41 protein-coding genes (1 of these 41 only partly in view) are annotated in these 41,945 nt (G+C 46.4%); 19 read left to right on the forward strand and 22 right to left on the reverse strand.

The annotated features are described in order from the left end of the window. Positions 1–923: the 3' portion of a Si-specific NAD(P)(+) transhydrogenase gene (sthA, locus tag ACK8OT_RS12375; protein WP_410196827.1), read on the forward strand. It extends 508 nt beyond the left edge of the window; only the last 923 of its 1,431 coding nucleotides appear in the window; its start codon lies beyond the left edge, outside the window; its stop codon occupies positions 921–923. Between the two features lie 5 nt (positions 924–928). On the opposite strand, the gene ACK8OT_RS12380 is transcribed toward sthA, so the two are convergent. Further along, a complete protein-coding gene (locus ACK8OT_RS12380) occupies positions 929–1,540 on the reverse strand; it encodes a TetR/AcrR family transcriptional regulator (protein ID WP_410196828.1) in 612 nt (203 codons plus the stop codon). A gap of 113 nt (positions 1,541–1,653) precedes the next feature. On the opposite strand from ACK8OT_RS12380, the gene ACK8OT_RS12385 reads away from it, so the two are divergent. The 4 genes from ACK8OT_RS12385 to ACK8OT_RS12400 all read left to right on the forward strand — a co-directional run bounded on the left by ACK8OT_RS12385 (position 1,654) and on the right by ACK8OT_RS12400 (position 8,261). Next, positions 1,654–2,760: an efflux RND transporter periplasmic adaptor subunit gene (locus ACK8OT_RS12385; RefSeq protein ID WP_410196829.1), complete on the forward strand. Its 1,107-nt coding sequence runs from the start codon at positions 1,654–1,656 to the stop codon at positions 2,758–2,760. Beyond that, a complete protein-coding gene (locus ACK8OT_RS12390) occupies positions 2,753–5,824 on the forward strand; it encodes an efflux RND transporter permease subunit (RefSeq protein WP_410196830.1) in 3,072 nt (1,023 codons plus the stop codon). The genes ACK8OT_RS12385 and ACK8OT_RS12390 overlap by 8 nt, the downstream gene beginning before the upstream one ends. A 322-nt stretch (positions 5,825–6,146) precedes the next feature. After that, a complete protein-coding gene (locus ACK8OT_RS12395; protein WP_410196831.1) occupies positions 6,147–7,499 on the forward strand; it encodes a sodium-dependent transporter in 1,353 nt (450 codons plus the stop codon). A 216-nt stretch (positions 7,500–7,715) separates the two neighbouring features. Beyond that, on the forward strand, positions 7,716–8,261 hold the full coding sequence (locus ACK8OT_RS12400; protein ID WP_410196832.1) for a zf-TFIIB domain-containing protein: 546 nt from the start codon (positions 7,716–7,718) through the stop codon (positions 8,259–8,261). A 51-nt stretch (positions 8,262–8,312) separates the two neighbouring features. On the opposite strand, the gene cysQ is transcribed toward ACK8OT_RS12400, so the two are convergent. Beyond that, positions 8,313–9,119 carry a 3'(2'),5'-bisphosphate nucleotidase CysQ gene (gene cysQ, locus ACK8OT_RS12405; protein WP_410196833.1) on the reverse strand — a complete coding sequence of 269 codons (807 nt, stop codon included), beginning with the start codon at positions 9,117–9,119 and terminating at the stop codon, positions 8,313–8,315. A gap of 2 nt (positions 9,120–9,121) precedes the next feature. Then, positions 9,122–9,682: an ADP compounds hydrolase NudE gene (nudE, locus tag ACK8OT_RS12410; RefSeq protein ID WP_410196834.1), complete on the reverse strand. Its 561-nt coding sequence runs from the start codon at positions 9,680–9,682 to the stop codon at positions 9,122–9,124. A 66-nt stretch (positions 9,683–9,748) separates the two neighbouring features. Here nudE and yrfG point away from each other — a divergent pair, with 66 nt between their 5' ends. From yrfG to ACK8OT_RS12425, 3 genes are all read left to right on the forward strand, one after another. Then, on the forward strand, positions 9,749–10,402 hold the full coding sequence (gene yrfG, locus ACK8OT_RS12415; protein WP_410196835.1) for a GMP/IMP nucleotidase: 654 nt from the start codon (positions 9,749–9,751) through the stop codon (positions 10,400–10,402). Between the two features lie 82 nt (positions 10,403–10,484). Continuing rightward, on the forward strand, positions 10,485–11,552 hold the full coding sequence (locus tag ACK8OT_RS12420) for a DKNYY domain-containing protein (protein ID WP_410196836.1): 1,068 nt from the start codon (positions 10,485–10,487) through the stop codon (positions 11,550–11,552). Between the two features lie 2 nt (positions 11,553–11,554). Then, the gene (locus tag ACK8OT_RS12425; RefSeq protein WP_410196837.1) at positions 11,555–12,514 is read left to right on the forward strand and encodes an MBL fold metallo-hydrolase; all 960 of its coding nucleotides are present in this window, start codon (positions 11,555–11,557) and stop codon (positions 12,512–12,514) included. A gap of 347 nt (positions 12,515–12,861) precedes the next feature. On the opposite strand, the gene ACK8OT_RS12430 is transcribed toward ACK8OT_RS12425, so the two are convergent. The 12 genes from ACK8OT_RS12430 to gspC form a co-directional block, all read right to left on the reverse strand. Next, the gene (locus ACK8OT_RS12430) at positions 12,862–13,617 is read right to left on the reverse strand and encodes a type II secretion system protein N (RefSeq protein WP_410196838.1); all 756 of its coding nucleotides are present in this window, start codon (positions 13,615–13,617) and stop codon (positions 12,862–12,864) included. Next, positions 13,614–14,087, reverse strand: coding sequence for a type II secretion system protein GspM (gspM, locus tag ACK8OT_RS12435; protein WP_410196839.1), 474 nt, complete (start codon positions 14,085–14,087; stop codon positions 13,614–13,616). Before gspM ends, ACK8OT_RS12430 begins: the two co-directional genes overlap by 4 nt. After that, positions 14,084–15,349, reverse strand: coding sequence for a type II secretion system protein GspL (gspL, locus tag ACK8OT_RS12440; RefSeq protein WP_410196840.1), 1,266 nt, complete (start codon positions 15,347–15,349; stop codon positions 14,084–14,086). Before gspL ends, gspM begins: the two co-directional genes overlap by 4 nt. Continuing rightward, positions 15,346–16,338 (reverse strand): type II secretion system minor pseudopilin GspK, encoded by a 993-nt coding sequence (gene gspK, locus ACK8OT_RS12445; RefSeq protein WP_410196841.1) that lies wholly within the window; start codon positions 16,336–16,338, stop codon positions 15,346–15,348. The genes gspL and gspK overlap by 4 nt, the downstream gene beginning before the upstream one ends. Beyond that, positions 16,338–17,153, reverse strand: a complete 816-nt coding sequence (gspJ, locus tag ACK8OT_RS12450; protein WP_410196842.1) for a type II secretion system minor pseudopilin GspJ — start codon at positions 17,151–17,153, stop codon at positions 16,338–16,340. Before gspJ ends, gspK begins: the two co-directional genes overlap by 1 nt. After that, entirely contained in the window at positions 17,140–17,529 is a 390-nt protein-coding gene (gene gspI, locus ACK8OT_RS12455) for a type II secretion system minor pseudopilin GspI (RefSeq protein ID WP_410196843.1), read from the reverse strand. Before gspI ends, gspJ begins: the two co-directional genes overlap by 14 nt. After that, a complete protein-coding gene (gene gspH / locus ACK8OT_RS12460; protein WP_410196844.1) occupies positions 17,526–18,137 on the reverse strand; it encodes a type II secretion system minor pseudopilin GspH in 612 nt (203 codons plus the stop codon). The genes gspI and gspH overlap by 4 nt, the downstream gene beginning before the upstream one ends. Then, entirely contained in the window at positions 18,138–18,575 is a 438-nt protein-coding gene (gene gspG, locus ACK8OT_RS12465) for a type II secretion system major pseudopilin GspG (RefSeq protein ID WP_410196845.1), read from the reverse strand. Positions 18,576–18,698: 123 nt separating this feature from the next. Then, positions 18,699–19,919: a type II secretion system inner membrane protein GspF gene (gene gspF / locus ACK8OT_RS12470; RefSeq protein WP_410196846.1), complete on the reverse strand. Its 1,221-nt coding sequence runs from the start codon at positions 19,917–19,919 to the stop codon at positions 18,699–18,701. A gap of 2 nt (positions 19,920–19,921) precedes the next feature. Next, positions 19,922–21,451, reverse strand: coding sequence for a type II secretion system ATPase GspE (gene gspE / locus ACK8OT_RS12475; RefSeq protein ID WP_410196847.1), 1,530 nt, complete (start codon positions 21,449–21,451; stop codon positions 19,922–19,924). A gap of 11 nt (positions 21,452–21,462) precedes the next feature. After that, positions 21,463–23,529: a type II secretion system secretin GspD gene (gene gspD / locus ACK8OT_RS12480; RefSeq protein WP_410196848.1), complete on the reverse strand. Its 2,067-nt coding sequence runs from the start codon at positions 23,527–23,529 to the stop codon at positions 21,463–21,465. A 27-nt stretch (positions 23,530–23,556) separates the two neighbouring features. Next, positions 23,557–24,465 carry a type II secretion system protein GspC gene (gene gspC, locus ACK8OT_RS12485; protein ID WP_410196849.1) on the reverse strand — a complete coding sequence of 303 codons (909 nt, stop codon included), beginning with the start codon at positions 24,463–24,465 and terminating at the stop codon, positions 23,557–23,559. A gap of 423 nt (positions 24,466–24,888) precedes the next feature. On the opposite strand from gspC, the gene hslR reads away from it, so the two are divergent. From hslR to ACK8OT_RS12510, 5 genes are all read left to right on the forward strand, one after another. Continuing rightward, complete coding sequence (hslR, locus tag ACK8OT_RS12490; protein WP_410196850.1) at positions 24,889–25,293, forward strand: ribosome-associated heat shock protein Hsp15; 405 nt, start codon at positions 24,889–24,891, stop codon at positions 25,291–25,293. 13 nt (positions 25,294–25,306) lie between these two features. Then, a complete protein-coding gene (hslO, locus tag ACK8OT_RS12495; RefSeq protein ID WP_410196851.1) occupies positions 25,307–26,215 on the forward strand; it encodes an Hsp33 family molecular chaperone HslO in 909 nt (302 codons plus the stop codon). 131 nt (positions 26,216–26,346) lie between these two features. Next, positions 26,347–27,975 carry a phosphoenolpyruvate carboxykinase (ATP) gene (gene pckA / locus ACK8OT_RS12500; RefSeq protein ID WP_410196852.1) on the forward strand — a complete coding sequence of 543 codons (1,629 nt, stop codon included), beginning with the start codon at positions 26,347–26,349 and terminating at the stop codon, positions 27,973–27,975. 179 nt (positions 27,976–28,154) lie between these two features. Continuing rightward, positions 28,155–28,640 carry a transcription elongation factor GreB gene (gene greB / locus ACK8OT_RS12505; protein ID WP_410196853.1) on the forward strand — a complete coding sequence of 162 codons (486 nt, stop codon included), beginning with the start codon at positions 28,155–28,157 and terminating at the stop codon, positions 28,638–28,640. Between the two features lie 38 nt (positions 28,641–28,678). Then, positions 28,679–30,970: a Tex family protein gene (locus ACK8OT_RS12510; protein WP_410196869.1), complete on the forward strand. Its 2,292-nt coding sequence runs from the start codon at positions 28,679–28,681 to the stop codon at positions 30,968–30,970. Between the two features lie 258 nt (positions 30,971–31,228). Here ACK8OT_RS12510 and ACK8OT_RS12515 read toward each other — a convergent pair whose 3' ends face one another. The 3 genes from ACK8OT_RS12515 to bioH form a co-directional block, all read right to left on the reverse strand. Next, on the reverse strand, positions 31,229–32,149 hold the full coding sequence (locus ACK8OT_RS12515; protein WP_410196854.1) for a putative metalloprotease CJM1_0395 family protein: 921 nt from the start codon (positions 32,147–32,149) through the stop codon (positions 31,229–31,231). A gap of 82 nt (positions 32,150–32,231) precedes the next feature. Then, entirely contained in the window at positions 32,232–32,561 is a 330-nt protein-coding gene (locus tag ACK8OT_RS12520; protein WP_410196855.1) for a hypothetical protein, read from the reverse strand. Positions 32,562–32,637: 76 nt separating this feature from the next. After that, complete coding sequence (gene bioH / locus ACK8OT_RS12525; RefSeq protein ID WP_410196856.1) at positions 32,638–33,435, reverse strand: pimeloyl-ACP methyl ester esterase BioH; 798 nt, start codon at positions 33,433–33,435, stop codon at positions 32,638–32,640. Between bioH and ACK8OT_RS12530 the strand changes: the two genes are divergently transcribed. Continuing rightward, positions 33,410–34,180 (forward strand): double zinc ribbon domain-containing protein, encoded by a 771-nt coding sequence (locus ACK8OT_RS12530; protein WP_410196857.1) that lies wholly within the window; start codon positions 33,410–33,412, stop codon positions 34,178–34,180. The two genes, bioH and ACK8OT_RS12530, sit on opposite strands and share 26 nt — an antisense overlap. A 158-nt stretch (positions 34,181–34,338) precedes the next feature. Next, a complete protein-coding gene (gene nfuA, locus ACK8OT_RS12535) occupies positions 34,339–34,920 on the forward strand; it encodes a Fe-S biogenesis protein NfuA (protein ID WP_410196858.1) in 582 nt (193 codons plus the stop codon). A 68-nt stretch (positions 34,921–34,988) separates the two neighbouring features. On the opposite strand, the gene gpsA is transcribed toward nfuA, so the two are convergent. From gpsA to ACK8OT_RS12550, 3 genes are all read right to left on the reverse strand, one after another. Beyond that, a complete protein-coding gene (gene gpsA / locus ACK8OT_RS12540) occupies positions 34,989–35,993 on the reverse strand; it encodes an NAD(P)H-dependent glycerol-3-phosphate dehydrogenase (protein WP_410196859.1) in 1,005 nt (334 codons plus the stop codon). 5 nt (positions 35,994–35,998) lie between these two features. Beyond that, positions 35,999–36,481 carry a protein-export chaperone SecB gene (gene secB, locus ACK8OT_RS12545; RefSeq protein WP_410196860.1) on the reverse strand — a complete coding sequence of 161 codons (483 nt, stop codon included), beginning with the start codon at positions 36,479–36,481 and terminating at the stop codon, positions 35,999–36,001. A gap of 184 nt (positions 36,482–36,665) precedes the next feature. Next, positions 36,666–37,094 carry a rhodanese-like domain-containing protein gene (locus ACK8OT_RS12550; protein WP_410196861.1) on the reverse strand — a complete coding sequence of 143 codons (429 nt, stop codon included), beginning with the start codon at positions 37,092–37,094 and terminating at the stop codon, positions 36,666–36,668. Between the two features lie 243 nt (positions 37,095–37,337). On the opposite strand from ACK8OT_RS12550, the gene gpmM reads away from it, so the two are divergent. The 3 genes from gpmM (at position 37,338) to ACK8OT_RS12565 (ending at position 40,850) form a co-directional block, all read left to right on the forward strand. Continuing rightward, positions 37,338–38,864 (forward strand): 2,3-bisphosphoglycerate-independent phosphoglycerate mutase, encoded by a 1,527-nt coding sequence (gene gpmM / locus ACK8OT_RS12555; RefSeq protein WP_410196862.1) that lies wholly within the window; start codon positions 37,338–37,340, stop codon positions 38,862–38,864. 69 nt (positions 38,865–38,933) lie between these two features. Next, positions 38,934–40,055, forward strand: coding sequence for a murein hydrolase activator EnvC family protein (locus ACK8OT_RS12560; RefSeq protein ID WP_410196863.1), 1,122 nt, complete (start codon positions 38,934–38,936; stop codon positions 40,053–40,055). Next, the gene (locus ACK8OT_RS12565; protein WP_410196864.1) at positions 40,056–40,850 is read left to right on the forward strand and encodes a divergent polysaccharide deacetylase family protein; all 795 of its coding nucleotides are present in this window, start codon (positions 40,056–40,058) and stop codon (positions 40,848–40,850) included. Between the two features lie 5 nt (positions 40,851–40,855). On the opposite strand, the gene ACK8OT_RS12570 is transcribed toward ACK8OT_RS12565, so the two are convergent. Then, a complete protein-coding gene (locus tag ACK8OT_RS12570; protein ID WP_410196865.1) occupies positions 40,856–41,104 on the reverse strand; it encodes a YkgJ family cysteine cluster protein in 249 nt (82 codons plus the stop codon). 100 nt (positions 41,105–41,204) lie between these two features. On the opposite strand from ACK8OT_RS12570, the gene panM reads away from it, so the two are divergent. Further along, positions 41,205–41,618 carry an aspartate 1-decarboxylase autocleavage activator PanM gene (panM, locus tag ACK8OT_RS12575; protein WP_410196866.1) on the forward strand — a complete coding sequence of 138 codons (414 nt, stop codon included), beginning with the start codon at positions 41,205–41,207 and terminating at the stop codon, positions 41,616–41,618. Positions 41,619–41,945 lie beyond the last annotated feature (327 nt).

Consider the following 41,945-nt stretch of genomic DNA (forward strand, 5'->3'; position numbering starts at 1 on the left):
ATCCCCATGTTTACGATAGCGACACCATACTTTCATTGGATTATCACCCTTCGAGCATCATAATTTACGGCGCAGGTGTGATTGGCTCCGAGTACGCCTCAATCTTTAGAGGACTGGACATTAAAACGGATTTGATTAACAACCGTGAGCGCTTGTTGTCATTCTTAGATGCCGAAATGTCCGATTCGCTATCTTATCACTTTAGAAATTCTGGCATTATCATTCGCCATGACGAGCAGTATAAAAGCGTTGAAACTCACCCTGATGGCATTGTGATGCACATGCAGTCGGGTAAAAAGATGAAGGCAAATTGTTTATTGTTTGCCAATGGTCGTACCGGTAATACCGATAAGTTAAACCTTGAATCGGTCGGGCTGACTCCAGATGGTCGAGGCCAGCTAAAAGTAAATGAAAACTATCAAACCGAGGTGGAGAACATTTACGCCGTGGGCGATGTCATTGGTTACCCTAGCCTAGCCAGCGCGGCTTACGATCAAGGTCGAATTGCCGCCTCAGCCATTGTCAGTGGCAAGGCGCGTAAAAACTTAACCTTAGATATTCCAACGGGTATTTACACCATTCCAGAAATTAGCTCGGTCGGTAAAACCGAACAAGAGCTCACCGCACAAAAGGTGCCTTATGAAGTGGGACGTGCTCAGTTTAAACACTTGGCACGTTCGCAAATTTTGGGCTCAGATGTGGGCAGTTTAAAAATCTTGTTCCACCGTGAAACCAAAGAAATTCTTGGTATTCACTGTTTTGGCGAGCGCGCTTCGGAAATCATCCATATCGGCCAAGCCATTATGGAGCAAAAAAACGGCGGCAATACCATAGAGTATTTTGTTCACACGACCTTTAACTACCCGACCATGGCCGAAGCGTATCGGGTAGCTGCGCTCAATGGTTTAAACCGTTTGTTTTAATCAAACTAAGCGCGGTAATAGTTTAAAAACAGCGCAACGCAACTGGCTAAATACTGCTCTCGCTCTGCGAGAGTAGTTTCATCCAATTGATTTAGCTCGGCTCTTAACCTTGCCTCTCCCATCACCATGCCTAAAAATTGGCTCGCAGCCCAACGCGGCTGACTCACTTTAAGCTTCCCTTGCTGGTCTTGATAAGTAAAGTATTGCGTCAACGCGGTGATCACCGTTTCTGGGCCGAAGCGAAAAAAGATCTCTGCGAGCTTAGGCACATGCTTGGCTTCAAAAGCGCACAAGGTATGGGTGTTGACGGTTTCAACCTCGATGATAAATGCGCCAAAATGCTTTGCAAAAGTAAGCAAGCTCGCCTCAACATCGCTGCCATCTTGTAATAGCTTTTCACCTAAGCCTAAGCTGGCACATTTATACTCCACCGCCGCGGCAAACAAATCTTCTTTGCTGCCAAAGTGACTATAAACCGTCTGTTTAGCCACTCCCGCTTGTTCGGCTATCTTGGCCATGGTGACTTGAGTGAAGCCATGCTCAACAAATAAACGCACGGCGGCTTTCAAGATCAAGCGCCGCTTGTCTTCACTTTTTGTTCTATTCTTACTCATCATAACCACACTAAAAAATATGTTTGTTACTCATTATTCAACAAATAAATACTAGACCATTAAGTCTAATTCAAAATAAAATAGACCAAACAGTCCAGATTAAAACGGGATCACGCATGGGCAAACTTTATTTTCTTCGCTACGCTAGCCTATTAATTGGCTTGTACTTAATGACTGGCCATTACCTTTACGCCGAACCAGTTCCCGAGCATCATACCGAAAGTATTGTATTAACACAGCAATCTGGTTTTACCATAGCAAGGCAATTTGTCGGCAGTGTATTTGCTAAGCAAAATGCCAATATCGGTTTTGAATTAGCCGGAAAGGTCGCCCACTTGGCAGTTAATACCGGTGAGACAGTTAAACAAGGCAGCGTGCTGGCCACCTTAGATACCGAGTTATTGCTCATTGAACGCGACGAGCTTTACGCTCAATTAGCTCAGACTGACGCTGATATTGTATTGGTTAAGGCAAATCTTAACCGATTAAATTCATTGCAAAAAAAGGGCTATACCTCAGATCAAAGCGTGGATGAACTAAAGGCGAGACAAAAGTCCCTGTTTGCCAGCAAGGCGCGCATTAACGCCTCGCTTGCCGCCAATCAAACCCGCATCGAAAAATCGCAACTATTAGCTCCCTTTGACGCTCAGGTTGGCCAACGCTTAGTCTCTCAAGGCCAGGTGGTGAGTGCGGGCAGTCCGGTGTTTGAATTACTGCAATTGTCCGATCAAGAAGTCCGCATTGGTTTGCCAGTTCGCTTATTGGACAAACTCGATCACAACCTAAACCAACACACCAAGGCCACTATCGCGGGACAAACGGTTCCAGTTAGTTTAATCACCAAGGGCGCCTCGGTTGATCCCGCAACTCGAACCGTGCAATTGAGATTTGCCATCGCTGATAATTTTAGTTTTATACCCGGTCAGTTAGCCTATCTTAATTTGGTTGAGCAACAGCAGCAAAGCGGCTTTTGGGTGCCGCTAAGCGCATTAACCGATGGCTTACGAGGCACCTGGAATGTGTTTGCTCTAGTGCAGCAGGATGACCAAAGCTGGCAAATTGAACGACGCGATGTTCGCGTTGCTCACGCCAGTCGAGAAGCCGCTTATATTTATGGTGCGGTGCATGACCAAGAGCGCATCATTGCCACAGGATTGCATAAGTTTGTACCGGGTCAGCGGGTGACCACAAAAGCAAGTCAATGGAGCCCAAGCCATGATTAAAGTCTTGGTCAATAACACGCGATTATTGGTGTTGGCACTCGCGGTACTCATCGTATCTGGCCTTGGCGCGCTACATACCTTACCGCGCATGGAAGACCCGCGCATCAATAACCGTTTTGCAACCGTTGTTACTCAGTTTCCTGGCGCCTCAGCCGAGCGGGTGGAAGCCCTGATCAGCGAAAAAATTGAAAGTAAAATCCGCAAATTGCCGGAAATAAAAGTGCTGACATCGACTTCTCGTCCGGGTATTTCGGTGGTCCAAGTTGAGCTTAAAGATGAAATCACCGAAGGCATTCCGGTTTGGTCTCGCATTCGCGATTTATTAAGTGACATTGCCCCTGAAATGCCTCAAGGCAGCTTACCTCCTCATTTAGATGACGACAGAGGCTATGCTTTTACCCGCATTATCGCTCTGACTTGGGATCATGATTCCCCTGCTGATATCGCCATCTTAGGTCGCTATGCCAGCGAATTACAAAACCGCTTACGTTTGATTGCCGGTACCGATTTTGTCGAGGTGCAAGGGGCTCCGGAAGAAGAAATACTGGTCGAGCTAGACCTAGATACAGCTTCGGCTCTAAAACTCACCAGTGCCCATATTGCCCATTTGATCAACAATGCCGATGCCAAGGTTGCAGCCGGTGAATTAAGTAACCAAGACAATGTAATGCAATTAGAGTTGCGGGGTGAGCTAGATTCCCTAGAGCGCATCAGACAAATACCGCTATTGAGCGACAGTAAAGGCTTTATCTATCGCCTTGGCGATCTTGCCGAGGTAAAGCGCAGTATCCGCACTCCTGAGTCCAGTATTGCGATTATTAATGGCCAACAAGGGGTGGTGATATCGGCGCGGATGCTGCCAGATCTTCGCATCGACTCTTGGTCAACGGCAGTGGATAAGACCCTTGACGCTTTTAATCAAGCGCTACCAACCAATATTACGAGCGCCATTATTTTCGATCAGAACGGCTACACCCAAACTCGCTTAATGGAGTTAATGGATAATGTGCTGTTTGGTTTTGCCATTATTACCTTAGTATTGCTGCTTACCTTAGGTTGGCGTTCGGCTTTGATCGTTGCCCTGTCCTTACCCGTCACCGTGCTATTTACACTAAGCTGCATGAAATATTTTGGCTTACCCATCCATCAGATGTCGGTGACTGGCTTAGTTGTGGCCTTAGGGATCATGGTGGATAACGCCATTGTTATGGTGGATTCCATCGGTCAAAAACGTCATCAAGGCATGTCTCCCTTATATGCGGTGCAGCGCTCTATACGCCACCTTTGGTTGCCCTTATTAGGCTCTACCCTCACCACTGTTTTGGCATTTATGCCCATTATATTAATGCCGGGTCCAGCGGGTGAGTTTGTTGGTGGTATCGCCTTAAGTGTGATTTTTTCCTTAATCGGATCGTATCTTATCTCACATACCATTTTAGCCAGTATCGCGGGGCGCTTCATACGCCAACGAGAAGCCAACCACGGCTGGTATCAAAACGGCATTCATTTACCTTGGCTGGCAAATGGGTTTAAAAAACTACTCGGGCTCTCATTAAGCTATCCCAAGCTGAGTGTCTCCTTGGTGTTTTTAGTGCCTGCGGCCGGTTTTTACGGTGCGGGACAACTGACCGAGCAATTCTTCCCACCATCGGATCGTGATATGTTTCATATCGAGCTATTTTTAGCTCCCCAAGCCAGCATTGAGCGAACCCGAGCCGTCACCCAGCAAATAGATGAAATCCTAAAGCAATATGATGGTATCGAAGACGTTAGCTGGTTTATAGGCAACAATGCCCCGACTTTTTACTACAATCTTTTATTGCGCCAACAAGGGGCGCAAAACTATGCACAGGCCATGATAAAAACCGCTCACTTCACGGTGGCTAATCGGTTAATCAATGAGCTACAAGCTAAGTTAGATCAGGCCATTCCAGAGGCACAAATATTAGTTCGCCAGTTAGAGCAAGGGCCGCCGTTTAATGCCCCTATCGAAGTTCGGCTGTATGGCCCCAATTTAGACACCTTAAAACACTTGGGTGATGAGGTAAGGTCGGTACTTTACACTTTACCCGATGTGTTACATACCCGAGCCACCTTACTCGCAGGCACGCCTAAGGTTTGGCTCAAGGTTAATGAGGAAGCCAGTCGCGTCATGGGTTTAGGGTTAACCCAAGTGGCCGAGCAACTGGAAGGCAATACCCAAGGTATGGTGGGCAGTAAGGTGATTGAATCTACCGAGTCCATTCCGATCCGAATTCAATTGGCCGCCGATAGCCGACGCGAGTTAGCCGATTTAAATGCCGTCAATGTTACCTCGGCGCAACAAGGCATTATTCCGCTGTCAGCCCTTGCTGAGCTAGAGCTGCAACCCAGTCGCGGCGCTATCCCACGGCGCGACGGCCAGCGCGTCAATGTTGTTGAAGCATATTTAACCCAAGGCGTGCTACCCGCAACGGTACTCAATCAATTGAAGCAGCGCCTTAACGAGCAGAGCATTAACTTACCAGCTGGCTATCGGTTGGAATTTGGTGGTGAAGCGGCTAAACGCGATGACGCTGTGGGTAACTTATTGGCCAGCCTTGGTCTGGTCATTACCTTGCTAATTACCGTTATCGTCTTGTCATTTAACTCGTTTCGCTTGAGTTTATTGATCATGCTCACCGCACTGCAAGCCGCCGGACTTGGCCTATTAAGTGTGTACTTAGGTAACTACCCGTTTGGTTTTACCGTGATCATTGGTCTCCTTGGCCTGATTGGTTTAGCTATCAATGCGGCTATCGTCATTTTGGCCGAACTAAAATCCGACCCCGAGGCCATGCAAGGTAACAAAACAGCGGCTCTCAACTGTGTCATGAGCTGTACCCGCCATATCAGCTCAACCACAATTACTACCGTGGGCGGTTTTTTACCCTTGATCATAGCAGGAGGCGGATTTTGGCCCCCCTTTGCCATCGCCATCGCTGGAGGCACCGCATTAACGACCTTGATTTCTTTCTTCTTTGTCCCGGCCGGCTTTTTAATATTGCGTCCTAGGGCGGCCCATACAGCCAGAGTCAGCGCATGAATAGAATTTAACCTCAATTCCGGTTAATGGAGCCTCCTAGTGAATGCCGTATGAATATGATTAGGCCCATGTCTGGCGCAAGCAAGCGCCAGTTAAGTCATACTGGATGGACTACCGCTTTTCACATTCAAGTAAGTGAGCATCAAAATTCAGAACAACAATCCTAAAAAGACAAATTAACCAACAAACAAAACTTATTTTATTCAAAAATGCAGCATATACATTTGACAATGATTTATCTAAATCCCACTATGCGGGTTTAATTTCTACCGGCCGCCGTTGATTCTTGGCAAGCCACATACACACAACAGACAGGATACAAATGGCACATTCACGAGGACAATTTAGCTCTAGGCTAGGGTTTGTTTTAGCCGCAGCAGGTTGCGCGGTCGGGGTTGGCAATATTTGGGGGTTTCCCACTCAAGCGGCCAGTAATGGCGGCGGCGCCTTCTTATTGGTTTATTTGGCACTGATCTTTATTTTGGGCTATCCCATGTTAGTGGCCGAATTACTGATTGGCCGTGCAGGTCAAGCCAACCCGATGAAATCCATGCAAAGTGTCGCCAACTCGCCATTTACCCATCATCTGGGAGCCATTGCGGGCATAGGCTCAATTCTGGTGGTGACCTTAATATTTACTTTTTACAGTATTATTTCCGGCTGGTTTATCAGCTTTACCTTAGCGCCGGTATTTTCATTGGCGGACTTGTCTGAGCAAAGTCGCTGGCTAACGGATTTCTCCTTATCGCGAAATCTGGTCTTTACCCTCGCCTTTGGTTTACTGACTATTTTAGTGGTGAAAAAAGGCATTAAAGACGGCATTGAAAAGTGGGCGACTCGGTTAATGCCTTTGCTGTTTTTATTGTTAATTGTCAGTGCCTTATACATGATGACCCAAGAGGGCGCGATGGCCGGATTAAAGGCCTATTTAATCCCCGATTTTAGCCATTTATTAAACCCGGATTTACTTGCTAATGCCTTAGGTCAAACCTTCTTTTCATTATCACTGGGCTCAGGCGCCATGATGGTTTATGGCTCTTACTTAAATAAGCAAGACAGTGTGCCTAAGCTTGCCGCCCAAGTGACCTTGGTTGACACCGGCGTGGCGTTCTTAGCGGGCTTATTGATTGTGCCAGCCATGTATGTGGCCATGGCACAAGGGGTTGAAATATTTAATGAACATGGCCAATTAGTTGATGGGGATAACTTAGTCTTTACCGTGCTTCCTGCCTTATTTGAAACCATGGGCTCAGCCAAGTACGTGGTCAGTTTTGGCTTTTTCTTTTTGCTGGTGATTGCCGCCTTAACCTCTTCCATCGCGATGCTGGAGACACCGGTTGCCTTTGTTTGTGAAGTGACCCGCTTAGATCGCAACAAAGTAGTGTGGCTGGTCGGCATTACCTGTGTCGCCCTTAGCTGCATCATAGTGTTTAACTTTGCCAGCTTATTTGGCTTAGTCATTACTATTTCAACTCAGTATGCGCAGCCCTTGATCAGCTTAATGGTCTGTTTATTTGCCGGCTGGGTCTGGCAGCGCAATAAGGTACTAGCCGAAATAAAACAAGGTGATGAAGACATAGAGCAGAGCCTATTTTGGAAGATCTGGCCTGTTTACGTGAAATACGTGTGTCCTTTACTTGTCGGTTTCTTAGTGTTTAGAGCCTACACCGCGTGATTTGATAAAGGTGAAGTGTCAGGGCCTGTTGATCTTTTGTGCTGGTTTTTGCAGCGATTTGTTGGGTATTTATACAAAACGTTCGTTGTGGCCAGCGACTTTGTAGCATAGTCAACTACGCGAAAAGGCCCTAGTTCACCTTTTTTTTATTTACCACTTTTCAGTCACCCTGTGCGCTATATAATGTCTGCTTCATCATCAAGGAGTAGAGTGTTCATGCAATGTACCAGCTGTGAAAACGGTGAATTACAACAAGGCAACCTAGCGCAATTATTGCCTTCATTAACATGTGACCATTGTGGCGGTCATTTCTTTTATCTGGCTGACTACTTAAGATGGAAAGAGGTTAACCCTGCCCCATTGCAAGAAACCGATATTGAAGATATCGAGCCAAGTGAAACCACTAAGGCGATGATTTGTCCTATTACTGGACGTTTAATGCGTAAATATCGCATGTCTAGCCAGCATCAACATAAGGTTGATTTAAGTGTGGCGGTTAACGGTATATGGCTAGATAAGGGTGAATGGGAGCTACTGGTTAAGTCAGGTTTAAGCAATCAACTTAACAAGATTTTTACCGACCCGTGGCAACGTAACATTCGTTTAGAAAAAACCGCCGATGTGCTTAAAGCGCAATATGAAAATCGTTTTGGCGAGCAAGATTATGCGCAATTACAGCAAGTGAAGGCTTGGTTAAAAGATTCAGAGCACAAAGCAGAAATGCTCGCCTATTTAGTCGCAGAAGACCCTTACAGCGCGTAACTTACCCAAACGGGTTAGCCTTCGCCATAAGGGCAATACCTTGGCATTCGATTAGCGAATAATCTGATGCCAAGGTAATTGATTATCACCCACCACAATAAAATTCGGATTTTCTAGGCTTTCACGCTCGTTATAACTCAGCGCTTCCAATTTCAGGCTTTGAATTTTGCCACCCGCTTCTTCCACTATGCACTGCGCCCCGGCTGTGTCCCATTCGCCCGTTGGGCCAACACGCACATAACAATCGGCACTGCCTTCGGCGACTAAACAGCTTTTCAGGGAACTTGAGCCTAATGGGATCATGTTGTAGTTATAATCAGGAGCCAGTAAATCGGTAATTTTAGATAAGGATTGCACCTTGCTCACTGCCACATTGAGCTGCTTGGTATCCACATCATATTGCATGCTGGAAATAGCAACCGGCGTTTGATCGCCAACTTGCTTATAAGCGCCATGACCAGATACAGCATAGTAACAAACATCCGCAATCGGCGCGTAAATCACGCCAAGCACAGGTTTGTGCTCATGCACCAAAGCAATGATGGTCGCAAAGTCACCGCTACGCGAGATAAATTCTTGTGTGCCATCAAGGGGATCAACTAACCAATAGGTTGACCAATTAGCTCGGCGCGCCAACGGAATGTCGGCGGCTTCTTCCGAGAGCATCGGGATATCAGGGGTTAAATCATGAAAGGCCTTAACCAAAAACTGATGCGCGGCAATATCGGCGCTGGTTACTGGGGTATCATCCCCTTTGGTTTTTTCAGAGTAGTCCTTTGAATCATATATTTGTTTAATAATCGCACCCGCTTGGCGGGCAAAATCACAAGCAGAAGCTAAATAGTCTATAGGTTGCATAATCACTCCTGTGTCGCTGCGTCTAGCCACTGCAGCGCAAGTAGTAAAGCGCAAACACTGCGCGCTTCATTAAAATCGGGTTCGTTAAGCAAATTCATTGCTTGCGCTATGGGCCAATGCACAACTTCCATTGGCTCAGGCTCATCCCCCTCTAAAGATTGCGGGAATAAATCTTGTGCCACAAAAACCTGCATCGCATTGGCAAAATATGCAGGCGCCAGTTGCAGCGACTTTAATGGCGTAAACTGATGCGCGCCAAAGCCTGCTTCTTCCATTAACTCACGATTAGCAGCCACTTCGGCTTGCTCACCGGGATCGATTAAGCCTTTGGGAAAACCCAGCTCATAGCTATCGGTTCCTGCGGCATACTCGCGTACCAATATCAGGTGCTCTTGATGAATGGGCACCACCATCACAGCACCATGACCACTGCTTTTCATTCGCTCATAACGACGCTGCTGGCCATTACTAAAGCAAAGATCCAGCGCTTCAATTTTAAAAAACCGACTTTGCGCTACTATCTCTGCATTGATAATCTTAGGTTTTTTTACCGATTTAGCCATCTTCTCGCCTGTTGCAATAAGAAAAGTTACACTACCCGTGTATATCAGATATTTATAAGGAACACCATGATCAACTGGCAAGAGATAGACACAGTGTTACTCGATATGGACGGCACCTTGTTGGATTTACATTATGACAACCAATTATGGAATCATGTCGTACCCAGTGCCTATGCCGATCACTTACGCATTCCTTTTGCCCAAGCTAAGCAGATCATGCAGCAAAAGTATCAAGCCGTCGAAGATAGCATGCACTGGTACTGTTACGATTATTGGACGCAAACCTTAGGGCTAGATATCTACCAATTACAGCACCAAGTCGCCGATAAGATCAACTGGCGCCAAGATGCTAAAGCCTTTTTACAGCAGCTACGTCTCGCGAACAAACAAAGCCACTTAGTTACCAACGCCCATCCTGAGGGGTTGCGATTGAAAAATGAACATACCGACCTAATTGAATTTTTCGATAGCTGTATTTCCAGCCATGAATATGGCGTTCCCAAAGAAGAGCAAGCCCTGTGGCATCAAGTGCAGCAAAGATTGCAGTTTGATCCTCAGCGCACCTTGTTTATTGATGACAATGAAACCGTGCTTGATGCAGCCAAAACCTTTGGCATCAAACACCTTATTGCCATTGATTTACCTGATTCAGGATTGCCACAAAAGCATTTTCACCGCCACACAGCCATCAGTAACTTTAGCGAAATTATGCCTAAATAGCGGATTAACTGGGCTTGACCAATTAACCCAAGTAGCGAAATCCAGTGTTTGAGGCCAAGTCTATGATGGAAAAGGAATGACCATGCTGATTGCAATACAAATACTCACCGTACTGGCCATCTTATGCTGGCCACTATTTTGGATCACCAGCGTGATGATGTTTGGTGGCCCAGGTGCCAGCAATGATGCCGCTAATGTTTACTCTACCTTAGCTATTTTGCTCTACCCCAGCGCCATCTGCTTAATTTACGCCCTCGGCGGCTGGTCACTTTTTGTTATTCCGGGCAAATACCTCGCACTCATAGGTATTCCCCTTAATATCGCTTTAGTCTACGCCAGCTATGGCGCATTACTCTCTAATACCCTTAAGGGCATCGCCAATGAAGGCTACAGCGTGGTAGAGCAAAAGGTTTATTACAATGGTCAACATTTAACCATGGCACATGCCGACTCGTTTACCTTACTTGAGCACCAACCTAGCTTTCGTGACTCCGTCTACGCAAAAGATAACCACCATGTCTATTACCGTGGTGAGGTGTTAAAAGGGGCCGAAAGCGCCAGCTTTCACCCCTTGTTTGTTGGGCAAGGCTTAGATGAATACTGGGCTGATAGCCAATATGTTTATCGTTACACCGAGCAATTAGCGCTTAACCCACAGCAGGTCTCGCTGTTTCATGATGACAGTTATGCGGTTTATTTAACCGATGGCGAACAACTTTTTTGTAATGGCATTAAAGTACCTAACGCAGATTTATCCAGCTTCAAAGTCATCTTTGGTGCCCTTGCAAAAGATAATCAGCACATTTATTACCAAGATCACATCATCTTGCCCGAAGCCGATGTCGCCAGCTTTACCTTGTACCCAGACGAGCAATACTATGGCTATGATATAAACCATGTGTATGACGTCATTGCTGAGCGCTCACAGCTGATACCCGGCGCGGATCCGGCCAGTTTTGAATTGCTTGGCCGTGGTTATATGCGAGACAAACACCGCGTCTATTTCAGCCAACAATATGAGCCTACTATCGTGCTCAGTCAGGTCGACCGCGAATCTTTGGTGGTCACCGACTATGATGATGCAACCGGCTCCGATGCCTATGATAAAAACGGCTATATCCTTAATGGTAAGCACTTAAACAAAGACTAATAATGGAATTTACTTTTCTTGGTACCAGCGCGGGCACTCCAACCAAAGCCCGTAACGTAACGGCACTGGCTCTGCGGCTAAAACGCAGTAAGCAATGGTGCTTAATTGATTGTGGTGAAGGTACTCAACATCAGTTATTACACACCCCTTATTCATTGGCGCAGCTAGGGGCGGTGTTTATCACCCATGTGCATGGCGACCATTGCTTTGGCTTAGTCGGATTATTAGCTAGTGCCTCCATGGCAGGGCGCACCGAACCTTTGACCATTTATGGTCCTGCTGAGTTAAGCCAGTTTATTCCGTTAACCTTAAAGCTCACCGATACTTATTTAAGTTATCCGGTGACGTTTATCGATGTTGCGCAACTCGATCAACCCGTTTTCGCCGCGGGCTTTAAAGTCAGCGCTTGGCCGTTAAATCACCGTGTACCTTGTTACGCTTGGCAATTCGTTGAGCACGATATCGCCCATCAGCTTGATACCGACAAATTAATCGCCGCAGGGATTGAACGCGGCCCCGTTTGGGGACAGATGCAACGGGGCGAGCAAGTCACCTTGGCCGATGGGCGAGCATTAAATGGCCGTGATTTTTGGCAATTAGCCCAGCAGCCAAGAAGCATTATAGTCGCAGGGGATAATGACACGCCCGAGTGTTTGGCTGAGCCAGCTGCCACCGCCAATGTGTTGATCCACGAAGCTACTTACAGCCAAGCTATCAGCGACAAAATTGGCCCCGCACCGATGCACACAAGTGCTGCAAAGCTGGCTAAATTTGCCCATCAAGCCAAGCTCGATAACTTAGTAATGACGCACTTTAGTGCTCGATTTGGTGGTAAAGGTGTCTCATCCATTAGCATATTAGAGCAAGAGGCTAAGCGCTTTTACCACGGCCAGCTATGGCTGGCTCAAGATTTAGCCCATTATCAGCTCAATTCTGCTGGCCAGCTATCGCGGTCTTCTTGAAAGGATAACTGGCCTTAGTCGCATTAAGGCCAGTTTATAGGGCCTGTTGATCTTTCGTACTGGTTTTTGCAGCGATTTGTTGGGTATTTATACAAAACGTTCGTTGTGGCCAGCGACTTTGTAGCATAGTCAACTACGCAAAAAGGCGCTAACGCAGTAGAAATGACCAACAAACGCTGTCCTACGGATTCGGCTAAAGCCCTTCGGGCGTAAGCATTCTACCCGTCGTTGAGCAGTATTTACTTAGAATGCTAAGCTACACACTGCTCGCCTTGCTCAAAACGCTTTTAGACAGGGTGTCCCCTCTCGAACAAAAATCAACCACCAAAGATCAACAGGCCCTAGGATTACTGAGGGATGTTAGATAAGCTAATGCGGTAACCACCGCTTTCTTGACGAGGACCAATCCAATCCAGTGCCTGACTGATGGCTGGAGCCAATTTCTCACCGCCTTTTATCTCGCCTTCTACACGGTAATGTTTGTCATTGGGTAGCCAAGTTTTCATGCTGATTTCAAGGTGATCCGATTGCTGATCGATAATGGCCGCTAGCCCACCTTTTTCACATTCGAGTTTAACTCTGGGGTCACCCAAGATAACCTCACCCATGGGCAGCGCCACGCTGGCATCGGTCCAAAATAAAAAGCCATCCAAATCGGCGCAAAAAGGGTCACCTTGCGCAACCGATTTAATGTTGAGATCCAACATGCCTTGGGCTTCCACAGGCATAGGTAACGGCAAGTACTTCATCACCCGTTGTACCGGTACCGTTAGATTAAAGTCCTTGGCTTGTGCACCATTGAGGCCATACGCTAGCTCGCCTTTACCCGCGATACCTTTGCCTTGACCAAATTTCACATCCGCAGCTAACTGCCCCGTCAACAATGCCAGCGGTTTAACTTGCCACTGAACCTTGTCAATTTGCTCACCGCGCAGCATCAATTGCTGCGCTTGCCCTTGCCAAATAGTGCCAGACACACCCGAAGGCTCAACCCCTGCGTTTTTGGGAATAAACTGTACAGCCCATTTCGCTGGCATTAAAACAACCACAAATACCAGATAGAGCAGCACACATAATAAAATAGGTTTAATGGCTAATTTCATCCTGCCACTCCTAGATGTAAGCGTCTTACTTTTACGGTACCCGGCGCATCACCCACCGCGAGATCCGTATTTAAGGTCACCACCCCATGACGCTCTTGTAACTCTTTTAACCAAGCCAAAAGCTTATTGAATTCAATGTTATCAATCCAAACTTCAAGCTCATTACCCTTAGGTTGGATCCGGCTAATGGTAATGCCACTTTGCCGTGCACTGTTACCAATCAATTGATTCAAGTTAACATTACCTGCTGCAGATCTATTCTGAGCTTGGTAATTCACAATATCTTGTCCCTTGGACTTCATCCAAATTAGGGTTTGTTGGTTACTTTTAAGTTTTTGTTGCTCTTGATCCAGCGCCTGACTTAAAGGTTGATATACACCCCAATACAAGGCGCCGACCACTAATACCACCGCAGATAAAATGGCTAGGTTACGCTCTCGGCTAGCAAGTCCTTCCCACCAATCTCTCATCCTTGCCCCCTGATTGTTAGCGTCCCTGTGACCTTATTCCCTTGGTTACTCATGGCACCTTGTTTAACGTCTAAGCTATTGTCCAATAAACTTTGAAACTTCTCAAAATCAGCGTAAGTATTGGCCTGAATTTGTAATCTGATCTCTGCGTTCTTTGCTTCATACTTAAGCGATACAGGTTTAAACGAAGGGATTTGCTTAAAGGCAGGCTGGATCTTAGCCAGCATTCCTAACAAATCGGCACCTTGAGTTTGGTTTTCTAATTTCGCTAAATGGCGCTTTAATTGCGCCTTGATCCGCGCATCACGAATATTCTGCTCATCGGGGAACAAGGTGACATAAACCTGTTTTATTTGCTGTTGTAACTGCGCATTTTCTTGTTTCACCTGATGCAAAGTAAGCACAGATGACACCACTGCAAGCACCAAGCAAGCGGCAGCGGCAATACCGACCTTTTTCCACAACAGCCAGTTTTTGGAATATTCCTTTTGCGGCTGGTATTCGCCCGTAAGCAGGTTTAGATTGCTGGTTAACGCACCTTGTGCCAACAGCTGCATCGGCAGTTCAGGTGTTTGTAATTGCCAATCACCGGCCACGCCCTGCGGCAGCGGTGTATAACAATGAATCACTTGCGCAGTTGACTCAGTTTGAGCAACCTCATCCGCTTCATCTTTGTTTGTGCTTTTAGTCTTATTTTCTGGCTCAGGCGGATTTAGCCAACGATCCAACAAAAATGGCAACAAACTTTGATCACAACTAAAGCCAGTAAACTCACCTTGCTTGATCAGCCAATCGTCACCCATTTGCATGGCAGACCATGCTTCATCACTTGCTGGTAAAGCCAACACATCAGGTAAAAACTGACGACACTTCAATTGCGCAGCTTCAAGCCAATCAAGCCAATTGTCCATCTTGTTTTTTTCAACCACAGCAAGATGGGCAAATCCCTGACTGCAATTCAGCACGGTAAAATGCAAGTTATCGACATCAGTCGCTAACTCTTCTTCTATCATATAGGGCAAGGCTTGCTGCAATTGTTTGGTCAGTTTACCCGGCACTTCAACCTTAGTGAGCAGCACATCACTGACTGGCAATAAGGTAATGATGGGCCGCCCACCCGCTTTTTCATGTAATTGCGAAAGTTGCTCGGCGTGGTTTAACTGACCCGAGGCGATGATCTCTTGTTCACTGCTGGACCACACCAGCCAGTCGATTACATGGTTGGCTTCACTGCCTAATCGAACTACTAATCGTTCACTCACTGAACGCCTCCATATTGACGTCTAAGCGTCTTAACTTCTTTTTTACTGGCTTGAAACAAAGCATTCAGTGCCACTTTGGTTTCATCAAATTCAGCAACGCCAACAAGCTCAAAATACTGGCTACTGACAACAACTTGTGCTTTGACTTCATCGCTTATCTGCAGCCCACTGAGTGTCGACGCCGCGAAAAAGTCCTCTTTGCTCGACCAACCATTTTGCGGCCTTTCATCAAGTAAACTTTGTGCGCTGTCTTCACTTAGTAAAGGCGTAAACAAGGCCTGAAACACCTGAGGCTGATCTAAGGCCACAGTGTTAACATTTAACAGCCATTCCCGTTGCGGAATAGCGCATAAATAGGGTTTTAATTTTTTATACACACCAGGGCTTACGCCTTGAATAGCACGAAATTCCGAAACATCCACCATTGGCGCATTAGCCGTAAGGTGCGGTACTCCTCGCCCTTCATAAAAGCTGTCTTCGGCGCCTTGACTGCTAACCGTCACACCATCCGCATCAAGCCAATCGCGCGTCGAATCTGTGATTTGCTCGGCATAATATCCTTCCACTTCAAGGCTTTCCAATAATGCTTGAAACTGATTAGCAATACGTGGCCGTGCCCCATCCGCTTTATTGGCCTCGTCTAAGGCATTTAAATTGAAACAACCTTGGCGATCTTTTATTTCCCCTGAAATCGTACCGCCATCAAGAGGAAAGCTCATGCCCGATGTCGCCCATGCTTGGCTTAAACTCACCACATCATCATCGTTCAAGGTGTTTTTGAGCGTCATTTTAACTAGCGCTTCAGCCGCATTACCGTACCAATAAGCGCGCTGGCTCATCACTTGCCCTTGCACTCGCATCAACTCCATTTGCAAACGTGATGTCATATTGGTGGCCACCACCACCATCACCGACAAGATCAACAGCACGGTAATTAACGCCACGCCGCGCTGTGCAGATGAAGGAGCCATGGTTGATTTGGCTTGCATCAACGGCGTCCTCCATTTACCGGTCCGCCGTTAGGGCCATTGTTGTCGCTCTCTTCTTCCTCTTGAGCGTTATCGTCGCCGTCACTGCTACCATCATCATTGCCTTCATTGCCTTCATTGCCATCTTGCTCTTCATTTGGTGGCGGCTCTTCACCTGGCTTACGAGCAGGATCTTGCGGCACAACAGGTTTACGGGCTTTAACGGCTTCGCCTTGCGGCGTTAAAAATAGTCGCGTCACCACGCCATAAGCGGCAAAATCAAACTCCATGGCAATGCCGGCGGGCAATTTATCTTTCTGGCTCCAACTGGTCTGCCAACTCTTATCCCAATAACGTAAGGTCAAACTGTTGACGTCATTGATCAGCACTTGCACTTCGGGCTCTTGGCCCGAGACGATATCGGGATATAAGAAATACAAACGCTCTAAATTGTTTTCCTTGATACGATAAGCAACCCGCACCAAGTTTGAGCGCGGGAATTGCCCCTGTGGGTTTGACCAACCCAAGCGGACAAACTCGATACCGTCGCTTTCTGATTCCGCAACAAACTTACCTGCGCGTAATAAATCCTTACTGGGCTCTGCGCCTGTTCGGGTGGTACGCGCCACCATTTGAGTAAGATCTCGCTCAATGATCAGCATGGCACGCTGTAATTGTTTCAATCTTTGGGTGTGCTCAGAAGAAATTTGATCACTGCTCATCACCCCTTGCAGAACCTGATATGCCGCCATGCTTAATACCGAAAACACCGCGATGGCAATCAAGATTTCAAGCAAGGTAAAACCTTGCTGTTTGCTTCGATTAGCGTCCAACATAGGTTCGCGCCGTGGCGAGAGCCACTTCCATTTTCTCATCTAATGAGACTTCAATGTCTAAGGCTTTAAAGTTGGGATCTAAGGTTTCTACCCCACGCCATTGCCAGTACCAAGTTTGCCCCGCCATTTCTTCAGAGCCTTTAACCCAAGATTGACCCGGCCAGCGGTTTTCTAAGGTGGCTTGGGTTAATTGATTACTGGCCACCCAAGTGGCAAAGGTTTTTTCTTGTAAATAACTCAAGCTGCGCACATGCTCACTGGCGGTATTCATAACAGCCAGTCCCGCTGCAGCAAAAACGCCGAGGGCAACCATCACTTCAAGTAAGGTCATACCTAACTGTTTAGACTGATTGGTGTGCGCTGTTCGCTTAATCATTCTTCAGGCGCCTCATTAACTTTAATTTCGCCCGTCATCTTCACTTCAAGCTCAATCCAGATCTCTTGTGACTTGTCGGTTGGTCGAAAGCGCATCACAAAAGGGGTTATTTCACCGCTCGACATAATATGAATTTGCGGGATCAATTGCTCTTCTGGCTCGTCAAATACGCTTTCATCTTCGAACAATTCTTCTTGCTCATCGCGATCATCCCAAACAAAGCCAGATAAAGTCAGCGCCAGCTCCATATCTTCAGGCAGCTTAACTTGCGTTTTAATTTTGTCTTCTGGTAAGGCATTCCAAAGCTTTTTCTCTGCATCGTAAAAAACAAATTGATAGCTTTGTTCCTCCACCACTATGCCAAGCTCTCTTGAGGTCATTAGCGCTTGGTCGCTTAACACCTCAACAAAACTCGCTAGACGCTGCGCTTCTAATTTAAGTGCCTTGTAACCTGAGTTACTCGGCATCGTCATCACCACAGCGCTAGAGACTAAGCCCATCAACATGATCACCAGCATAATTTCAAGCAAGGTAAAACCAGCCATCGCTGATTTTACTTTTGCTTGTACTAACTGCTGACAAGCTGGCTGTTGACAGGCTCGCTTCATTTACTGAAATTCATCCATATTCCAGTTACCGATATCGTCATCGGTACCTTCTTCACCATCTGGGCCGGTTGAGAAAATATCGATGTTGCCTTTCTCACCTGGGCTAGTAAGTAGGTAAGGGTTACCCCAAGGGTCATTAGGTAAGCGCTTTAGATACCCCCCCTCACGGTAATTACGTGGCTCTGGTGAGCCTGCTGGCTTGCTAACTAATGCTTCTAAGCCTTGGTCGGTGGTGGGATAACGGCTGTTATCTAGCTTGTACATATCGAGTGAGTTTTCTAGTGCAATAATGTCTGAAACCACTTTCTGTTGATCCGCTTTTTCTTTGTTACCTAGTAAGTTAGGAACAATCATTGCTGACAACACACCTAAAATAACAATAACAACCATAACCTCAAGCAAGGTAAAGCCTTGCTGTTGTTTGCTTTGTACTCTCATGACGACACTCTCTATAAAAATTGGCATTGCTGCCACTTAGGTTTAAACACAATTAATAACGATATTTTTACACGCTACCGACCTAAGCCGGTAAACAGAGTAAATGATTAACACTGGGTAGCCTTAGCCACCGACCATATTATTGAGCGCAAGCATTGGCTGCAAGATGGCAGCAACAATAAACAACACCACCCCAGCCATGGTTACCACGAGAGCAGGTTCAAACACGCCTAACGCCATGTTTACTTGGGCGGCAAATTGCTTATCTTGGTTTTCTGCTGAACGCTCCAGCATCTGATCTAATTCACCACTGCGCTCACCACTGGCGACCATGTGTAGCATCATAGGTGGAAATAATTTGGTATTTTCTAAGGCAGCGCCAAGGCTGGTACCTTCACGCACAAAGTCCGTTGCCTCGGACACCTTTTCTCTGGCGTACAAGTTACTCAGAACCTCACCGGCAATCTTCATTCCTTCAAGTAAAGGCACGGCACTGGCATTCAAAATACTTAACGTACGAGCAAAACGTGCGGTGTTAAGATCTCGGCTGACTCTGCCCACCACAGGGACTTTCAATAAATAGCGGTCAAAGCGTAATTGATTGCGCGGATTCCTAAGATATTGCTTTAATCCCATTAAGCCCACCACGATAGCGACCACGATAAACAAACCGTAATCACGCAAAAAGTCACTGCTGGCGATCAGGAACAAAGTGGTGGCAGGTAAATCTTGACCCATGTGCTCAAACTGACTCACCACTTGTGGCACTACCGAAGTAAGCAGTATCGATACCACGCCCACAGCAACGAGCGTCAACATTAAGGGGTAGATCATGGCTTGCATTAATTTGCTACGCATTTGTTGGCGTTGCTCGGTGTAATCAGCCAAACGATCGAGCACTAATTCTAAATGACCCGCTTTTTCCCCTGCCGCTACCATGGCACAAAATAAATCATCAAAGATATGGGGGAATTCAGCCATACTGGCCGCTAAGGTATAACCTTCTAACACGCGGCTACGCACCGCTGACAACATAGATTTAACTTTCGGTTTATCGGTTTGCTCTACTACCGCCTTTAAACACTCCTCGATTGGCATTGACGCAGCCACTAAGGTGGATAACTGACGTGTGAGCAAAGCGAGCTCTGGAGTTGAAATCTTGCGTTTAAATGAAAAACCGCCTTTGCTTGCCTTTTTATCTTGCTCGGCAGCAGGTTTAACTTCAATCGGCGTTAAACCACGATCGCGCAAAATCTGTCTGACCTGGCGCGCAGTATCAGCTTCCTGCAAGCCTTTGCTTTGCTTACCCTTTTTATCGAGAGCTTTATATTCAAATGCTGCCATTGTTATCCCTCTCTGGTCACCCGCAACACTTCTTCTATGGTGGTGATACCTTGGCGCACTTTAGACAAACCATCAGATCGAATACTTGGTGTATGCTGGCGTACTATTTTTTCTATTTGCTGCTCGCTTGCACCTTCATGGATCGCATTACGCACGTCGTCATCCATCACTAACAGCTCGTAGATACCGGTACGGCCTTTGTAGCCGGAGAAGTTACAGCTTTCACAACCATTGGCGCGAAACACTTGAATTTCTTCATCCTGCGGCATGTTTAGCATCGACTTTTCTTTGCTGGTCATGGCATGTGGCTCACGACAATCAGGACATAGGGTACGCACCAATCGCTGCGCTAACACGCCAAGTAAAGAAGAAGATAATAGGAAAGGCTCAACGCCCATATCTTGCATCCGCGTCAACGCGCCAATGGCGGTGTTGGTATGCAAGGTAGACAATACTAAGTGACCCGTTAAACTCGCTTGCACCGCAATTTGCGCGGTTTCTAAGTCACGGATCTCACCTATCATTACGACGTCAGGGTCTTGACGTAAGATAGCACGCAGGCCTCGCGCAAAGGTCATATCCACTTTGGTATTAACCTGAGTTTGGCCAATGCCTTCTAACAAATATTCTATTGGGTCTTCAACCGTTAATATATTACGATCCTTCGAGTTAATATCAGAAAGACCCGCATACAAGGTGGTACTTTTACCCGAGCCTGTAGGCCCGGTTACCAAAATAATACCGTGAGGTTTGCGCAGCAAATCCTTGAGAATTTCTAGATTACTTGGCGTCATGTTGAGTTCAGACATTTGCTTAACGGCATTTTTGTCTAATAAACGCAGTACCACGCGCTCACCATGACTTGAAGGCATAGTAGAAACACGCACGTCGACTGCCCGACCACCGATGCGCAATGCAATACGGCCATCTTGCGGGATGCGTTTTTCTGCAATATCCAGTTTCGCCATAACCTTGATACGCGAAACCAGCAAGGAGGCTAATTTGCGCTGAGGCTTAAGAATTTCCCGTAACACGCCGTCAATACGAAAACGGATCAGCAGGGTTTTCTCAAACGTCTCAATGTGAATATCCGATGCGCCTTCTTTGATAGCCTCACTGAGCATGGCGTTGATTAACTTGATAATCGGCGCGTCATCATCGGCTTCAAGCAAGTCTTCGTTGTCGGGTAATTCTTCCGCCAGAGCAAAGAAGTCTTCGTTGCCTATGTCTTCCATTAATTGGCGCGCTTGCGAAGAATCACGCTGATAGGTTTGCGTTAATGTTTGCTCAAAAACTTCATCAGCCAACACGGCTACGCTAAAGCGAGAGCCCATTTGGCGACGTATTTCCAAGAAAATCTCGGGCTTAACATCAGCCTTGCAATACACCTTAGCTTGGCCATTATCAAGGCTATAAATCACGCCATGATTTTTAGCAAATGAAAAGGGCAGCAACTTTGTTGAGCTGGTTTGCTCTTCAAAGTGCGGTACTTCATCCGCAATGGCTTTTTCATCTATCAGCGGCGTTTCCATTGGGTACTTCCTTAATTACTGCTTGAGTTAGTACTGGCTTCTGGAGCACGACGTTTCTTCTTAGTGAAATCAAACACTTCAGGATTGATTTCTGGGCTTTGTCCCCACTCAGGTAATACCGGCACATCGGTATTTGGCATTAGGTTAACACCCGCTTCTTGCTGCTGCAGTTGCACCGCACGCATTAAGCTGTATTTACGAGAGCTTAAACTCGCCATCTTGTTACTGTCGCGAATAATGGTTGGGCGAATAAAAATCATCAGATTACGTTTCGCTGTGCTACTTGTGGTTGATTTAAACAAGTTACCTAGGTAAGGGATATCGCCCAGTAATGGCACCTTATCGACGGATTCATCGACTTTCTCATCTATTAGGCCACCGATAACTATGGTGTCACCACTGTCGGCTAATACAGTGGTTTTAACCGCACGTGTAGCAAAGGTAATATCAACACCCGTGTTACCGTTTACGTTAGAAACCTCTTGTTCGATGATCAGCTGTACCGCATCACCCTCGTTAATTTGCGGTGTCACTTTCAGCTGAATACCCACTTTTTTACGTTCAATGGTGGTAAATGGATTGTCATTATTACTACTCGCTGCCGAGCCAGTTTTAACCGGAACTTCATCACCCACAATAAAGCTGGCTTCTTGGTTATCTAAGGTAGTGATACTTGGTGTCGCCAGTATGTTTGACCCTTTAGAGCTGGCAATAGCTTGTAACACCACACCCCAATCGTTGTTAGCATAACCCACAGCCAAACCGCTCACCTTGCTTAACACACTGGCCAAGGCGGTAATATCGCCTTTGGTATCAGGGTTTTGGATAGGAACCCCATTTGGATCTAGAATAGTTGTGCCTTTATCAGGTCTAGCCTGATAGGCTCCAGCGGCAATCTCACTTAATGAAGCGCCATTAGAGTTAAACTGAGTACCACCGCCAGCAAGGGTTGCCCATTGTACGCTTAGGCCAATGCCGTCCCCTTCAGCTACTTCAACGATAATCGCTTCAACTAAGACTTGCGCGCGGCGAATATCCAGCTGGCGAATAACCGCTTCAAGGGAGCCCATTACATCAGGTTGAGCGGTGATAACAATCGAGTTCGTACCTTCATGAGCTTCGATACTAAGATTAGATTGCTTCGATGCCGCTCCACCAGCCGCAGCAGCGCCATTAGCCCCTTTTAATTCACCCTCTATTGATTTACTAACACCTTGCAACACCTCAACCATTTCTTTGGCTTTAGCATATTTAAGGTAGAAAACGCGAGTATTACCACTGGTTTCAAGCTCGCTATCGAGTTGTCTAACCAGTTGCACAGCACGTTTACGCGCTTGTGGCTCACCACTAATGATCACCGAGTTGGTGCGTTCATCGGCCACCATACGAGGCTTAAGCATATTGGGAGTATTGGTTTTTCCGTCACCGGGTTTTTGAATCGACTCAAGAATTCGCACCATTTCCGATGCGCTAGCGAAGTTTAAACGTACGATATCAACTTCTTCATCACCCGCTTTGTCTACACGGCGAACAATCTCAACCAAGCGATTAACCACCGCGGCGCGCCCGGTGATCATAATAACGTTTGACGGATCATAATGAACCACGTTACCGCCACCCGCATTATCGTTTAGCTGGCGCAGTAATGGAGCTAGCTCTCGTACCGACACATTGCGCACAGGCACAACACGGGTCACCATTTCATCACCTTTCCCGGGATTATTACCATCAACCACTGGAATAGCTGAAACCTTGGCATCTTTTGCCTTGATGACTTTCATCACGCCATTGTCCATTTCGACCACAGCGAAGCCATAAACATCTAATACATTTAAGAAAAATTGATAGTACTGCTCATCATTGAGCAAATCGTAACTGCGCACATTAATTTTACCGCGCACTGAAGGCTCAATAATAATGGTTTTATTAAGGTTCTTACCGACGATATTAATAAATTCATTGATGTCTGTGCCTTTAAAGCTGGCTGAATACTCGGCCGCTGAAATGTTGGCACTGAAAGCGAGCAGCAATCCTGCACAAAGGGCGCTAAGTTTACGCCGAGTCCCTAAAATCTTCATAAATGTTCCGTGCTCCAACTTTCTTATTTATTCGGGCAGACTAAAAAACAAATCGTATATTTGGCCATCACGCTCTACCGACAAGGTCATCTCACGCATAGTCGGAAACTCTTGCATCAGGCTCATAGATTGCTGCATGTCTGTTAAATCGATACCATTTAGGCTAACCGCAAGATCATTTGGCTGTAAGCCAGCGGCTTCAAATAGACTGGGATCTTTACCGGGGTTGATGCGATAACCCACCAAGGTACCTTGATTTCTGACTGGGGAAATCGATAGAAAATCTGTAATTTTGCCTGGATTAGCCAATAATTCAGCGCGATTGAGTTCAAGTTCAACCGGCTCAGCTTTAACTGGATCAGGCTTGCTTGCTTCGACAGGGGCTTGTCTCGCAGTAACGGGCTCAGGTTTAGCCGCAACGTAATCTTCACCATCTAACATCAAGGTTTGCAGATCACCTCGATATTCCAAAATCACGCGGTCTGGCTGAATTTCTTTCAACACAGCGCCAGTGTTGCCAATCGAATTGCCAATGAAATATGTGTCTTGGCGCCCCCTATCTTCAATAATAGCCATGGCATTTTTAGGCACACTTGATGCCAATACACCTGTGAGTTTCACATTTAGCTTAGTTTTGGGCGCTTCTTTTGGTTTTTCAGCCACAGACTTAGGTGCAACAACCACTTTATTAAACTCACCGAACAAATGCAGTGAGGTTAGCGCAGTTAAATTCACCCCTTGTTGGCTTTGTCCTTGCGAAGCAGCAGGGGCAGGCCGCCAGGTAGGCGCTTGGTTTGAATTTGTGGGCATAGCCAACCACGTTAAGTTGGCCAATTGATAGCACAGCAGCACCAGCAAAGAATAAAAAGCGATAGAAGAAAGCTTTTGCTGAGGCAGGCTGCTCAGGCGCAACATGGCACCAGAGAACTTATCCATTACAACATTCCTAATTATTTACAACACAGCATCCTGCCGATAATGGCAATACTAGCGCGGCTCAAGCCTAGCACTCAAGTACAAAAACTAGGTTATGAGAGCTGGGCAATACTCTTGTTCTAGATTTACCTACTCAATACTGATGCGATAGTGATGTAGTTCATTTGCGAATAGCTTATTTAGCGATTCCTAGCTGGCCAAGAGTGTAACACGAGGTTAAAACCAAGCAACAGCCATCAGCTGAGTGTTTCTGGCTTATTCGTGACAGAAGCAGTTAAAATAGCACCATCTTAACTTCACCTTGTAGTGAGCGGGTTTCCCCATTCACTGTGCGGCTCAGTCATAAAGCTTAGCTACCATGCTTGAAAACCAAGTCAAGAGCCCCCACCTTAAAACGAACCATATTCGCAAGATGGAAATCCCATGTCAGAACCTAAATCTAACGCAATTCGCCTTGATAAATGGCTCTGGGCTGCTCGCTTTTATAAAACACGAGGCCTAGCAAGAGACATGATCCAAGGGGGCAAAGTGCAGTATAATGGCCAGCGAACCAAACCCAGTAAAATCGTTGAATTGGGCGCTACCATAAGTGTACGTCAAGGGCATGATAATAAAGAAGTAACCGTGCTAGTACTTGAAGGTCAGCGAAAAAGCGCGCCGTTAGCACAGCTTTTATATCAAGAAACACCGGCCAGTGTCGCATTGCGTGCACAACATGCCGAATTAAGAAAGCTCAGCGCATTACACGCACCGCACCCAGATCGACGCCCAGATAAAAAACAACGTAGAGAACTACTAAAAGTTAAATCACAACGCAGTGATGGCTAATTTGGAGAGCATGATGAGCCAAACCACAACCCAACCTTTATACGATAATTTATTCCGTTTTCTGTTCGAAGACTACGATGTGCGCGGTGAATTAGTGCAACTGAGTAAAAGCTATCAAGATGTTTTACGTAATCACCAATACCCACCCGCAATCGAGCGCTTGGTTGGTGAATTATTCGTGGCCACCAGTTTACTCACTGCAACCCTTAAATTTGAAGGCCATATTAATGTGCAACTGCAAGGTAATGGCCCAGTTTATTTAGCCGCAATTAATGGTGATAACGACCAGGCCCTTCGTGGTGTGGCGCGCTACAACGAAGTACCCGCTGACGACGCTACGCTGTCGGAGATGGTGGGCAAAGGCTTCTTACTAATTACTATCACACCAGACCAAGGCGAGCGCTATCAAGGAGTGGTTGAATTAGTCGGCGATTCATTAGCCGAAAGTCTCGAGAATTACTTCGCACAGTCTGAGCAATTAACTACTAAACTCATACTAAAAACAGGGTTTTATAACGACCAAAAAGTTGCATCTGGTCTATTATTACAAAAGATGCCGTCAGCCAAAGAGCAACATGACGACGAATTTAATCATGTTGCAACCTTGGCTGAAACAATCAAAGACGATGAGCTGTTTGGACTTGACGCGCAAACCTTATTGTATCGTTTGTATCATCAAGAAACCGTTCGTGTTTTTGAGCCACAACCTGTTGTATTTGAATGTGGTTGTTCAAGAGAGAAATGTGAAGGAGCCTTGTTATCGGTCGAGAAGAGTGAATTGCTGGATATTCTGAAAGAGAAAGGCCAAATCGATATGGACTGCGAATATTGCCGTACCAGTTACCATTTTGACGCTGTTGATGTGGAAGCATTATTCACCACAATAAAACCATCTACCCAGAACAACGAAACGCATCACTAAATAAATTCAGAGACAAATAGCAAATATAGGGTTTTTCTACATATTTTACTCTCAAGTTTGAAGCGTATCTCATTATTCTACATTTAAAGTAATAGAATGATTTATAAGCAACCTAAACCTTGGAGATAAATATGACAGTTATCGACGTGGAAAGAACTCTATTAAGTGCGCAAGACTTAGCTAAATACGGCATTCAAGGGGTCAAGGAAGTGATTCACAACCCTTCTTATGAAACCTTGTTTGTCGAAGAAACGAAACCCGACCTAGTTGGATTTGAGCGTGGAGTTGTAACCGAGTCCGGAGCTGTCGCGGTCGATACAGGGATTTTTACAGGGCGTTCACCAAAGGACAAGTACATCGTTAAAGACGATGTCACTCGCGATACCATCTGGTGGTCAGATCAAGGAAAGAATGATAATAAGCCCATCACCCCGGCAGTTTGGCAAGATCTTAAATCCCTTGTAATCAAAGAGCTTTCAAATAAACGTTTGTTTGTTGTTGACGCCTTTTGTGGGGCCAACAAAGATTCACGTTTAGCCGTACGCTTCATTGTTGAAGTGGCTTGGCAAGCTCATTTTGTGACCAATATGTTCATCCGCCCAACAGCCGAAGAACTCGCCGACTTTGAGCCTGATTTCATCGTGCTCAACGGCTCTGAAACCACCAACCCTAACTGGCAAGAGCACGGCCTAAATTCAGAAAACTTCATTGCCTTCAACCTCACCGAGAAAATGCAAATCATCGGCGGCACTTGGTACGGCGGCGAAATGAAGAAAGGCATGTTTGCCATGATGAACTACCTCTTACCACTAAGAGGCATGGCTTCCATGCACTGTTCAGCCAATGTGGGCAAAGACGGCGATACCGCCATCTTCTTTGGCCTTTCTGGCACAGGTAAAACCACTCTTTCAACCGACCCGAAACGCGCCCTAATCGGTGATGATGAACATGGTTGGGATGATTCCGGCGTATTTAACTTTGAAGGCGGCTGTTACGCCAAAACCATTCGCTTGTGCCTTGAAGCCGAGCCCGACATTTATAAGGCCATCAAGCGTGATGCGTTATTAGAAAATGTTACCGTGCGTGCAGACAAAAGCGTTGACTACGATGATGGCAGCAAAACCGAAAACACTCGCGTTAGCTACCCTATCTATCATATTGAAAACATTGTTAAACCGGTATCGAAAGGAGGCCATGCTACTAAGGTTATCTTCTTAACCGCAGATGCATTTGGGGTACTACCGCCCGTCTCTAAGCTCACTAAAGAACAGACGAAATACCACTTTTTATCTGGTTTTACCGCTAAGTTAGCCGGAACCGAACGCGGTATTACCGAGCCGACCCCGACCTTCTCGGCCTGTTTTGGCGCTGCGTTTTTAACCTTGCATCCAACCAAATATGGTCAAGAGCTGGTTAAGCGTATGGAAGCGGCAGGGGCTGAAGCTTACTTGGTTAATACCGGTTGGAATGGCACGGGTAAGCGTATTTCGATTCAAGACACACGGGCAATCATAGATGCAATATTAGATGGCTCGATCGAAAAAGCGCAAACCAAAAACATCCCAATCTTTAACCTTGAGGTACCCACCGCTCTACCTAATGTGGATCCCACTATCTTAGATCCTCGGGATACTTACCCAAGTGAAGATCAATGGAATGAAAAGGCCGCTAAGTTAGCCCAGCTGTTTATCAATAACTTTGTGCAATACACGGATAACGAAGAAGGTAAGGCACTGGTTGCAGCAGGACCACAACTTTAATCCTTTGACATGCTTATCCTAGCGGGGTTTCTACCCCGCTTTTTTGACTCATTTGATTACCAACTTGGTTAACAACTTAGTTACCAACAATCGCACTATTTGCGGCCTACTAAGCTTTAAAAAAGATGAGTAAGACGTTATAAAGACCACAGTGAAGCAGTCATTAAGGTTAACCTAGCTTGAAAACAAACCTCATTACCCCTGAAGGCATGGCCAAATTGCAAGCTGAATTGGACCACCTTTGGCGTGAATACCGACCTGAAATCACCCAAAAAGTGGCTTGGGCAGCCAGTTTAGGCGACCGCTCTGAAAATGCCGATTACAAAGAAAATAAGCGAGTACTACGACAAATCGATAAACGGGTTCGATTTTTGCGTAAACGCATCGAAGAAGTGACGGTTGTTACCCCCTCTGTCCAACAGTTGGGCAAAGTATTTTTTGGCGCAACCGTTGAAATTGAAAATGACGAGGGTGAAATCCTTTGCTTTAAAATAGTCGGTCCAGATGAAATATATGGCCGTAAAGACTACATCTCTATCGACTCGCCAATGGCGCGTGCCCTATTAAAAAAATCAGTCGACGATGAAGCCATCGTCAAAACGCCCACCGGCGAAAAGACATGGTATATCAATAAAATCGACTACTCACTCAACGAGTCCCATTGAGCCACACTCACCAATTTTTAGTTAATACCGAGAACATCATGCATTCTATTTCTCAAATCCTAGCGCAAGAGCTAGGTGCCAACACCGCACAAGTTAACGCAGCAATTCAATTGTTAGATGAAGGCTCTACCGTCCCCTTTATTGCACGTTACCGAAAAGAAGTAACAGGAGGCTTAGATGATGGCCAGCTGCGTAATTTGGACCAACGTCTCACTTATTTGCGAGAGCTAGAAGATCGCCGTACTAGCATTATCAACAGCATCCAAGAGCAAGGTAAATTAACCGATGCGCTGTTCCAACAGCTACAAGATGCAGACACAAAAACACGCCTTGAGGATCTATACCTCCCCTACAAACAAAAACGCGTGACTAAAGGCCAACTGGCGATCAATGCAGGCCTTGAGCCGTTAGCCGATAAACTCCTCGCCAACCCCGAGTTAGATCCCGAGACCGCAGCTCAAGACTATTTAAATCCTGAGCTAAAGTTTGACGACAGCAAAGCGGTATTAGAAGGAGCAAAGTACATTTTAATGGAGCGCTTTGCGCAAGATGCCGAGTTGATCAGCCAAGTTCGTCATCACTTACAACAAAATGCCGCCCTAGAAGCGAAGGTAATTGCAGGCAAAGAGCAAGAAGGCATTAAATTTAAAGACTATTTTAGCTACAGCGAAAAAATCAGTAAGATCCCCTCTCACCGCGCGCTGGCGCTGCTGCGTGGTCGTAACGAAGGCATCTTACAACTTAGCTTAAATAGCGATCCTGAGCGTGAAGACGCCGCCCTGCCGAGCACGGGCGAAACCTTAATTGCCCGTTTTATGCAGGTCAATCAAACCACGGCTAATCCATGGTTAAAAAGTGTGGTGCAGTGGACTTGGCGAATTAAGTTACTCATGCAGTTAGAAAATGAGCTGATCACGCAACTACGCGAACAAGCCGAAATAGAAGCTATCGACGTGTTTGCCAAAAACCTAACCGACTTATTAATGGCCTCCCCGGGTGGCGCTAAAGTCACCTTAGCCCTCGACCCAGGATTGCGCACCGGTGTTAAGGTTGCCGTGGTTGATAGTACAGGCAAACTATTAGCCTACAGCACCATTTACCCTCATGCCCCGCGCAATGATTGGCAAGGCTCACTGGCCGAGCTTGCCAAGTTATGCCAACAGCACCAAGTTGAATTAGTCAGCATCGGCAATGGTACCGCTTCGCGTGAAACCGACCAGCTCGTGGCAGATCTGATCAAGGCCAAGCCCGATCTTAAGCTGACTAAAATCATGGTGAGTGAGGCTGGCGCATCGGTTTACTCCGCTTCAGAGCTGGCTGCTAAAGAGTTTCCGGAACTCGATGTGTCGATTCGAGGCGCGGTATCGATCGCCAGACGCTTGCAAGATCCATTAGCCGAGCTGGTAAAAATTGAGCCCAAAGCCATTGGCGTTGGTCAATATCAACACGACGTAAACCAAACTTTATTAGCGAAAAAACTCGATGGCGTGGTAGAAGATTGTGTTAACGCGGTAGGAGTAGATGTCAACACAGCGTCAGCTGCCCTACTAACCCATGTAGCAGGACTGAACCCAACCATAGCGCAAAACATTGTCGACTATCGCGATGAAAATGGCATTTTTGTTGACCGTTCACAGCTGAAAAAAGTCGCACGTTTAGGACCAAAAGCATTCCAACAATGTGCCGGTTTCTTACGCATTCGAGGTGGTAAAAACCCACTCGATGCCTCAGCCGTTCATCCCGAAGCTTACCCTGTGGTAAAAGCAATTTTGCAGCAAAATAAATTGCAGATGAGTGAATTAATGGGAAATCCACAGACGCTAAAAGCGGTTAACCCGAAAGACTATGTCAGTGACGAGTTTGGTCTCCCGACCATCACAGATATCCTTAAAGAGCTTGAAAAGCCGGGACGAGATCCTCGCCCTGAGTTTAAAACCGCAACGTTTAAAGAAGGCGTTAATACCATCAATGATCTTAAGCCAGAGATGATATTGGAAGGGGTTGTGACTAATGTGGCAAATTTCGGTGCTTTCGTTGATGTTGGTGTCCATCAAGACGGTTTGGTTCATATTTCAGCCTTAAGTGACAAGTTCGTAAGCGATCCAAGAGAAGTGGTGAAGGCTGGGCAAATCGTCAAAGTGAAAGTGGTCGAGGTTGATGTGGTTCGTAAACGCATTGGCTTAACCATGAAATTGCATCAAGCCGCAGAAAAGGCAGCCCCAACAACGGCTAAGCCATCGCATCATGGTAAAACACAAGCAAAAGCAAAACCTGCGGTGATCAATAATGCCTTTGCTGACGCCTTTAACAAGGCCAAACGTAATCGCTAAAATTGGGCAAAAATGACGGCACTTGCAATTCATAGTGCCGTCATTTGTAAAGTCATCGCACAGTCATTTTTGCAGTAAGTTGTAACGAAAACAGCAAGCTTAAATAACTGGAGCTTTGAATAAGTTATATCGTATGAAAAATCCGCAAAAACGCGGTGAATATGTCCCTATACGCTCTGCGCTTTCATCCCTGAAAACGAAGTTTTGCTACTTATTCATCCGATATTCATTAGCTGGCTCCATTAACCTGAATTGAGGTTAAATAGATGCCCGCAGCGCAGGACGTTCGTTAGGTACAACCGAGCCAAAATAACGTTGCTCAATAGCGCGATCTGTGATCATCGCTTGCTCAGAACGAGGGACAGGACCATATTTCTGGTTGGGGCTAAAACGATGAATATCATCTACTTTTAAAACCTGATCTAGCTCTGTATTGGCTACTTTGGTCACTGTTTGCTCTTGCTCAGCAGCTTGACTCTCATCAGCTCCTTGTAGCTCACGTTTACTAGAGGATAGTTCTGAATAGGCTGCATTTAATTGTCTCGTTGCCTCGGCAGCGATACGACGGTCTGCCACAGAAGGGCTTTGTGGTGCTAATGCAGCGGCACGCACTTGACGCATTTTTTGAATAGTTGCTTGAGGATCACCTGCCACAGGCGAAACACTGATGGGCACTTCACCCGATACCGCATAGCGTTTACCATCTGGGCCGCGTTCATAGCCGTAGCTAGGTTGGCCCGCATATTGTCCGCCAACGCTGGCATGGGCTTGTTCATGGATGACAACTTCGGTATGACGCGCTTCTAAAGAATCCACCACCTTTTGCTCTTGCGGAGTCAGTTGGCTTGGCTGTGGCTTCTTCTCTTGCTGCTGTTCTGATGCTTGCTGATCCGCTGCTTGTTGCTGCTGCGAGCCTTGCTCTGAGCCTTCTTGGCCTTCCTTACCATGAACAGTACGGATATCTGTATTTTGAGCTTCGCTAGCCTGTGAACTACCCGCATTTGTGTTGCCAACCTTGTTCTTGTCTTTTTCCGCCCCCACTTCGGTTTCGGCTTTGTAGGGCTCGGTTTTATTTAGCTGCGGAACTAATTCACGATAGCGATTTTCGTGGCGAGTAACATTTTGCTGCGGTTGAAGCGCTGCAGGGATCATTGGGGGTAGCTGAACATTGATATTCATTTTTATCTCCCCCCTAATCAGTTATTTAATCAATTATACGGTGTGGATAGTACAAGGGCTAAAAAGCCCATCAACTGAATTATTAGACCTTAATGTCAATAATACTGCCCATCATTTCATCTGCTGCGGTAATCACTTTGGCAGAAGCTTTAGCCTGATACTCAGCCACCTTAAGGTTTACCAGCTCAGTAATAACAGACTCTTGGGTTCTGTCATTGGGCAACAAGGTGGTAGCTGTTTGTCCATCTTGCACTAATGGTGTTGCGTTATTCGGCGCTGCGTTATTCGTGTCTGTGGTTGGGCTTGAATTAGCAACGGCTTGTTGCGCAATATTTATTGCGCTATTGGTTACTTGTTGCTGTGCCTTTTGAAATCCTTCGACCCCAAGGTTGAAAGCTGATTGAATATTCATAACGCAACTCTCACCCATAGACTAATAATGTGATTATGGCTCAAAACTGTTCATTTTTACAGCAACTTTTGTTTATTTACACCAAACAAAAGTGAATAAGCTGAGCGCAAAATTGCTCTTTATCGGTAACAAATGGCGCATGTGAAGATTTATCAAGGACATATATTTCACACTCGGGGGCTAACTTCGCCACTTCGTTCGCGGTCGCAATGGGCACTAAACCATCTAACTTACCGTACATGGCTAAAAACGGCATATCCAACGAAGCTAGCTGAGAGCGTAAATCGTCATGCTGCAGGATCATCAACCCGTCATGCAACGCCCTTTGATCGGGTAAAGGCTTTTCACCGAGCCAACCTTTTAAAGCCTTAATATCTTGGCGAGCCGATTCACTGCCCATGGCTTGTATTGCCAAAAAGCGTTCTATGGTGGTTTTAAAGTCGCCCGCTAAAGACACTATAAACTGCTCTAACACTTTAGGCGCAATGCCCGGCCAATTCTGTGTTTGAGCAAACTTAGGACTTGAAGCCACAGTAACTAAACGTCTTACTCGCTCAGGCTCAAGTAAAGCGGCCTGAGTGGCCACTAATCCGCCTAAAGACCAACCAACCCATACCGCCTCTTTGGGGGCTTTTGCTAGCACGGCGTGCGCGAGGGCTTTTAGGTTATGTTCAGCAAGTGGAGGGCTATCACCAAAGCCAGGTAAATCAATAAGGTGAACCGTAAAGTAAGGCTCTAACAAGGGTAAAACACCTTGCCAAGCAGCGCTGTTAAGGCCCCAACCGTGCAACAGTACAAGATCCCTACCTTGGCCTACACTGGTTATATGTAACTCTTGAGTCATCATCATGCTCATTATTCGAAATTGGGCCATGTTACCGCAAGTCCTAAGACATGCAAGCCAGAAACTAACGCAATATGGGCAAACATTATTACCCTTGAGCTGCTTGTTGTGCCAGCAAGGGGTCACTGCTGGGGTCATTTGCCCAACCTGCGTGGCAGACCTAGAACAGAGTTATTGTCATTGTCTTCGCTGTGGCTTACCGCTGCCATCAACACAAACCCAATGCGGCCATTGTTTAGCACATCAACCCAACTTTGAACGCCTTTATGCCTGTGGACTATTTCGCCCGCCGTTAAACCAGGTGGTGTTTCAATTGAAATATGCCAAGCAACCGTTATTTGCCAACATCCTCGGGCAAATGCTGGCCAATCAAGTAAAACAACAACTGCCCGCCAGCCAATCCCTGCCCGAGTTATTAGTTCCTGTTCCTTTACATGCCAAAAAAGAACGCCAGCGCGGATTTAATCAAGCTCAACTGATCGCCCAGCATTGCGGCCAGCAGCTGAATATCCCGGTCAATACAACAGCAGTAAAGCGCATTAAAAACACCCAAAGCCAAACCCAATTAACGCGCCAGCAACGCCAACAAAACATGCACCGGGCATTTAAGCAAATGACTGCATTACAAGGTATTAGCCACCTCGCCATCGTTGACGATATTGTTACCACGGGGGCGACGGCCAACAGTTTAAGTCAGGTACTCAAACAAGCGGGCGTGAAGAAAATTGATATTTGGTGTGTTTGCCGCACCGCTAACAGGCCGAAATCTTCTTAATAATCCGCCATCAAGCTTCACATCCAAGGCAGCGAATCAGGCCTAGCAACCCGTGTACTCAAGTAATTTCACACGAAAAATCGTTTTTTAGATACAAATCGGCTTGTTTTTGGCGTTATAATGCTTGAGTAATTTAGTCAGGTTTATTGAGGATAGTGATGATCAGTATTTCCAGTGCAGCGCAGCAACATTTTGTTAAGCTGCTGAGTTCGCAACCCGAAGGCACCAATATTCGCGTTTTTGTAGTTAACCCTGGCACACCTAATGCTGAGTGTGGCGTTTCATATTGCCCACCCGAAGCGGTAGAGCGTACCGATGTGATGCTGCCATTTGATGGCTTCGACGCACTCGTTGATGAAGTCAGTGCACCCTTTCTAGAAGAGGCAACCATTGACCTCGTCACCGAAGAAACCGGTACTCAATTAACGCTAAAAGCGCCTAATGCAAAAATGAAACGAGTAGCCGATGACGCCCCTCTGATTGAGCGTATCGAATACTTTATTCAATCAGAAGTAAACCCAGGCTTAGCGGGTCATGGTGGACATGTGAAGCTAATGGAAATTACCGAAGATGGTTATGCCGTAGTGCAATTTGGCGGTGGTTGTAATGGCTGTTCTATGGTCGATGTCACCCTAAAAGAAGGCATTGAAAAACAAATGGTAGCCACCTTTGAAGGTGAGTTAAAAGGCGTGCGTGATATTACCGAGCACCAAAGTGGTGAGCACTCTTATTACAAGTAATGCCATCTGTCGCTGATAAAAAAACCGCTTATCAAAAGCGGTTTTTTTGTTTCAATAGATTAATTAGATTATTCATCTTTTTTACTGCGTGCTAATAACGCAATGGCAGCAGCTTTCGCATCTTTACCTTGATAAAGCACTTGATATACCTGCTCAGTTATCGGCATTTCTACACCTAAACGTTGCGACAGCATAAATACTTCTTTGGTATTTCGATAACCTTCAACCACTTGGCCTATTTCATCTTGCGCTTCATCAACACTTAGACCGCGCCCTAGCGCCAAGCCAAAACGTCTGTTTCGCGATTGATTATCGGTACAAGTCAGCACTAGATCGCCAAGACCGGCCATCCCCATAAAGGTTTTAGGATCGGCATTTAACGCTGCGCCTAGGCGGGTTAGCTCAGCTAAACCTCGGGTGATCAACGCGGTTCGCGCATTGGCGCCAAAACCTAAACCATCGGCAAGTCCAGCACCAATCGCAATCACGTTTTTCACGGCGCCGCCTAATTGCACACCAATAAAATCTTCATTGGTGTAAACGCGAAAACGTTGCTCATTGTGTAATAAATCCGATAAGTCTTTAACAAACTCAGGATCGGTTGACGACAAAGAGATGGCGGTCGGTAAACCAGCGGCAAGCTCTTTGGCAAACGTTGGACCGGAGATCACCGCCAACGAAATATCAGGACCAAGCACATCAATAGCGACATCTTGCAGCAAACGGCCAGTTTCTGGCTCTAGCCCTTTGGTCGCCCAAGCAACTCGATGCTGCGGCGTTAACAAAGGCTTAATTTGCTTCAACACGATGCCAAAAGCATGGCTAGGAACCACCAGCAAAATATTACGCGAAGCCTGAATGCAAGTAGCTAAGTCTGATTCGACCTGCAAAGTGTCAGGAAAAGGGCAATCAGGTAAGAACTCTTGATTGCAGCGATCATGTGCCAAGCGAGCCATATGGTCGGCTTCATGGCCCCAAAGCAAAGTTTGATGTCCATTTCTGGCTAAAGAAATAGCAAGGGCGGTGCCATACGACCCCGCCCCCAATACAGAAATGGCTGCTGTTTTAGCCATAAATATTAAGAATCCAATTGTTCCGGTTGAGCTTGCGCTGCACGTTGTTGCATCGCTTGCGCAAACAGCGCATCGAAGTTAACAGGTGCTAGGTTAAGTTGTGGGAAAGTACCACGCGTTACCATACTAGTCACCGCTTCACGCGCATACGGGAATAGGATGTTAGGACAGAAAGCGCCCAAACAATGCGCAAGTTGTGGGTCAGGCATGTCGCCCACAGTGAAAATACCCGCTTGCTGAACTTCACATAGGAAAGCCGTATCTTCACCAATGTTCGCTGTAACGGTTAGTGAAAGTACAACTTCGTACACGTTATCCGCTAATTTGCCGCTCTTAGTGTCAAGATCTAACTTAACTTCTGGTTGCCAATCTTTTTGGAAAACTGCAGGAGAGTTTGGACATTCAAACGAAATGTCTTTTAAGAAGATGCGCTGGATATTGAAATCGATTTGTTGTTGCTGTTGCGCATTTTGTTGTTCTTCGGCCATCTTAATAGTCCTTAAAATAAAAATAAATCATGGGGCAGCCCCACTTAAAAATTAGCTTCTTTCATATCAGTGCACTCCGTTTGCACCTTGATGAAAGATAACATCGCATTATCTTTGCCTGCCTCGTATTAAAGCAGTACAACCAACCAAACTTAGGCTCTAACGAATCCTAGTGGGTGGTGAATTATTTTTTTGTCAGCGGCAGGTTGGCACTTTTCCACTCAGCTAAACCGCCTGTTAGGTTACTCACTTGAGTAAAACCAGCTTTAACCAGCTTATTAGCAGCGCCAGAAGATCGCATCCCTGTTGCACACACCACTATAATGGGGCTCTGTTTCAGATTTTCAATGCCGGTGAAAGTTCCTGCACTAATTTGTGACTCAGTTAAATGTTTTGCGCCAGTAATATGCCCTTTTTTGAACTCATCAAGGCTGCGAATATCCACCACCACCGCATCTTCTCGGTTCATCATCAAGGTGGCTTGTTGATGAGTCACGCTCTTAACGGGCGATAATTTGCTTTTAATCGTGGTGTAAACTAGAGCACCCGCGATACCAAACCAAGCGGCTACCAGCATCGGGTTTGCCGCAGCAAAATCCATATATTCTTGCATATTGTAATACTTCGTTGACTGAAAAAAGCCGATTATACCCGTGCTAGCGCAGAATATCAGCCTAGCAAAAACACAAATCCATCACTTTTTAGCACAATTAAGATCCAAGCCTACAGCGCAGCCTGAGTAATTGAGTTTGAAATAATACGAAAGGATTGAGCCAGATCTACAACATAGCATCTAAATGTAGTAAAATTACGCTAATTTTGTTTCTACAAATCTAACCAAAAGAGGTTCAAGAATATGGCTAAAAAGCCTTTAGTACTTATCATCATGGATGGCTGGGGTTATCGTGCAGATATGCCTGATAATGCAGTATCAAATGCCAACACACCAGTACTTGACGGACTATGTAAAGATTACGCCAATACCCTGATCTCTGCATCAGGCATGGATGTAGGCCTACCTGATGGTCAAATGGGTAACTCAGAAGTGGGTCACACCAACATAGGTGCAGGTCGTGTGGTTTACCAAAACCTAACTCGCATCACCAAAGACATTCGCGATGGCGTTTTCTTCGAAAACCCAGTATTAACTGGCGCTGTAGATAAAGCCGTTAATGCAGGTAAAGCAGTACACATCATGGGTCTACTTTCTCCAGGCGGCGTTCACAGCCATGAAGACCATATGCTAGCAGCCGTTGAATTGGCGGCGAAGCGCGGCGCAGAAAAAATCTACCTTCACGCGATCACCGATGGCCGTGATACGCCACCGCGCAGCGCACAAGGTTCAATTGAATTATTCGAGAAGAAATTCCAAGAGTTAGGTAAAGGTCGCTTTGCGACTATGGTTGGTCGTTATTTTGCAATGGACCGCGATAACCGTTGGGATCGCGTTGAGCAAGCTTACAACCTACTGACTCAAAGCCAAGCAGAATACCAGTTTGACAGTGCAACCGATGCGTTAAATGCCGCATACGCACGTGACGAAAACGACGAGTTTGTAAAAGCAACCGTGATCGGCGAAGCCGCGCCTATCGTTGATGGCGATGCTGTAATCTTTATGAACTTCCGCGCAGACCGTGCTCGTGAAATCACGCGTGCTTTTGTTGACTCTGATTTTGATGGCTTCAAGCGTCAAGTTGAGCCTAAGCTTGCTGACTTTGTGATGATCACCGAATACGCTGCCGACATTCACACTGCATGTGCCTACCCGTCAGAATCATTAACCAACACCTTAGGTGAATGGCTATCTGATCACGGTAAAACCCAGCTGCGTATCTCAGAAACCGAGAAATACGCACACGTAACATTCTTCTTCAACGGTGGTGTAGAAAAAGAATTTAAAGGCGAAGAGCGCTCATTGATTTCTTCTCCAGCTGTAGCCACTTACGATCTACAGCCAGAAATGAGCTCTGCCGAGCTAACCGAAAAGCTAGTTGCTGCCATTAAGAGCGACAAGTACGACGTGATCATCTGTAACTACCCGAATGGTGATATGGTTGGCCACACTGGCGTTTACGACGCAGCAGTTAAGGCGTGTGAAGCCGTTGATAGCAGCATAGGTCAAGTTATCGAAGCGCTGAAAGAAGTGGACGGCGAATGTTTGATCACTGCAGACCACGGTAACGCCGAGCAAATGATCGACCCTGAAACCGGGGGCGTTCACACAGCGCACACTAACCTACCTGTACCGCTAATTTACTTTGGCCGTGAAGCACAAGCTGTCGAAAGCGGTAAGCTAAGCGATCTTGCGCCAACCATGCTAAATTTGATGGGCATGGAAATTCCAGCTGAAATGACTGGTAAGCCACTGATGATTTTGAAATAATCCTTCCCCATGAAGGGGACTCGATTATTCATCAGACCAAGCAAAATGAGCGGTGCATGCACCGCCGTTTTGCTTTTTTTGTTTTTTGTCAGCGTGTTATCACCGGCCCAAGCTGAAAACTCTGAATTAGATAACGTCAAACAACAAATCAAAGCCCACCAGCAAAGTATCGCCAAACAAACAAAAGCGGTTTCACAACTACAACAAGAGCTTGCCGATGCAGAACAAGAAATCGCCAAGTTTGCTACCAAGTTACAAGCCAACAGCCAAGCGACCCGAGAAGCCCAGCAAACCTTAGACAAGTTGAAAATGTCAGCGGAGAAGCTTGAAGCCAGCCGCGACCAACAACAAAAGTTATTGGCGAACCAAATTGCCAGCGCCTATCGCACCGGCCAACACGACTATTTAAAAGTACTGCTCAATCAAGAAGATCCAACCAAGATAGATCGGGCAATCAGCTACTACCAATATCTGAATAAAGCGCGAATCAAAGCGCTACAAAAAATGCAAAATACCCTAGCGGAGCTTAATGAGAACCAGCAACAACAAAGTGCGAAAATAGCTCAGCTACAAAAATTAAAGCAAGATCACCAACTCCAACAAGAAAAACTTGCCGCCCAACAAACCGAGCGCGAGCAAACCATGGCGTCACTTAACAAAACGATTCTTTCCGAACAACAACAAATCAAGCAACTTGAAGACGCTGAAAAACACCTTTCCAAACAACTTGCAGAAAGCATTGAACAACAAAAAATTGAGCAAGAAATAAAGAAAATTAAAAAGCCACAACTGGATGGCCTACAACAATACAAAGGCAAGCTCAATTGGCCAATTAAAGGCCGAGTATTACATCAGTTTGGCGGTCATCGCAGCGGTCAATTACGCTGGAAAGGTATGTTAATTAAGGCGCGAGAAGGGGATGAAATTAAAGCGCTTTCTCACGGCCAAGTGGTCTACTCAGAATACCTTAAAGGTTATGGTATGGTCATGGTGATTGACCACGGTAAAGGCTTTATGAGCCTGTATGGCCATAACCAAGCCTTACTGAAAACCGTTGGCGAAACGGTGACTAAAAATGAAGTTATTGCACTAGCAGGACGCAGTGGCGGACAAAAACGCAGTGGTTTGTACTTTGAAATTCGATATCAGGGTAAGCCGCAAGATCCACGGAAATGGTTAACACGAAAATAAATGATACAAGGATTGATCAAACTACGCATACTCGGCTATGTGCTGAGCACGTTTTTATGCGTGTTAAGCCCCCTCGCCCAGAGTGCCAATATTGCCATCATCATAGATGATATTGGCAACAGCGAGCTTGACTATCAAGCACTTGAGCTCCCCAGTCAGGTCGCTTTATCGCTCTTACCCTTTACCCCACAAGCTCTGAGCATAGGCCAGCAAGCTTGGGCTCAAGAGCGCGATCTATTACTTCATATCCCGATGGAAGCCGTGGGTAAGAATAACTACCTAGGGCCTGGAGCTCTGCGCGCAGACATGGATGAAGTCGAGCTTAAAACCCAGTTAGAGCGCGCCATTATCTCCCTGCCCTTTGTCCAAGGGATCAATAATCACATGGGCAGTAAATTAACCACTATGGCCGATCCAATGCGCTGGACCATGGAAACCGTGCGCCGCCACGAGTTATTCTTCTTAGACAGTCGTACCAGTAAAAATACCGTGGCTGAGCGTACCGCCCAAGCGTTAGGCGTGCCTGTATTACGGCGTCATGTTTTTTTAGATAATTTGCGCAGCCGCAGCGCCATTGAGCGCCAATTTAACCTTGCTCTCAAGCTAGCTCAAAGCGGGCGAGATGTGGTGATCATTGGCCATCCCTACCCTGAAACCTTGGCCTTTTTACAACAGCGTCTCAACCAGCCTCTAGGCGCAGTCAGCTTAGTTAGTCTAAGCCAATTGATGCCATTAACCGAGCAAGCCATCGCGCAAAATAGAGAACCAACCACCACTGCTGAAATTGTTAACTAAGCCAATCAAGTCAGCCGCTCAAGCTCGCTAATATTGGCCATCGCAACAGCATTCGTTGCACCACAAACCGAAGGGCAAGGCTTAAAGTCGCTGCACACCTTTGGTCTTTCAGGGCGGCCAAATAAGCGACAAAGATTATCATCATTAAGCTGGATACAACGCACGCCCGCAGGCTTACCCTGCTCCATACCAGGAATAGCCGAGCTAATACTAGGCGCGATACAACATGCCCCACAACCCAAGCGACATTCCATAGATTACCTCTTTGCCCAATGGGCTTAACCTTTTATAATGACGCCATTCTAACTCGCCTCTCTTTGGAAGCATACCGCTGATCTTTTCTCAGGAGTCATTATGCGTTTAAGCGCCTTTTCACCACAACATGTCGAGCCTCAACTGTTACTCGACTTAAAGAAAATCTATCAGCCTGTCTGGCCTGAAACCGCACTCACCGATGACGTATTAACTCGGCTAATCAACCAAGCCAACCCGCAATTGTATGTAGCCATGTTTAATCAACGTCATATTGCCGCCGCGCAAATGACCATTGCCGAAGACCTAGCCAGCGTAAGCCAATTTGTGGTGAGAGACATTACCCGCAGACGCGGTGTAGGTAAGTATTTACTGACTGAAATAGAAAAGGCAGCAAAAGCACAAGGTGCTAAAGCCATTGACTGCGTCAACCCAACCAACAATCTAGACTACGCTGCTTTTTTACAAGCCATGGGTTATCAGCTCAACGGCCAACATGGGTCAAAAACCCTATAGCCCCTTTGTGCACTGGTAAGGCCTGAGCTTGCTCAAGGAATGGTGTGAGATATTCGCCGAGCAAGTTCTACTCCCACAGGGTTTCTGGCGAGAGGGTTAGCTTGTAGGACCTGAGCTTGCTCAGGGAATGGGGGCGATATTCGCCGAGCAAGCTCGGCTCCCACAGGGTTTCTGGCGAGTGGGTTAGCTTGTAGGACCTGAGCTTGCTCAGGGAATGGGCGGTGATTGTTCGCCGAGCGAGCTCGGCTCCCACAGGGGTTCTGGCGAGTGGGTTAGCTTGTAGGACCTGAGCTTGCTCAGGGAATGGGGTGAGATGTTTGCCGAGCT

The sequence above is a fragment of the Motilimonas thetidivivens genome, from assembly GCF_046452435.1.
Classification (GTDB): domain Bacteria; phylum Pseudomonadota; class Gammaproteobacteria; order Enterobacterales; family CBDFNC01; genus Motilimonas.

Bases quoted from the DNA above. Each gene is read 5' to 3' on its own strand.
- cysQ (WP_410196833.1), bottom strand. From the start codon at position 9,119: ATGCAACCTATAGACTATTTAGCTTCTGCTTGTGATTTTGCCCGCCAA.
- ACK8OT_RS12420 (WP_410196836.1), top strand. From the start codon at position 10,485: ATGCTGATTGCAATACAAATACTCACCGTACTGGCCATCTTATGCTGG.
- gspK (WP_410196841.1), bottom strand. From the start codon at position 16,338: ATGCAAGCCAAATCAACCATGGCTCCTTCATCTGCACAGCGCGGCGTG.
- gspE (WP_410196847.1), bottom strand. From the start codon at position 21,451: ATGGAAACGCCGCTGATAGATGAAAAAGCCATTGCGGATGAAGTACCG.
- nudE (WP_410196834.1), bottom strand. From the start codon at position 9,682: ATGGCTAAATCGGTAAAAAAACCTAAGATTATCAATGCAGAGATAGTA.
- gspC (WP_410196849.1), bottom strand. From the start codon at position 24,465: ATGGATAAGTTCTCTGGTGCCATGTTGCGCCTGAGCAGCCTGCCTCAG.
- gspH (WP_410196844.1), bottom strand. From the start codon at position 18,137: ATGAAGCGAGCCTGTCAACAGCCAGCTTGTCAGCAGTTAGTACAAGCA.
- nfuA (WP_410196858.1), top strand. From the start codon at position 34,339: ATGATCAGTATTTCCAGTGCAGCGCAGCAACATTTTGTTAAGCTGCTG.
- gspI (WP_410196843.1), bottom strand. From the start codon at position 17,529: ATGATTAAGCGAACAGCGCACACCAATCAGTCTAAACAGTTAGGTATG.
- ACK8OT_RS12425 (WP_410196837.1), top strand. From the start codon at position 11,555: ATGGAATTTACTTTTCTTGGTACCAGCGCGGGCACTCCAACCAAAGCC.
- hslO (WP_410196851.1), top strand. From the start codon at position 25,307: ATGAGCCAAACCACAACCCAACCTTTATACGATAATTTATTCCGTTTT.
- ACK8OT_RS12400 (WP_410196832.1), top strand. From the start codon at position 7,716: ATGCAATGTACCAGCTGTGAAAACGGTGAATTACAACAAGGCAACCTA.
- ACK8OT_RS12395 (WP_410196831.1), top strand. From the start codon at position 6,147: ATGGCACATTCACGAGGACAATTTAGCTCTAGGCTAGGGTTTGTTTTA.
- ACK8OT_RS12510 (WP_410196869.1), top strand. From the start codon at position 28,679: ATGCATTCTATTTCTCAAATCCTAGCGCAAGAGCTAGGTGCCAACACC.
- bioH (WP_410196856.1), bottom strand. From the start codon at position 33,435: ATGGCCCAATTTCGAATAATGAGCATGATGATGACTCAAGAGTTACAT.
- ACK8OT_RS12390 (WP_410196830.1), top strand. From the start codon at position 2,753: ATGATTAAAGTCTTGGTCAATAACACGCGATTATTGGTGTTGGCACTC.
- gspF (WP_410196846.1), bottom strand. From the start codon at position 19,919: ATGGCAGCATTTGAATATAAAGCTCTCGATAAAAAGGGTAAGCAAAGC.
- ACK8OT_RS12515 (WP_410196854.1), bottom strand. From the start codon at position 32,149: ATGAATATCAATGTTCAGCTACCCCCAATGATCCCTGCAGCGCTTCAA.
- gpmM (WP_410196862.1), top strand. From the start codon at position 37,338: ATGGCTAAAAAGCCTTTAGTACTTATCATCATGGATGGCTGGGGTTAT.
- secB (WP_410196860.1), bottom strand. From the start codon at position 36,481: ATGGCCGAAGAACAACAAAATGCGCAACAGCAACAACAAATCGATTTC.
- ACK8OT_RS12565 (WP_410196864.1), top strand. From the start codon at position 40,056: ATGATACAAGGATTGATCAAACTACGCATACTCGGCTATGTGCTGAGC.
- ACK8OT_RS12380 (WP_410196828.1), bottom strand. From the start codon at position 1,540: ATGATGAGTAAGAATAGAACAAAAAGTGAAGACAAGCGGCGCTTGATC.
- ACK8OT_RS12520 (WP_410196855.1), bottom strand. From the start codon at position 32,561: ATGAATATTCAATCAGCTTTCAACCTTGGGGTCGAAGGATTTCAAAAG.
- ACK8OT_RS12570 (WP_410196865.1), bottom strand. From the start codon at position 41,104: ATGGAATGTCGCTTGGGTTGTGGGGCATGTTGTATCGCGCCTAGTATT.
- ACK8OT_RS12530 (WP_410196857.1), top strand. From the start codon at position 33,410: ATGCTCATTATTCGAAATTGGGCCATGTTACCGCAAGTCCTAAGACAT.
- pckA (WP_410196852.1), top strand. From the start codon at position 26,347: ATGACAGTTATCGACGTGGAAAGAACTCTATTAAGTGCGCAAGACTTA.
- ACK8OT_RS12550 (WP_410196861.1), bottom strand. From the start codon at position 37,094: ATGCAAGAATATATGGATTTTGCTGCGGCAAACCCGATGCTGGTAGCC.
- ACK8OT_RS12385 (WP_410196829.1), top strand. From the start codon at position 1,654: ATGGGCAAACTTTATTTTCTTCGCTACGCTAGCCTATTAATTGGCTTG.
- gspG (WP_410196845.1), bottom strand. From the start codon at position 18,575: ATGAGAGTACAAAGCAAACAACAGCAAGGCTTTACCTTGCTTGAGGTT.
- yrfG (WP_410196835.1), top strand. From the start codon at position 9,749: ATGATCAACTGGCAAGAGATAGACACAGTGTTACTCGATATGGACGGC.
- panM (WP_410196866.1), top strand. From the start codon at position 41,205: ATGCGTTTAAGCGCCTTTTCACCACAACATGTCGAGCCTCAACTGTTA.
- ACK8OT_RS12430 (WP_410196838.1), bottom strand. From the start codon at position 13,617: ATGAAATTAGCCATTAAACCTATTTTATTATGTGTGCTGCTCTATCTG.
- gspD (WP_410196848.1), bottom strand. From the start codon at position 23,529: ATGAAGATTTTAGGGACTCGGCGTAAACTTAGCGCCCTTTGTGCAGGA.
- gpsA (WP_410196859.1), bottom strand. From the start codon at position 35,993: ATGGCTAAAACAGCAGCCATTTCTGTATTGGGGGCGGGGTCGTATGGC.
- gspM (WP_410196839.1), bottom strand. From the start codon at position 14,087: ATGAGAGATTGGTGGGAAGGACTTGCTAGCCGAGAGCGTAACCTAGCC.
- gspJ (WP_410196842.1), bottom strand. From the start codon at position 17,153: ATGTTGGACGCTAATCGAAGCAAACAGCAAGGTTTTACCTTGCTTGAA.
- hslR (WP_410196850.1), top strand. From the start codon at position 24,889: ATGTCAGAACCTAAATCTAACGCAATTCGCCTTGATAAATGGCTCTGG.